General features: G+C 68.1%; 47 protein-coding genes and 1 tRNA gene (1 of these 48 cut by a window edge). 17 read left to right on the top strand and 31 right to left on the bottom strand.

Annotated elements, in window-relative coordinates:
* Window positions 1–366: 366 nt before the first annotated feature.
* The 4 genes from ACFPMG_RS10070 to ACFPMG_RS10055 all read right to left on the bottom strand — a co-directional run bounded on the left by ACFPMG_RS10070 (window position 367) and on the right by ACFPMG_RS10055 (window position 2,288).
* Window positions 367–759, bottom strand: coding sequence for a response regulator (locus ACFPMG_RS10070; RefSeq protein ID WP_376994997.1), 393 nt, complete (start codon window positions 757–759; stop codon window positions 367–369).
* Between the two features lie 149 nt (window positions 760–908).
* On the bottom strand, window positions 909–1,442 hold the full coding sequence (gene infC, locus ACFPMG_RS10065) for a translation initiation factor IF-3 (protein WP_376995002.1): 534 nt from the start codon (window positions 1,440–1,442) through the stop codon (window positions 909–911).
* Window positions 1,443–1,534: 92 nt separating this feature from the next.
* Entirely contained in the window at window positions 1,535–1,738 is a 204-nt protein-coding gene (rpsU, locus tag ACFPMG_RS10060; RefSeq protein WP_376994996.1) for a 30S ribosomal protein S21, read from the bottom strand.
* A gap of 340 nt (window positions 1,739–2,078) precedes the next feature.
* Complete coding sequence (locus tag ACFPMG_RS10055; protein WP_376994995.1) at window positions 2,079–2,288, bottom strand: cold-shock protein; 210 nt, start codon at window positions 2,286–2,288, stop codon at window positions 2,079–2,081.
* 1,491 nt (window positions 2,289–3,779) lie between these two features.
* Here ACFPMG_RS10055 and ACFPMG_RS10050 point away from each other — a divergent pair.
* Window positions 3,780–4,010: a hypothetical protein gene (locus tag ACFPMG_RS10050; protein ID WP_376994994.1), complete on the top strand. Its 231-nt coding sequence runs from the start codon at window positions 3,780–3,782 to the stop codon at window positions 4,008–4,010.
* Window positions 4,011–4,035: 25 nt separating this feature from the next.
* Window positions 4,036–4,371, top strand: coding sequence for a hypothetical protein (locus tag ACFPMG_RS10045; protein WP_376994993.1), 336 nt, complete (start codon window positions 4,036–4,038; stop codon window positions 4,369–4,371).
* A 45-nt stretch (window positions 4,372–4,416) separates the two neighbouring features.
* Here the strand turns inward: ACFPMG_RS10045 and ACFPMG_RS10040 are convergent, their stop codons facing one another.
* The 3 genes from ACFPMG_RS10040 to ACFPMG_RS10030 all read right to left on the bottom strand — a co-directional run bounded on the left by ACFPMG_RS10040 (window position 4,417) and on the right by ACFPMG_RS10030 (window position 6,445).
* Entirely contained in the window at window positions 4,417–5,226 is an 810-nt protein-coding gene (locus ACFPMG_RS10040) for a transglutaminase-like domain-containing protein (RefSeq protein WP_376994992.1), read from the bottom strand.
* Window positions 5,227–5,332: 106 nt separating this feature from the next.
* Entirely contained in the window at window positions 5,333–5,542 is a 210-nt protein-coding gene (locus ACFPMG_RS10035) for a cold-shock protein (protein WP_376994991.1), read from the bottom strand.
* Between the two features lie 816 nt (window positions 5,543–6,358).
* Window positions 6,359–6,445 (bottom strand) — tRNA-Leu (locus ACFPMG_RS10030).
* A gap of 334 nt (window positions 6,446–6,779) precedes the next feature.
* On the opposite strand from ACFPMG_RS10030, the gene ACFPMG_RS10025 reads away from it, so the two are divergent.
* Window positions 6,780–7,307, top strand: a complete 528-nt coding sequence (locus ACFPMG_RS10025; protein ID WP_081862857.1) for a disulfide bond formation protein B — start codon at window positions 6,780–6,782, stop codon at window positions 7,305–7,307.
* Window positions 7,304–7,918: a demethoxyubiquinone hydroxylase family protein gene (locus ACFPMG_RS10020; protein WP_376994990.1), complete on the top strand. Its 615-nt coding sequence runs from the start codon at window positions 7,304–7,306 to the stop codon at window positions 7,916–7,918. Before ACFPMG_RS10025 ends, ACFPMG_RS10020 begins: the two co-directional genes overlap by 4 nt.
* Before the next feature lie 37 nt (window positions 7,919–7,955).
* Here the strand turns inward: ACFPMG_RS10020 and ACFPMG_RS10015 are convergent, their stop codons facing one another.
* Both ACFPMG_RS10015 and ACFPMG_RS10010 read right to left on the bottom strand, forming a co-directional pair.
* Window positions 7,956–8,108, bottom strand: coding sequence for a DUF1289 domain-containing protein (locus tag ACFPMG_RS10015; RefSeq protein WP_079285116.1), 153 nt, complete (start codon window positions 8,106–8,108; stop codon window positions 7,956–7,958).
* Window positions 8,109–8,149: 41 nt separating this feature from the next.
* Complete coding sequence (locus tag ACFPMG_RS10010; RefSeq protein ID WP_376995001.1) at window positions 8,150–8,713, bottom strand: HNH endonuclease; 564 nt, start codon at window positions 8,711–8,713, stop codon at window positions 8,150–8,152.
* A gap of 332 nt (window positions 8,714–9,045) precedes the next feature.
* On the opposite strand from ACFPMG_RS10010, the gene ACFPMG_RS10005 reads away from it, so the two are divergent.
* From ACFPMG_RS10005 to ACFPMG_RS09995, 3 genes are all read left to right on the top strand, one after another.
* Window positions 9,046–9,213, top strand: a complete 168-nt coding sequence (locus tag ACFPMG_RS10005; RefSeq protein WP_014241314.1) for a hypothetical protein — start codon at window positions 9,046–9,048, stop codon at window positions 9,211–9,213.
* A gap of 72 nt (window positions 9,214–9,285) precedes the next feature.
* Window positions 9,286–10,137, top strand: coding sequence for a tRNA glutamyl-Q(34) synthetase GluQRS (gene gluQRS, locus ACFPMG_RS10000; protein WP_376994989.1), 852 nt, complete (start codon window positions 9,286–9,288; stop codon window positions 10,135–10,137).
* A 168-nt stretch (window positions 10,138–10,305) separates the two neighbouring features.
* Window positions 10,306–11,868, top strand: coding sequence for a PAS domain-containing hybrid sensor histidine kinase/response regulator (locus ACFPMG_RS09995; RefSeq protein ID WP_376994988.1), 1,563 nt, complete (start codon window positions 10,306–10,308; stop codon window positions 11,866–11,868).
* 30 nt (window positions 11,869–11,898) lie between these two features.
* On the opposite strand, the gene ACFPMG_RS09990 is transcribed toward ACFPMG_RS09995, so the two are convergent.
* Window positions 11,899–12,747 carry a DUF4743 domain-containing protein gene (locus tag ACFPMG_RS09990; RefSeq protein ID WP_376994987.1) on the bottom strand — a complete coding sequence of 283 codons (849 nt, stop codon included), beginning with the start codon at window positions 12,745–12,747 and terminating at the stop codon, window positions 11,899–11,901.
* A gap of 174 nt (window positions 12,748–12,921) precedes the next feature.
* Here ACFPMG_RS09990 and ACFPMG_RS09985 point away from each other — a divergent pair, with 174 nt between their 5' ends.
* The gene (locus ACFPMG_RS09985; RefSeq protein ID WP_376994986.1) at window positions 12,922–13,311 is read left to right on the top strand and encodes a response regulator; all 390 of its coding nucleotides are present in this window, start codon (window positions 12,922–12,924) and stop codon (window positions 13,309–13,311) included.
* 46 nt (window positions 13,312–13,357) lie between these two features.
* On the opposite strand, the gene ACFPMG_RS09980 is transcribed toward ACFPMG_RS09985, so the two are convergent.
* On the bottom strand, window positions 13,358–13,588 hold the full coding sequence (locus ACFPMG_RS09980) for a hypothetical protein (RefSeq protein WP_376994985.1): 231 nt from the start codon (window positions 13,586–13,588) through the stop codon (window positions 13,358–13,360).
* A gap of 553 nt (window positions 13,589–14,141) precedes the next feature.
* On the opposite strand from ACFPMG_RS09980, the gene ACFPMG_RS09975 reads away from it, so the two are divergent.
* The 3 genes from ACFPMG_RS09975 to ACFPMG_RS09965 all read left to right on the top strand — a co-directional run bounded on the left by ACFPMG_RS09975 (window position 14,142) and on the right by ACFPMG_RS09965 (window position 19,157).
* Window positions 14,142–16,088, top strand: coding sequence for a PrkA family serine protein kinase (locus ACFPMG_RS09975; RefSeq protein ID WP_376994984.1), 1,947 nt, complete (start codon window positions 14,142–14,144; stop codon window positions 16,086–16,088).
* Between the two features lie 50 nt (window positions 16,089–16,138).
* Entirely contained in the window at window positions 16,139–17,431 is a 1,293-nt protein-coding gene (locus ACFPMG_RS09970) for a YeaH/YhbH family protein (RefSeq protein WP_376994983.1), read from the top strand.
* Window positions 17,432–17,600: 169 nt separating this feature from the next.
* Window positions 17,601–19,157, top strand: coding sequence for a SpoVR family protein (locus ACFPMG_RS09965; protein ID WP_376994982.1), 1,557 nt, complete (start codon window positions 17,601–17,603; stop codon window positions 19,155–19,157).
* Window positions 19,158–19,259: 102 nt separating this feature from the next.
* Here ACFPMG_RS09965 and ACFPMG_RS09960 read toward each other — a convergent pair whose 3' ends face one another.
* The 5 genes from ACFPMG_RS09960 to ACFPMG_RS09940 form a co-directional block, all read right to left on the bottom strand.
* On the bottom strand, window positions 19,260–20,492 hold the full coding sequence (locus ACFPMG_RS09960) for an adenylate/guanylate cyclase domain-containing protein (protein WP_376994981.1): 1,233 nt from the start codon (window positions 20,490–20,492) through the stop codon (window positions 19,260–19,262).
* Between the two features lie 43 nt (window positions 20,493–20,535).
* Window positions 20,536–21,063: an SLOG cluster 4 domain-containing protein gene (locus tag ACFPMG_RS09955; protein WP_376994980.1), complete on the bottom strand. Its 528-nt coding sequence runs from the start codon at window positions 21,061–21,063 to the stop codon at window positions 20,536–20,538.
* 17 nt (window positions 21,064–21,080) lie between these two features.
* The gene (hrpB, locus tag ACFPMG_RS09950) at window positions 21,081–23,633 is read right to left on the bottom strand and encodes an ATP-dependent helicase HrpB (RefSeq protein WP_376994979.1); all 2,553 of its coding nucleotides are present in this window, start codon (window positions 23,631–23,633) and stop codon (window positions 21,081–21,083) included.
* A gap of 88 nt (window positions 23,634–23,721) precedes the next feature.
* Window positions 23,722–25,026, bottom strand: coding sequence for an ABC transporter ATP-binding protein (locus ACFPMG_RS09945; protein ID WP_376994978.1), 1,305 nt, complete (start codon window positions 25,024–25,026; stop codon window positions 23,722–23,724).
* A 13-nt stretch (window positions 25,027–25,039) separates the two neighbouring features.
* Window positions 25,040–26,806 carry an ABC transporter permease gene (locus ACFPMG_RS09940; protein WP_376994977.1) on the bottom strand — a complete coding sequence of 589 codons (1,767 nt, stop codon included), beginning with the start codon at window positions 26,804–26,806 and terminating at the stop codon, window positions 25,040–25,042.
* Between the two features lie 619 nt (window positions 26,807–27,425).
* On the opposite strand from ACFPMG_RS09940, the gene ACFPMG_RS09935 reads away from it, so the two are divergent.
* Window positions 27,426–27,896: a ferritin-like domain-containing protein gene (locus tag ACFPMG_RS09935; protein ID WP_137103410.1), complete on the top strand. Its 471-nt coding sequence runs from the start codon at window positions 27,426–27,428 to the stop codon at window positions 27,894–27,896.
* Window positions 27,897–27,954: 58 nt separating this feature from the next.
* Here the strand turns inward: ACFPMG_RS09935 and ACFPMG_RS09930 are convergent, their stop codons facing one another.
* The 4 genes from ACFPMG_RS09930 to ACFPMG_RS09915 all read right to left on the bottom strand — a co-directional run bounded on the left by ACFPMG_RS09930 (window position 27,955) and on the right by ACFPMG_RS09915 (window position 30,935).
* Window positions 27,955–28,167, bottom strand: coding sequence for a hypothetical protein (locus ACFPMG_RS09930; protein WP_014241290.1), 213 nt, complete (start codon window positions 28,165–28,167; stop codon window positions 27,955–27,957).
* Window positions 28,168–28,260: 93 nt separating this feature from the next.
* The gene (locus ACFPMG_RS09925) at window positions 28,261–29,520 is read right to left on the bottom strand and encodes a PP2C family protein-serine/threonine phosphatase (protein WP_376994976.1); all 1,260 of its coding nucleotides are present in this window, start codon (window positions 29,518–29,520) and stop codon (window positions 28,261–28,263) included.
* Between the two features lie 19 nt (window positions 29,521–29,539).
* Window positions 29,540–29,857: an STAS domain-containing protein gene (locus tag ACFPMG_RS09920; protein ID WP_353857840.1), complete on the bottom strand. Its 318-nt coding sequence runs from the start codon at window positions 29,855–29,857 to the stop codon at window positions 29,540–29,542.
* 160 nt (window positions 29,858–30,017) lie between these two features.
* Complete coding sequence (locus ACFPMG_RS09915; RefSeq protein ID WP_376994975.1) at window positions 30,018–30,935, bottom strand: hypothetical protein; 918 nt, start codon at window positions 30,933–30,935, stop codon at window positions 30,018–30,020.
* A 298-nt stretch (window positions 30,936–31,233) separates the two neighbouring features.
* Here ACFPMG_RS09915 and ACFPMG_RS09910 point away from each other — a divergent pair, with 298 nt between their 5' ends.
* A complete protein-coding gene (locus tag ACFPMG_RS09910) occupies window positions 31,234–31,650 on the top strand; it encodes an HRDC domain-containing protein (protein WP_376994974.1) in 417 nt (138 codons plus the stop codon).
* 364 nt (window positions 31,651–32,014) lie between these two features.
* Here ACFPMG_RS09910 and ACFPMG_RS09905 read toward each other — a convergent pair whose 3' ends face one another.
* The 3 genes from ACFPMG_RS09905 to ACFPMG_RS09895 form a co-directional block, all read right to left on the bottom strand.
* A complete protein-coding gene (locus ACFPMG_RS09905; RefSeq protein WP_145681475.1) occupies window positions 32,015–32,443 on the bottom strand; it encodes an NfeD family protein in 429 nt (142 codons plus the stop codon).
* Window positions 32,444–32,474: 31 nt separating this feature from the next.
* Window positions 32,475–33,515 carry an SPFH domain-containing protein gene (locus ACFPMG_RS09900; protein WP_376994973.1) on the bottom strand — a complete coding sequence of 347 codons (1,041 nt, stop codon included), beginning with the start codon at window positions 33,513–33,515 and terminating at the stop codon, window positions 32,475–32,477.
* A gap of 69 nt (window positions 33,516–33,584) precedes the next feature.
* A complete protein-coding gene (locus tag ACFPMG_RS09895) occupies window positions 33,585–34,697 on the bottom strand; it encodes an AI-2E family transporter (RefSeq protein ID WP_376994972.1) in 1,113 nt (370 codons plus the stop codon).
* A gap of 127 nt (window positions 34,698–34,824) precedes the next feature.
* On the opposite strand from ACFPMG_RS09895, the gene ACFPMG_RS09890 reads away from it, so the two are divergent.
* A complete protein-coding gene (locus ACFPMG_RS09890; RefSeq protein ID WP_376994971.1) occupies window positions 34,825–35,358 on the top strand; it encodes a CreA family protein in 534 nt (177 codons plus the stop codon).
* 307 nt (window positions 35,359–35,665) lie between these two features.
* Here ACFPMG_RS09890 and ACFPMG_RS09885 read toward each other — a convergent pair whose 3' ends face one another.
* Together ACFPMG_RS09885 and ACFPMG_RS09880 are read right to left on the bottom strand one after the other, a co-directional pair.
* A complete protein-coding gene (locus ACFPMG_RS09885) occupies window positions 35,666–36,727 on the bottom strand; it encodes an AbrB family transcriptional regulator (RefSeq protein WP_376994970.1) in 1,062 nt (353 codons plus the stop codon).
* 19 nt (window positions 36,728–36,746) lie between these two features.
* On the bottom strand, window positions 36,747–37,790 hold the full coding sequence (locus ACFPMG_RS09880) for a M14 family metallopeptidase (protein WP_376994969.1): 1,044 nt from the start codon (window positions 37,788–37,790) through the stop codon (window positions 36,747–36,749).
* Window positions 37,791–37,954: 164 nt separating this feature from the next.
* Here ACFPMG_RS09880 and ACFPMG_RS09875 point away from each other — a divergent pair, with 164 nt between their 5' ends.
* Window positions 37,955–38,821 (top strand): N-formylglutamate amidohydrolase, encoded by an 867-nt coding sequence (locus tag ACFPMG_RS09875; RefSeq protein WP_376994968.1) that lies wholly within the window; start codon window positions 37,955–37,957, stop codon window positions 38,819–38,821.
* A gap of 25 nt (window positions 38,822–38,846) precedes the next feature.
* Here ACFPMG_RS09875 and ACFPMG_RS09870 read toward each other — a convergent pair whose 3' ends face one another.
* The 3 genes from ACFPMG_RS09870 to ACFPMG_RS09860 form a co-directional block, all read right to left on the bottom strand.
* On the bottom strand, window positions 38,847–39,701 hold the full coding sequence (locus ACFPMG_RS09870) for an NAD kinase (protein WP_376994967.1): 855 nt from the start codon (window positions 39,699–39,701) through the stop codon (window positions 38,847–38,849).
* 165 nt (window positions 39,702–39,866) lie between these two features.
* Entirely contained in the window at window positions 39,867–40,892 is a 1,026-nt protein-coding gene (gene moaA / locus ACFPMG_RS09865; protein ID WP_376994966.1) for a GTP 3',8-cyclase MoaA, read from the bottom strand.
* Between the two features lie 198 nt (window positions 40,893–41,090).
* The gene (locus ACFPMG_RS09860) at window positions 41,091–43,160 is read right to left on the bottom strand and encodes a 4Fe-4S binding protein (RefSeq protein WP_376994965.1); all 2,070 of its coding nucleotides are present in this window, start codon (window positions 43,158–43,160) and stop codon (window positions 41,091–41,093) included.
* Window positions 43,161–43,300: 140 nt separating this feature from the next.
* Here ACFPMG_RS09860 and ACFPMG_RS09855 point away from each other — a divergent pair, with 140 nt between their 5' ends.
* A complete protein-coding gene (locus tag ACFPMG_RS09855) occupies window positions 43,301–43,864 on the top strand; it encodes a GNAT family N-acetyltransferase (protein ID WP_376994964.1) in 564 nt (187 codons plus the stop codon).
* Between the two features lie 226 nt (window positions 43,865–44,090).
* On the top strand, window positions 44,091–44,936 hold the full coding sequence (locus tag ACFPMG_RS09850; RefSeq protein WP_376994963.1) for an IS5 family transposase: 846 nt from the start codon (window positions 44,091–44,093) through the stop codon (window positions 44,934–44,936).
* 29 nt (window positions 44,937–44,965) lie between these two features.
* Here the strand turns inward: ACFPMG_RS09850 and ACFPMG_RS09845 are convergent, their stop codons facing one another.
* The 3 genes from ACFPMG_RS09845 to ACFPMG_RS09835 form a co-directional block, all read right to left on the bottom strand.
* Window positions 44,966–46,741 (bottom strand): response regulator, encoded by a 1,776-nt coding sequence (locus tag ACFPMG_RS09845; protein WP_376994962.1) that lies wholly within the window; start codon window positions 46,739–46,741, stop codon window positions 44,966–44,968.
* A 195-nt stretch (window positions 46,742–46,936) separates the two neighbouring features.
* The gene (locus ACFPMG_RS09840) at window positions 46,937–47,419 is read right to left on the bottom strand and encodes an MmcB family DNA repair protein (protein WP_376994961.1); all 483 of its coding nucleotides are present in this window, start codon (window positions 47,417–47,419) and stop codon (window positions 46,937–46,939) included.
* Window positions 47,420–47,513: 94 nt separating this feature from the next.
* Window positions 47,514–47,992, bottom strand: the end of a protein-coding gene (locus ACFPMG_RS09835) for a sensor histidine kinase (RefSeq protein WP_376994960.1). The gene runs 823 nt beyond the window's last position; only the last 479 of its 1,302 coding nucleotides appear in the window; its start codon lies beyond the right edge, outside the window; the stop codon is at window positions 47,514–47,516.

The raw sequence follows: 47,992 nt of genomic DNA, 5'->3' as shown, positions 1-47,992 counted from the left end.
AGGAAACACCGACCTCTGTGCCGACGACGCTCGCCTACCATACATCAGGACTCCCAACCGTTTCATGCATCGCGGGTCGGCAACGCCGGTGGGGGGCTAACGGGACACATCGAAGTGACGGCCCGGCGGTCGGGCGCCGGCCATGTGGTGCTGCGTGTGCGCGACAATGGGATGGGCATGTCCGGTGATCGCGGGTGCCCTTGGCTATGGGATCGTCCGCTCCCTCGTCGAACAGATCGACGGCGAGATGGACGTCAGCCGCGATGCCGGTGTCGCTGTGACGGTCATGTTTCCGGGATGACGGAACCGCTGTCCGGGCCAACGGCGAACCACCGGTGAGGAGCATGATCAGCGCATCCGGCGGCATCATGCCGGCTCGATCACCCAATGGACGGCGACGACAAGGTCCGCCATCAAGATCGGTTTCACGAGGAGCTGCGTGCGACCGGGATCGCCGCTCTGAATGCTGGCCACACCGCCCTCCGGCGGCGTCCCGGTCACGACCACGACCGGAAGGCCGGGCCGACCGCCACGCAACCGTTGGATCAGGACCTTCCCGTCCATGACGGGCATCCTGAGATCGGTCAGCAGCAGGTCGGCCCGGTCCTTGGCATCGGCTTCCAGCGCTTCCCGGCCGTTGTGCGTGACCGTGACACGGAACCCCGCACAGACCAGCGTGTCCTCCATGGCCATGATGGCCACGAGAGCCTCGTCCTCGACCAGGAGGACGTGAAGAGGAGGAGTCGGCGGCGCGTTCATCCGAAGGCCTTCGTCGTGGGGGCGGGTCTCGTTGGATTGGCACGGCGTGCGCCGGCCGGTTCGAGCGGGCTGCATCCGTTCCCACTCCCCGGCCGTCACGCTTTGCGAACCGACGTCCCGCCGGCCAGGCCGTCAAACGGCGTGGACACTCAGCGCGGTGCGATGACCATAACCATCATGCGCCCTTCCATCCGGGGCATCTGCTCGACCTTGGCGACGTCCTGGAACTGATCGCGCACACGGATCAGCACATTCATGCCCAAATCCTGGTGCGCCATCTCGCGGCCGCGGAACCGCATGGTCATCTTGACCTTGTCGCCCTCTTCCAGGAAACGCCGCGCGGCCCGCATCTTCACGTCGTAATCATGGTCATCGATGTTCGGCCGGAGCTTCAGCTCCTTGAGCTCGATGATCTTCTGTTTCTTGCGCGCCTCGCTGGCCTTCTTCTGCTCCTCGAACCGGAAGCGGCCATAGTCGAGGATCTTGCAGACCGGCGGCTCCGCCTGAGGCGCGATCTCGACAAGGTCGAGTTCGGCGTTCGCCGCCGCGTCGAACGCGTCGCGCAGGGAGACCACACCGATCATGTCCCCGCCGGCACCGACGAGGCGCACCGTGCGCGCCGTGATTTCCCGGTTGATGCGCGGGCCTTCGCGGACCGGGTCCGCATCGTAGAGTTTGGCTATGTCCAGTCTCCAATGGTTTGTCCGGTAAAGAGCCGGAACGGGGCCTGGCGGCCCGGATGCCGCCGGTCAGCCTGTGGAACCGGGGGGCGCGGTCAATATCCCTCGCGCAGCAAGCGCTTGCGGAGCAGCTTGCGCTGCCGCCGCACGGCCTCCGCCGTCCGCCGGGCCCGGCGCTCCGATGGTTTCTCGTAACGTCGATGGAGCCTCATCTCGCGGAAAAGCCCTTCGCGCTGCATCTTCCTTTTCAGGATGCGCAGGGCGCCCCCCACATCGTTGTCACGGACCTGGACGAGCATCGGACGGCGGTTCTCCGGCTGTTGTCTGTGTGGAGGCTGCTCGGTACGAGCTGCGCTCAGCCCAGGGTGTCGAGAACGATCTGGCGGATCTCACGCGGGGTGAGACGGGGCCATTCCGGCGCCCAGGGCCGCTCTATGCCAGGAGCAGGCCGTGGATGCTGCGGCTGTACGGCCAGGACGGTCCCGGTCGAAGAATGTTTTACGGTCATAAGAGTCCTTTGGCCGATGCGGACGATGTCCGCCGGCCGTTGTTGTTTTCATTAAGCTTCGGCGCTGGCGCCGGAAGGCGTGTGCACGCCGTCCAGGGCAGCGATCGCAGTCTGGCGGCAGACCGCGGCGCTCAAAGAGCGCGCAGATCCTCGGCCGAAACCTTGTCCCGCCGCGGGTCGCGGACCGCCTCGAAGGACAGCTTCTGTCCTTCATTGAGATGACCGATGCCGGATCGATCGACGGCGGAGATGTGGACGAAGACATCCGCCGAGCCGTCCTCCGGCTGGATGAAACCGTAACCCTTGGTGGAATTGAACCACTTCACGGTCCCGATAGCCATGAGCCTGCTCCCTTTCTGGTGTTGCCCAACCCGGTATGAGAGGGGCATCAAACTCACTTCAGGAAGAGGCGCTGACCCAAATGAACCGGTCGGGGAGCGCGTGCCCAGAGCAACTTCGATTGCCTTGAGGTGGGATCCTGGGTGGCCATATGCAAGAAAAAACTCTCTCGACCGATCTGAGGGCGCGCCGGTGATTTTGCCGTTTTTTTTGATCTACCATGAGAAGCTTTGAGGAATATGCAGGAATTTCGACCGCAGACGGGTTGCTTTCGTGGATTTTTTTGGGAACCAAAGCATCATTATTTTCCTGATTAGAAAGAGGATTATGTCTTCCCGATGTCCGGACGAGGCGCGACTCTGGCATGGGCGCTGGGAACTGCGCGGTTGGCTTGGCTTTGGGAAATCCTCACGGATTGTGTGAGCAAACTCCGCCCAGATGGCGGACGGTGCTGCAACCTCTTCAGACGCTTCTTGCGGTTCGAAAAAGCAGGAGAACCGAAAACGCAGGTGAGGCGGCTTGGGTGACGATAAGACGCTGTCATTGGTGTATGCCGGAATCGGCGGTGGCGCATCCGGGAACAGGTGACGAACGATTTGGCCTCCAAACGAAAGGTTGCCGATGAAGGACCGGACGGAGCGCATAAGGCAGGACACCCTCGAGACCGTTGCCGCGCGTATGAATGCGGCAATCGCGGCGGCGCGCGCGGAATGCTCCCAGGCTGCCGAAGCCTGCATTCAAGCCCGTCATCTTCAGGGAAGGGCGCGGGACATCCGCTCTGAGGCGGAGGAAATCCGACGGCGGTGTCGAGCCGCTCCTCGCTGCGTATTTTGGTGTATCCCAGCAGGGTGATGCGATCAGACGGATGCCGCGTCCCGTGCTGACGACCGTGCTGACAATGCCGCCTTGTGCATCCTGCCCCCTGAATCAGGATGCAGCTCAACACGCCATGGAGACCGGCGCTCGTGGACGACTTGGCCTGCTGCTGTCGGTGCTCGTCGTCGTCGGTCCCATTTCGCTGTCTTGGAGGTTATGATGGCTTCCATGAGGCTGATATTCTATAATATTTCGCACAACGTTCGTTGCTATGCATCACAATTGTTTAGGAAAACGAAAAAATTATGATTCAGTCGCCCTGGTTTTGCGTGACGGATAATTCGAGAAATCATTCTGAGATTTTGATTTATTCATTTGTATTTTTTCGAACGCATCCCATGTTGGGATGTCTGTATTATAGGGATACCAAGGCACACATGCTTCTGAAAAGGATCGCGAAGACGGCACTCGGCGGCCAGTCCGGGCGCTGGGGGCGTGTCGCCTTTCTTGTCGGCAAGTTGGCGGCAACGGCCGGGATCGCTCGGTCCGCGAACCCGCATCCGGCGGGAAGCTCCCTTGCGCGGAGTTGGTTTGCCGGATGGCGCACGCACCGCCCGACGAACCCGGTTCGGCCCACTTCGGGCGCAGGGCCCGCGCCCCAACCACACGGAGATCCGATGACGACGGACATGATTGAGAAACTCCCGGGAATGTCCAATGACGACCTTGGCGTTCTTATGTCCAACGCCGAACGTCTGGTGCAGACCGGCACACCGAAGCAGCAGACGGCTGCCCAGGCCATGCTGCCCGCCATCCAGGCCGAGGCCCTGCGGCGGCGCGACCTGAAGCCGGCCAAGCGCGCGCCGCACGGCGGCCGGAAGGCGGCGGCTGCCCCGCCTGATGCCTGATACATTGCACAGCCGGAGGTCACCCATGGACAGTCCGAAATACCATGTCGGCCAGATCGTCTATTTCGCCTCCGCCGCCGTGGAACACGGCGCACCGAGCTGTGCCCACCGTGTCGAGCGCCTTCTGCCGTCGGACGATGGCCGGCAGCAGTACCGGCTCAAAGTGGTGGACACCGGGCGCGAACGCGTCGTCCGCGAGGGCGAGTTGAGCGGACGGATCACGGTCGAGGCTTTGGCGCAACGCCTCTACGAGGCCGGCAATTCAACCAGCATCCCTTGGGCGCGGCGCGATCGAACCGTTCGTGATCCTTGGTTCAGGGAAGCGCTCGCCCGCCTTTCCAAGGGCACCGGGGATATCTGATCCGTTCGACGGCTGGTTGCGAACGGGAAAAGGCGCAGCGCCCGGTCAGGGCGTGACCTCGTCGGTCCACACCCGGAAGCCCACCAGCTTGTTCGGCCCGAAGGTGTGGGTCAGCGGCACGTCGGCGGCGTCGCGTCCCTGGGCGATCAGCACACGGCCGATCCGTGGCGCGTTGTTGCGCGGATCGAAGCCCCACCAGCGGCCACCAAGATAGACCTCCATCCACGCCGCGAAATCCATGGGTGCGTAGGGCGGCGGCAGGCCGATGTCGCTGACGTATCCCGTGCAGTAACGCGCCGGAATGTTCAGGCACCGGCAGAAGGTGATGGCAAGGTGCGTGTAGTCCCGGCAGACGCCACGCTGCTCCGCGTAGGTCTCGGCAGCGGTCCGGGTGGCGCGGGAATGTTCGTAGCCGAACACGACGTGACGGTGGACGAAATCGCAGATCGCCTGCACGCGCGGCCAGCCGGGCGGCGTCCCGCCAAACAGCCGCCATGCCTCCTCCGACAGAAGATCGGTCTCGCAGTAGCGGCTGCCGAGGAGGAACAGCAGCGTGTCCGACGGCAAAGCTTCCACGTCGCACTGGGTGGCGCCCGGTTCAACCGGATCGGGCTGGCCGGCGTCCTGGATGATGCCGTCCGTGCCGAGGGTGAAGCGTCCTGGGGGCGCAACGAGGCGGCAGCACCAGTTGCCGAAACTGTCCCGGTAACTGCCGATCGGAACGGGTGGGGTCGTGACGAGATGATCCGGGCGTTCAAGGCTCGCCACGCGCGAATGGTGTACGTTCAACATGACGATCATCGGGGTCGGCCCGGGAATGTCGTAGCTCAGCTCACAGCCCAGCCGGATGCGCATGGTGCCCTCCAGGATATGACCGGCTCGGGACCGGGACCGGTTTGGGACCGCAACGGAATAAGACGGCCGAAGCCGTCCTCGCCGGCGCGATCATGACCGCAACGCGTCAAAGCGCGCACAGACTCTCAGCCGAGACCTTGCCGCGACGCGGATTGCGTACGGCCTCGGGGGAGAGCTTCTGACCTTCGTCGAGGTTGCCGATGCCCGTGCGCTCGACGGCGGAGGTGTGAACTAAGATGTCGTCCGACCCTTGCTCGGGCTGAATGAAGCCGAAGCCCTTGGTCGTGTCGAACCATTTGACGGTACCGGTGGTCATGGGGTCGTTCCCCTGCTCGTGGCGCCCCACCCAGTGTCGAGGGGGGAATCTAATTCGCTTCGGGAAGAGAGATCCGAGCCCGAGTGCAGGGCTGGAGAAAACAGGCCCCAGAGCAACTTCGACCATTCTCACGTGGGGGGCACGGCCGGCTTCGGCAAGCAATTCCCGGCCGACCGACAAGAATCACATGACCGGCGCATGCGTTCCCGCTTACTACGCCGCCGTCGGGGTGCTGCCTTGCAGCGCAGCCTGCGACCTTTCCTTTGTCTTCGCCGCCATGCGTCAGGGTGGGGAAAAAGGCAGGACCATGCTCAGGCACCCCCGTTCCGGTTATCCTCTTTCATGGTGACCCGGAGCACCTGATCGCCTACGGGTCGGTTCCAATCACCGTCCCCAGCGCGCCGTCAAGGGCGAACTCCTCCAGCAGGTGGCGGCTCAGCCAGCTGACGCTGTTGTTTGTGGTCGTGGTCACGCGTTGCAAGGTTGGCCATCCAGCCAGCCGGATCAGGCGAGTGCGTAGGTCCTCCCGTTGGAGCAGGAGTTCGAATCCGGCCGAGTCTATCACGCTTCTAGAGAATTCTGACGGCGTGTCGAATTCTTCGCGAGGCAGTGCCGTTTCCGAATCAGAAGGGGAGCAATACCATGACCAAGCCACCTTTGAGAGCCTGCGTAACAACGCGGGAAAGCGATAGGCCGTCATTCTCGCGAGCGGTAGCATAACCCAAACCCGGCTCGAACCAGCGGCTCTGACCTAATCGGAGGACTGCGGATAGGGATGTGCGATTGACTCGATGAGCGGCATCACGCAGGAGACGATGGTGCGGGCGGTCGGACTCGAACCGACATATCCGTAAGGACGGCGGATTTTGAATCCGCTGCGTCTACCAATTCCGCCACGCCCGCACTGTGCCGCCCACCCTGTCTTCCGCGCTCTGCACCTATTCTGCACCTAGCGCCTTTGACGGGCTTTCCGACGACGTTTCTCCTACCACGCTAACCCACTAAAGAACAGCGACCTTTTGGCGTTCTGCGACAAACTGCCGCACCATAGACAAAGCTGTTTTTGAGTCCGCTGCGTCTACCAATTCCGCCACGCCCGCACGGTGCCTGCCGGATCCGGCGCTCGCGGCGGCCGGTGCCCGCTATATAGAGGGGAAATGGCCCTGGGACAAAGTGTTTTGTGCGGATGCGTCGGCGTGTCTGGCCTAAGCCTGTGGGGCGCGCTAATCTCACCCGCATGATGAACCGCCTCCCCATCGACGATCCGCGCTACACCGCCGGGCTTCTGGCCATCGCCAGCGCCGGCGTGCTGGCCGCCGCGCTGTTTTTCCAGTTCGTGCTGGGCTACCAGCCCTGCGTCCTGTGCCTGTGGCAGCGCGTGCCCTACGGCGCGGTGATGGCCTTCGGAATCGTCACGCTGCTGTTCCGCCAATGGCGCGGGCTGGGCGACGCGCTGCTGGTGGCGAGCGGGCTGGCCCTGCTGGCCGGCGCCGGGATCGCCGCCTATCATGTGGGGGTGGAGCAGCATTGGTGGGCCGGCACCTCGGCCTGCGGCGCCAGCGGACGCGCGCCCCAGACGCTGGAGGAGTTGCGCGCCCAGGTGCTCGCCGCCCCGGTCACCCGCTGCGACGAAGTGGCGTGGTCGCTGTTCGGGATTTCGATGGCGGGCTACAACGTCGTGATTTCGCTGGCGCTGTCCGCCTTCGCCTTCGCGGCGGCCCGCGCCGCCTACATCCGGACCTCGGTTTCCAGGACCTTCGCATGACCCCGCTCGACGCCACTGCCGCCACCGCCACCTCCCCGTCCACTGGCGAGTCGCCCGCCCCCCGGCCCCGCCCGCGCGGACGCCTGCCCGGCGACCCGACTCCGGAACAGCGGTTGGCGCGGATCGTGCGCGTGGACCATGCCGGCGAGTATGGGGCCAAGCGCATCTACGAAGGCCAGCTCTCCGTCATGGGTCGGGGCCGGCACGCCAAGACCCTGCGCCACATGGCCGACCAGGAGCTGGAGCATCTCCAATATTTCGAGAAGCAACTCGTCGCCCGCCAGGTTCGCCCGACCGTGCTGCAACCGCTGTGGCACGTTGCCGGCTTCCTGCTGGGCGCCGGAACCGCGGTGATGGGCGAGCGGGCGGCCATGGCCTGCACCGTCGCCGTCGAGCAGGTCATCGACGGCCATTACGAGGCGCAGCTGAAGCACCTCGGCCCGGACGAGGAGGAACTGAAGACCTCCATCCTCAAATTCCAGGCGGAGGAAGTGGAGCACCGCGACATCGGCCTGCTCAACGGCGCGGAGCAGGCCCCGGCCTACCCGGTGCTGTCCGCCGCCATCAAGGCCGGCACCAAGGCGGTCATCTGGGTGGCAGAACGGGTGTGATCGGCGCGGGTGTGACCGGGGGCGGGCGGAGCGGACTTTAGGCGGCTTTGCCGTCCGCTCCGGTTTCCGCTGGGATGGGTGCCGGGGCGGGCGGCGTGCCGTAGATCTCGTCCTCGCTCCGCCCGCAGCCTTCGCAGTAGCCATCCTCGCCGATGATGCAGATGCCCACGCAGGGATTCTCGTCGTCCATACCCAATCTTCCCCGGTCCAGCCTTCCCGATCGCGGCGTTTCTACATCGGATCGAGTTCGGTGTCCCAATAAAGAAAATCCCGCCAACTTTCGTGAAGGAAGTTTGGCGGGAATGCACGTCCGTTCTCTTGAAGCTGGTAGGCACTCGGCTGGAACGGGGGACTGAGGGGGATCATGCCGCAACTGTGCGGCAGCCTGTTTCCCTTCGCCAGATTGCAGGCCGAGCAGGAGGTGACGACGTTGTCCCAGGTGGTGCGCCCGCCGCGCGACCGTGGGGTGACGTGGTCGAAGGTCAGTTCCTGCGTGGGGAAGTGATGGCCGCAATACTGGCAGGTGAAGCGGTCGCGCAGGAAAACGTTGAATCGGGTGAAGGCCGGCCGCCGCGTCGCCGGGATGAACTCCTTCAACGAAATGACGCTCGGCAGCTTGACCTCGAAGGTGGGGGAGCGGACGACGCGGTCATATTCGGAGATGATGTTCACCCGGTCCAAAAAGACGGCCTTGACCGCCTCCTGCCAGGACCAGAGCGACAGAGGGAAGTAGCTGAGCGGCCGGAAGTCGGCGTTCAGCACCAGGGCCGGACAGTGATCGGGTGGTGGAGCCAATGGCCACTCCCTTCTCTGAAACGTGTCTGGAACCTCAGTCTGCTGTTCCGCCCCCTTGCGGGATGACACGCCGCCGGGTGACCGGAACACCAGATACATAGTTGATTTGTGCTTCGAACTCAATATGTCGCGCCGCACTGCGTCATTTCTTCACGATCCTGTAACCCTTTCGATGGACAGGGTTCCGGCCTTGCCGGGCGGTCCGCAGGATGGCTGTGACATTCGGTTGTGAAGCCTTGATCGTGCATTTTCCGACATCGTGGTTACTGTGCGTTAACCATGCTCTGAGATGGTGACGGCGCCCTAGGGGGACGCTTTCGAAGGGAACATCCATGAGCGCCACGATCATCGACCTTGCCGAGAAGCGCGCCGAGCGCGAGGAACGCGACCGCCAACGCCGCATCGACGCCTTCGACCGCGAACTGCGCCGTCGCCTCGCCATGTATCTGGAGGGTGAGGACATCCCGGTCGAGCCGATCAAGGACAACCCTTACATCTGACCGCCCTTTGCACCCCCACCCGTTGCGCCCGCAGCCAATGCAGGCCGGGCGCGGTTGGGGTATAAGGCGGGAATGACCGACGTCGTCACCCGCTTCGCGCCGAGCCCGACCGGCCATCTCCATCTCGGGCATGCCCATTCCGCCCTGTTCGGCTGGACCACCGCCCGCAAGGCCGGGGGGCGTTTCCTGCTGCGCATCGAGGACATCGACCCGCAGCGCTGCCGTCCGGAGTTCGACCGCGACCTGCGCGAGGATCTGGCTTGGCTGGGCCTGACCTGGGAGGAGCCGGTGCGCCGCCAGTCGGAGCATCTGGAGGATTACCGCGCCGCGCTGGCGCGGCTCGCCGATCTGGGCGTCGTCTATCCCTGCTTCTGCACCCGCAAGGACATCGCCGCGGAGATCGCCCGCGCCGGCCATGCGCCGCATGGGCCGGACGGTCCGCTCTATCCCGGCGCCTGCCGCGGCCTGTCGGAGCCGGAGCGGCAGGACCGCATCGCCGCGGGGGCGGCCTACGCCGTGCGGCTGGATGTGGGAAAGGCCATGGCGATGACCGGGCCGCTGCGCTGGCACGACCGGCGGCGCGGCTGGCAGGACGCCATGCCAAGCCTTCTCGGCGACATCGTCCTGGCCCGCAAGGATGTCCCGACGAGCTATCATCTGGCGGTCACCCTGGACGATCACCTCCAGGGCGTGACGTTTGTGACGCGCGGTGATGATCTCTTTTTCGCGACTCACGCGCATCGACTTCTTCAGGAACTCCTTCGAGTCGACCCTCCCGGTTACGATCATCATCCTTTGCTGGTGAACGAGCGGGGCGAGCGTCTTGCCAAGCGCGACAACGCCAAGACCTTGCGATCTCTTCGGGAATCAGGGCATACGGCGGCGGCGGTGCGCGCCCTGGCCGGCTTCCCGGAAGAGTTATGATCTACCACCAACTGTGTATTACAACGATGATCAAGCTATCCGTTTGAGGCGGGTCGCCTGGAATCTTCTTCCTCTTGCACGTATCTTTTGAATCGCGACCGATTGTTTGCACCGCCCAATGGTTGGCGCCAAACGGTCGGCCGGCTTGCAATCCGAAGGAGGCAAGCGATGCGAGAGGAGGATGAGGCGGAGGACAATCCTTGTCCCGCCGACCCCGCTGGACTGCGGCGGGTCTTCGACACGATCGGCGTGGCGACCGCCCTGCTCGATCGACAGGGGCGCATTGCCGATCTCAACGCGGCGATGCTGCGCGCCATCGGGTGCCGACCGGACCTTCTGATCGGACAGCCCATGGCCGGCGCCTTCGTCTGGGGCGGCCGGGAGGACGCGGCGGACCGCTTCGCCCAGGCGGTGGCCGGCGCGGGGAGGGGGATGGCCCAGGAACTGACCCTGACGGGCGACGGGACATGGTTCGACATCGCGCTGACGCCGCTTCCGGCGGAATCCGGCGGAGAGCCGGCGGGCATCGTCATGACCGCGGCGGACGCCAGCCGCCGCATAACCGCAGAGGCGCGGCTGCGCGGACAGGAGGAACGGCTGCGCGCCGCGCGGGACGAGGTGGCGCGCGCCGGTCAGGCCAAAGTGCGGTTCCTGGCCGCGGCCAGCCACGACCTGCGCCAGCCCGCCCAGTCGCTGACCCTGTTCGGCGCGGTTCTGGCGGAGCGCCTGTCCGACCACCCGCAATTGCCGCTGGTCCAGACGATGAACCGGGCGGTCGAGGCGATGCGCGGCCTGCTCGACGCGCTGCTGGACGTGGCCCGGCTCGACTCCGGGATCGTGTCGCCCGACATGGCGCCCTTCGCCGTGGCCGAGATGCTGGAACGGCTGGAGGCCGACTATGGCCCGCGCGCCGCCGCCAAGGGGCTGAAGCTGCGGGTGCGCCCGCTCAAGGCGCAGGTCCGCAGCGACGCCACCCTGCTGGAACGGCTGCTGCGCCACCTGCTCGACAACGCGGTGCGCTACACGGCGTCGGGCGGCGTGCTCCTGGGCTGCCGGCAGCGGGGCATGATGCTGTGCATCGAGGTGGCGGACACGGGGGTCGGCATTCCCACCGACAAGCTCGATGAGATTTTCGAGGAGTTCGTACAGCTCGGCAATGCCGAACGCGACCGCAGCCGTGGCCTCGGCCTCGGGCTGGCGGTGGTGAAGCGGCTGTCGCATCTGCTCGGCCTGCCGGTCCGCGTGCGGTCGCGTCCGGGGCGGGGCACATGCTTTACGGTGGAGGTTCCCTTGCACGCATCCTGGAATCCCAACGGCACGGAACGCGCCATGCCATGCCTGGACCGTCCCGGCGCGCTGGCCCTGATCATCGACGACGAGGAGTTGATCCTGCAAAGCCTGCGACTGGTGCTGGAGCAGTGGGGCTGGGATGTGCTGGCCGCCGCATCGGGGGAGGAGGCGTTGCGCCAGCTCGACGGGGCGGAGCGGCTTCCCGACGTCATCATCGCCGACTACCGCCTGCGCTTCGGCCGGACGGGGGTGGACGCCATCCGCGACATCCACGCCTTCGCCGGTGACCTCATCCCGGCGATCCTGCTGACCGGCGACACCAGCCCCGACCGCATCCGCGAGGCGCGGCGCAGCGGCTTCACCGTCCTGCACAAGCCGGTCACCCTGTCGGAGCTGTCGTCCCATCTGGAGGAGGCGCGGGGGCGCGCCGCGGCGGAATGACCGGCGGAACGGTCGTTGAGGCCGCGGCGTCTACCGCCGCAGGCCCCTCACGATCTCCAGATAGTCCGGCTCATCCGGCGTCAGCCAGCCGTGACGGACCATGAAATCGATGACGACGAGATTCACGTTGAACTTCCAGTCCTTCGTCGCGCGCACCGACTCCGCGACGCGGTCCAGCGGCCACAGCTCGAACCGCTCGACCTCGCCGTCGGTGTTTTGCGGGACGAAATCCGCGTCGAGCTCCAGGTCGTAGAGGAACAGCGTGTCCTGCTTCAGCCCGGCCTCCGTCTCCATGCGGTAGGTGACGGCCCCGACGGGGACGGCGCGGGACGCCAGGGCGGCGTCGATGCCCGCCTCCTCCTGCGCTTCCTTGACGAGGTTCTCCGCCAGCGTCAGGCCGATCGGCTGGCCGCCGGCGATCATGTTGTCGAGCTTGCCCGGCGCCACCTCGCGGTCGCGGGCACGGCGCCCGATCCACAGGGACAGGCCGCCGTCCGGCCGGCGGACGAAGCCGTTGACGTGCAGCCCGTAGGCGGGGATGCCGAATTGCGCCACCACCGCGCGGTCGATGCGCATCAGCGGTTCCGCACCCCAGGCCGGCGTGACCGGGTAGAACTCGCCGCGCAGCGCGGTGACCGCCCCCGTCTCGACGATGAACTGGGCGGCGTGCGCCAGCACCGAGGACCGCGCCTCGAAGTCGCGGACCTCCGGGGCCAGCGTCACCCGGTCGGCGGTGACGACGAAGCCCGGATCGACGCCGGGAAGCTGCTCGGCCAGCGCGTGGCGGACCCAGCCGAGACGATGCCCCTCCAACTCGAACGGACGGAAGCCGGACAGGTCGTGCGCGTTGCACGCGCGGATGTGGTCGAGAAAGCTCATGCGACTCCGTGTATCCGCAGCGCCCCCCGCCGTGCAACCGTTCTTCCGTGAACCGGCTCCGCGCCGACCGTTCCGTCGTCCTGGGGCGATGCCAGGCGGGGGCGATGCCAGCCCGTTGCAAAGGACAGGCTTGCGGCGTACACACACGGCCTATCGGACTCGGGGGACAGGTCGATGCCGGCGGCGTTCGGGGATTTTTCGGTTCTGGTGATCGAAGACGAGAGCTTCACCCGCATGGTGCTGGCGAAGATGCTGGCCACGCTGGGCTTCCGCTCCGTCCATCAGGCCGCCGACGGCGAGGCCGGGCTGGCCGCCGTGCAGGCGCACGACCCCGATCTAGTCGTCTGCGACGTGGAGATGCAGCCGATGGACGGGCTGGGTTTCCTGAAGGCGCTGCGGACCAGCCCCGACGCCCGCCACCGCGCGCTGCCGGTGGTCTTCATGACGAACCGCGCCGACCAGGGCCGGATGGACGAAGCCGCGGCCTTCGGCGCCGACACCTTCATCGTCAAGCCGGCCACCCCGGCGTCGCTCAAGGAAACGCTGGGCGCCAAGCTTGGCTGAAGGGGTTCGCCTGAGGGCGCCCGGCGGCCTGTGACGGCCCCGCCGGTCACACTTTTTCCCCGACCTGTGGCAGGACTGCAAAAACGCGGCCAAGTGCTTGATTCCAGCCGGCTTCCGGATTCACTGGCGATTGTGCGCCGCAACGGCAAAGGCGGCTCACCCAAATTCTGCCTTGTTGATCTGCTGTGATGAGGCTCACCATCCTTCTTTGGAAGGTGTGGACCGCGCCGATCGCCCATGCGTTAATATCCGGAGGCACGGCGGTGGTCACAGGCATGGAAGTGTGTTGTTAAGAAATAGACGGCACACTTAACGTTAACCGTAGCGCCTTAGTGGGTTAAGGCGCGTGGATGCACTGGAGGTCGATGGGTGATCGGCGAAGTCCAGCGAGTCCCCGACGAACGGCATCCGGGCCGCGGTCCGGAAGCCGGCTGGAAGTTTCAACCCCATCGAACTTCGTTGCTTTTGCCGTCCTTTCCGCCGGTGCTTGCACGCCGGCTTTCCCGGACAACCCGGCCGCGTGGTCTATTACTGACGACCGGTGTGTCCGACCGACCGTCTTTTCAGGCTATCAAGGCTTTCCTCCTGGAAAGCTTTAGGTCGAGCATTACATTCAGTTTTGAAGCATTCGAGTTTAGCACTCCGAAGGGGGCGCTTCATTTGAAGGGCAACTGGATAAAAGGTCTGGCTTTCGACGGTGAGCGGGGGTGCCGCGGGACCGTTGTGTCCGTGACGCCCCAGAGATCGCACCTGCGGCAGGTGCCGCCCCCGCCGCCCGGGTCCCCCGGCGGCAGCCCCGACGCATCGGACTAAGAGACACGGAGAGCGGAATGTTCCCGGCCGACGAACTGTTCACGCGCTACACACAGTCCTACGAGGGGCGCCGTGAGGTCGAGATGAGCCTCACGGAATACCTCCAGGAATGCCGCGACGACCCGATGATGTATGCCTCCGCGCCGGAGCGCATCCTCGCCGCCATCGGCGAACCGGAAGTCGTCGACACCGCCAAGGACCCGCGCCTTGGCCGAATCTTCATGAACCGGACGATCAAGATCTATCCGGCCTTCGCCGACTTCTACGGCATGGAGGAGACGATCGAGCGGATCGTCGGCTTCTTCCGCCACGCCGCCCAGGGTCTGGAGGAGCGCAAGCAGATCCTCTACCTGCTGGGCCCGGTGGGCGGCGGCAAGTCGTCGCTGGCGGAGCGGCTGAAGTCGCTGATGGAGAAATGCCCGGTCTATGTCCTGAAGGCCGGCAAGGAGGTCAGCCCGGTCTTCGAAAGCCCGCTCGGCCTCTTCAATCCCGACGAGATGGGCGACCTGCTGGAGGACCGCTACGGCATCCCGCGCCGCCGCCTGACCGGCCTGATGAGCCCGTGGGCGGTGAAGCGGCTGGACGAGTTCGGCGGCGACATCTCGCGCTTCCGCGTCGTCAAGCTGCATCCCAGCAAGCTGCGCCAGATCTGCGTCACCAAGACCGAGCCGGGCGACGAGAACAACCAGGACATCTCCTCGCTGGTCGGCAAGGTCGATATCCGCAAGCTGGAGATGTACAGCCAGAACGATCCCGACGCCTACAGCTTCTCCGGAGGCCTGAACCGGGCCAGCCAGGGCCTGCTGGAATTCGTCGAGATGTTCAAGGCCCCGATCAAGATGCTCCACCCGCTGCTGACGGCGACCCAGGAGGGCAACTACGTCGGTTCGGAGAACATCGGCGCCATCCCGTTCCAGGGCATCATCCTCGCCCACTCGAACGAGGCGGAGTGGCAGTCCTTCAAGAACAACAAGAACAACGAAGCCTTCATCGACCGCATCTGCGTCATCAAGGTCCCCTACTGCCTGCGCGTGCAGGAGGAGCAGCGGATCTACGACAAGCTGGTCAAGGGCTCCGACCTCGCGACCGCGCCCTGCGCGCCGTCGACCCTGGAGATGCTGGCGAAGTTCTCGGTGCTGTCGCGCATGCGCGACCATCCGAACTCCAGCCTCTACTCCAAGATGCGCGTCTATGACGGCGAGAGCATGAAGGAGACCGACCCCAAGGCCAAGTCCATGCAGGAATACCGCGACCAGGCGGGCGTGGACGAGGGCATGGACGGCATCTCCACCCGCTTCGCCTTCAAGGTTCTGGCCGCGACCTTCAACTACGACTCCAACGAGATCTCGGCCGATCCCGTGCACCTGATGTACATCCTGGAGCAGTCGATCAAGCGGGAGCAGTTCCCCGACGACACCGAGAAGAAGTACATCGAGTTCATCAAGGCCGAACTGGCGCCGCGCTACGCGGAGTTCATCGGGAACGAGATCCAGAAGGCGTATCTGGAATCCTACAGCGACTACGGGCAGAACCTGTTCGACCGCTATGTGGATTATGCCGACGCGTGGATCGAGGACCAGGACTTCAAGGACCCGGACACCGGCCAGCTGATGAACCGCGAGCTTCTGAACCAGGAGCTGACCAAGATCGAGAAGCCCGCCGGGATCGCCAACCCGAAGGACTTCCGAAACGAGGTCGTCAAGTTCGCGCTGCGCGCGCGGGCGGCGAACGCCGGGCGCAACCCCTCCTGGACGTCCTACGAGAAAATCCGTGAGGTGATCGAGAAACGCATGTTCTCCCAGGTGGAGGATCTGCTTCCGGTCATCAGCTTCGGGTCCAAGAAGGACGGCGAGACCGAGAAGAAGCACAACGAGTTCGTGTCGCGCATGATGTCGCGCGGCTACACCGAGCGGCAGGTCCGCCGGTTGGTCGAGTGGTACATGCGCGTGAAGCAGGCCGGCTGACGGCCCGCTTCGCCACACGAGCGTGAACGGGTAGGAGGGGCTCCCCCTTGATGAACATCATCGACCGTCGCCTGAATCCGCAAGGCAAGAGCCTGGCCAACCGCCAGCGTTTCCTGCGCCGTGCCAAGGAGCAGGTGGTGAAGGCGGTGCGGGATGCCTCCGGCAAACGCGGCATCCAGGACATCGAAAACGGCGAGAAGGTGACCATCTCGACCGGCGGCGTTCGGGAGCCCTCCTTCCACCGCTCCGGGGCCGGCGGCGTGCGCGACTACGTCGTGCCGGGCAACAAGGAGTATGTGGAGGGAGACACCATCGCGCGGCCCGAGAGCGGCGGCGGTCGCGGCGGCAACGAAGGCAGTCCGGACGGGGAGGGCGACGACGATTTCCGCTTCGTCCTCTCCCGCGAGGAGTTCCTGGACATCTTCCTGGAGGACCTGGAGCTTCCCGACCTCGTCAAGCAGAAGGTCAAGCAGACGGAATCCCACTCGCTGACGCGGGCGGGCTATTCGGTGACCGGCTCGCCGGCCAACCTGAACCTCGTCCGCACCATGCGCAACAGCCTCAGCCGGCGCATCGCGCTGAAGCGCCCCAAGCCGGCGGATATGCTGGAGCTGGAGGAGCTTCTGCGCGAGGCGGAGGACCGTGGCGAGGATCCGGAGAAGCTGCGGGAGATGCGCGACCAGTTGGAGCGGCATTACCTCCGCTCCAAGCGCATCCCCTTCATCGACCCGATCGACGTCCGCTACAACCGGTTCGAGACGGTTCCGAAGCCCATCGCGCAGGCGGTCATGTTCTGCCTGATGGACGTTTCCGGCTCGATGACCGAGCACATGAAGGATCTCGCCAAGCGCTTCTTCATGCTGCTCTATCTGTTCCTGAAGCGGCGCTACCGGTCGGTCGACATCGTCTTCATCCGCCACACCCACGAGGCCAAGGAAGTGGACGAGGACACGTTCTTCTACTCCACCGAGACCGGCGGCACCGTGGTCTCCACGGCGCTCGAGGAGATGCAGCGCATCGTGAAGGAGCGCTATCCGGAGAACGAGTGGAACATCTACGCCGCCCAGGCGTCGGACGGCGACAACATGTCGTCGGACAACGCGCGGTCGGCGGGCCTGCTGCGGGATGGCATCCTGCCGCTGTGCCAGTACTTCGCCTACATCGAGGTCGCGGCGGAGCACAACATGGGCCTGTCGGCGCTGGGCCGCGAGACGGAGCTGTGGCGGACCTACAAGACGGTGCAGGGGCCGGACCTGCCGATCGCCATGCGCCGTGTCCGCTCCCGCCGGGAGATCTTCCCGGTCTTCCGCGACCTGTTCGCCCGCGAGAAGGCGGGGGCGTAGGCGTCTCCTTGCCCCCACCCCAACCCTCCCCCGCTGACGCAGGGGAGGGGGCTTCGTTTCCCTCCCCTGCGAAGCGAGGGAGGGTCAGGGAGGGGGCAATGCCCGCCACCGCAAGGCCGCATCAAGAATCGGGGCCAACACCCCGCAGAGCATCGAGAGGACGTGAGGCATGACCGCTGTGATCGACAAGCCCGACAGCCTGCTCTACGATGGGGCGGACTGGGATTACGACAAGATCAAGCGCGTCTACGACGCCATCGAGGACATCGCCCTGAAGGACATGGGCCTCAGCGTCTATCCCAACCAGATCGAGGTCATCACCGCCGAGCAGATGCTCGACGCCTATTCGTCCATCGGCATGCCGCTGATGTACAAGCACTGGTCCTTCGGCAAGCATTTCGCCCGTGACGAGATGCTCTACCGCAAGGGCTACCGCGGCCTTGCTTATGAAATCGTCATCAACTCCAGCCCCTGCATCAGCTACATCATGGAAGAAAACACCATGACGATGCAGACGCTGGTGATCGCCCACGCCGCCTTCGGCCACAACCACTTCTTCAAGAACAACCAGCTCTTCCAGCAGTGGACGGACGCCGAGGGCATCCTCGACTATTTGGAATTCGCCAAGTCCTACATCGCCCAGTGCGAGGACCGCTACGGCCACCACGCCGTGGAACGGGTGCTCGACGCCGCCCACGCGCTGATGAACCAGGGCGTGCACAAGTACCCGAAGAAGCGCAGCCTCGACCTGCGGCTGGAGCAGAAGCGCGAGCGGGAGCGGCAGGAGTACCAGGAGCAGACCTTCAACGACCTGTGGCGCACCGTGCCGAAGGTCGCCGTCGGCGGCAACCGCCCGTCCAAGTCGGTGTCGGAGCGCAAGAAGCTGCTCGGCCTGCCCGAAGAGAACCTGCTCTATTTCCTGGAGAAGAAGGCGCCGCGGCTGGAGCATTGGCAGCGCGAGATTCTTCGTATCGTCCGCCACATGGCCCAGTATTTCTACCCGCAGAAGCAGACCAAGCTGATGAACGAGGGGTGTGCGACCTACACCCACTACACCATCCTGAACGAGATGCACCGGCGGGGGATGATCAGCGAAGGGGCGACGCTGGAATTCCTGCATTCGCACACCTCGGTGGTGTTCCAGCCGGAGTTCGACGACCAGCGCTTCTCAGGCATCAACCCCTACGCGCTCGGCTTCGCGATGATGCAGGACATCCAGCGCATCGCCGAGAACCCGACGGACGAGGACCGCTACTGGTTCCCCGACCTCGCCGGGCGGGGCGACGGCATGGGTGCGCTGCGCGACGCCTGGGCCAATTTCCGCGACGAGAGCTTTGTCCTCCAGTATCTCAGCCCGCACCTGATGCGGAAGTTCAAGATGTTCAGCGTGCGCGACGACGCGGAAGACCCTTATCTGCTGGTCGAGAACATCCACAACGAGCGCGGCTACCGCGGCATCCGCAAGCTGCTGGCGCGGCAGTACGACCTGGGCTTCCTGGAGCCGGACATCCAGATCGTCGACGTCGATCTGGCCGGCGACCGCAAGCTGATCCTGCACCACCGCGTGACCAACGGCGTGCTGCTGGACGAGAGCGACGCCAAGGCGGTGCTGCGCCACATCGCCAACCTGTGGGGCTACGAAGTCCAGCTCGTCGAGGTGTCGGCCCTGTCCGACGCCATCCTGAAGGAGCACGCGGTCACCGCGCCGAGCGGCATCGGGGGGTGATTGGGGAGTAATGCCCCCACCCCGGCCCTCCCCCGCTAACGCAGGGGAGGGTGCCTTTTGCGAGGCGGCGGCAGTCCCCTCCCCTGCGAGAGCGGGGGAGGGTTAGGGTGGGGGCGACGCCTCCGGGTCCAGCGTGTACAGCTCCTGCGGGCGCCCCACGCCGCGCAGCAGGTAACGCCCGACCGAGATCAGCCGCTCCCGGCACTCCGGGGCGGACTCGGTGAAGGCGGAGGACAGCAGAATGTCCTGGTCGAGCGACCGGCACATGGCGGCGATGCGGCTGGCCTCGTTCACCGCGGGACCGACCACGGTGAAGTCCAGCCGGTCCACCCCGCCGATGTTGCCGTAGAACACCTTCCCCTGGTGCAGCCCGAGATAGAAGCGCGTCACCGGCAGCCCGGCGGCGGAGCGGCGGGCGTTCAGTTCCTTGCAGCGCTCCCGCGCCTCCTCCGCCGCGTCGAGGGCGGCGCGGCAGGCGTCCTCGGCGCTGGAGCGGTCGAAGACCGCCAGGATGCCGTCGCCGATGAACTTCAGCACCTGCCCGTGATGCCGGTGGATCGCCGTCACCACCAGTTCCGCGTAGTCGTTCAGCAGCGGCAGGATGGTTTCCGGGGCCGCGGTGTCGGTGATGCGGGTGAAGCCCTGGAGGTCGCTGAACCACAGCACGGCGTCCAGCTCCTCCGCGACGCCGCGGCGGATGTGGCCGCGCAGCACCCGGTGGCCGGCGTCCCGCCCCAGATAGGTCTCCGCCAGCGTGTTGGCGATGTGCGCCATGGCGTGGCCGCGCAGCGCCAGCGCCAGGCTGCCGGTCAGGGTGAGCAAAGCGTCGCGCTGGGCGTCGCTGAAGCCGTCCGGATGGTGTGACACCCAGGACGAGAAGATGCAGTCCAGCTCCCCGATGGCGGCGCGGGGGCCGAGGCGGTTGACGATGGCCATGTAGTCGGTGGCGCCCTGCGCCCGCAGCTCGTCGACGATCGGGAACTCGCCGCCCTCCGTGCCGTCGGTCAGCCGCAGGCGCAGCATCGTCTCGCCGGAGGTGTAGAGCCGGTGGAAGGGGCTGCGCAGCCATTTCTCGTCGATGTCGGGATCGCTGCCGTCGCCGCCATACTCGGTCCGGCGCACCTCCGCGGCGTTGCGCCCGCTGCTGTCCCAGGTGACGACATGGCCGGCGATGGTCGGGTGCAGCGTGTCCGCCCCGACCACCGTTCGGGTCAGCGGCACGCCCGCCGCGACCAGCCGTTCGCAGAAGCCGCCGATGAGGTCCGTCTCCGGCACCCCCCGCAGCCCGGCCTCCGCGATCCAGCGGCTGAGGTCGAGAATCCCTTGCGCATCCATGCCCGCCATCCTGCCACAGGTCGCGCCCTTCGGGAACGGAGGGTCAGCGGCGGGACAGGGCGTCCGCGACGAAGGCCGTGACCGTTCCGAAGTCGCCGGTTGTCCGCAATTCGGCGGGCATGGCCTGAAAGTCAAGCTCCGGTCCGAAACCGATCATAGGCTTTCCGAAGCGCAGGGCGAGCCGGACCTCGTCCAAGGTCCCGTGGCGGCCCGGCAGGACGACGATCACGTCGCTGGTCAGGATGTTGACGTGGTTGCGGCTCAGCTCCGCCAACGGCGCGCCGGCCGGCTTGCGCGCGAAGGGCGTCAGGATGGGCAGGTCGATGTAGGGGTTGGGGTAGCCGGGCAGGGGCGCATGGCCGTGGATCGGGTCGGGCTCGGACGGCAGGATGCCGATGGAGCGGCCCCGGCGCCCCGGCGTGCCGTGGAAGGCCCTTGCGGCCGACCGCATCACTCCGCCGCCGCCGCCGGTCAGCAGGTCGTGTCCGGCACCGGCGATCCACGCGCCGAGCGGCTCGGCGTATTCCGCCCATTCCTCCTGCCCCGACCCCATCACCCCGATGATCGCCATATCCGTCCGCCTTTCCGTTACCGTCCGCGTGGTTTCGCCCGCGCCGTCGGTTCGGCCTCCAGCGGGTTGTCGGGCCAATAGTGCTTGGGATACTGCCCCTTGAGGTCGGCCTTCACCGCCTTGTAGGCGTTGGCCCAGAAGCTGGCGAGGTCGCGCGTCACCTGCACCGGTCGGCGCGCCGGGGACAGCAGATGCAGCAGCAGCGGCACCCGCTCGCCGGCGATGCGCGGCGTCTCGGCCAGCCCGAACATCTCCTGGAGCCGGACGGCCAGCACCGGCTCGTCCCCGCTGTAATCGATGGGGATGCGGGAGCCGCTGGGCACCTCGACATGGGTCGGCGCCTCCTTGTCCAGCCGCTGCTGCATCGCCCAGGGCAGCAGCCCGCGCAGCGCGTTGCCCAGCTCCACCCGGTCGAGATGGGCGCGGCGCGAGGCGCCGTTCAGGAAGGGCGCCAGCCACTCCTCCATCGTCTCCAGCAGGGCGGTGTCGGAAACGTCCGGCCACTCCTCCCCCTCCCGGCGGCGCAGGAACAGGACGCGCGTCTGCCACTTGCGCAGCTCGTCGGTCCAGGGCAGGGCGGTCAGTCCCATCTCCCGGATGCCCTCCAGCATGGCGGCGGCGATGGCCTCGGCGGGCGGGTTGGGCAGGCGCTTGTCCTCCAGCGCCAGGGCGAACAGCATGCGGCGGCGGCGGGCCAGCACCGTCTGCTCCCGCCCGTCCCAGGCGACCACGGTCTCGCTGCGGATGTGCTCGGCGAAGGCCTCCTCCAGTTCGGCCAGGGTGAGTGGGGCGGCGAGGAAGATGCGCGATTCGCGGGCCGCCCCGTCCAGGTCGGCGACGGCCAGCCAGTCCTCGGCGCTCAGCGGCTCGGCGTCCTGGAAATAGGCGCCGCGCCCGTTGGACAGCCGGTATTGCGCGGCGGCCCCGCCCGTACTGCCGCCGGGACGGCGCTGGCCGATGCGGTCGGGATAGGCGAGGGCGACCAGCAGGCCGGTGGCGCCGAGATCGCCACCATTGCCCTTCACGCCCAACTGGCGCTTCCAATTCCGGGCCTGCTTCAACGCCTGCTGGGCACCGCCGCGCTCCACGGTGAGGCCGCGACCCGCGCCGCGCACCCGCCCGTCATCGTCCAGCCCGCGCAGCAGCTCCACGCGCAGCCGCAGGTCGGCGTCGCGGAAACCGGGCTGGGCGCGGACGATGTCGCGCTCGCCGAGCAGGGCGGCGACCTCGCAGGCCAGCGCGCCCAGCCCCATCGCCTTGCCCTTCAGCATCATGTGGGCCAGCCGGGGGTGCACGCCGAAGCCGGCCATGCGACGGCCATGGGCGGTGATGCCGCCGTCGGCATCCAGCGCCCCCAGCTCGCGCAGCAGCTCCCGCGCCTGGGACATGGCGGCGGCGGGCGGCGGGTCGAGCCAGGCGAGCGACGACGGATCGGCGACTCCCCACACCGCCAGCTCCAGCGCCAGCGGGGCGAGGTCGGCGTCCATGATCTCCGGCGGGGTGAAGGGGGCCAGCGCCTTGTGCGACGGCTCCGGCCACAGGCGGTAGCAGACGCCGGGCTCCAGCCGGCCGGCGCGGCCCCGCCGCTGCTCCGCCGACGCCTGGGAGACCTTGGCGGTGACCAGCCGGGTCATGCCGCTGCGCGGGTCGAAGCGGGGGACGCGCATCAGCCCGCCGTCCACGACGATGCGGATGCCCTCAATGGTCAGGCTGGTCTCGGCGATCGGGGTGGCGAGCACGATCTTGCGCGTGCCCGCCGGGCTGGGGGCGATGGCGCGGTCCTGCGCGTCCGCCGTCAGGTCGCCGTAGAGCGGGGCGATCACCGTGCCGGGGCCGAGGTCCGCCGACTCCAGAAGGCTCTGCACCCGCCGGATCTCTCCGGCGCCGGGCAGGAAGACCAGCGCGTTGCCGCTCTCCTCGCGCAGGGCGCGGCGGACGGCGGCGGCCACGGCGTCCTCGACGCGGGTGCCGCCGCTGGTGTTGGTGGCGGGGGCGTCGAGGTGGCGGGTCTCCACCGGGAAGGCGCGGCCCTCGCTGGTGACCATCGGCGCGCCGCCGAGCAGGGTGGCGACGGGCGCGCCGTCCAGCGTCGCCGACATCACCACCAGCCGCAGGTCGTCGCGCAGCGCGCCGCGCGCTTCCTGCACCAGGGCCAGCGCCAGATCGCTGTCGATGCCACGCTCGTGGAACTCGTCGAACAGCACGGCGCCGACCGTCGGCAGCTCGGGGTCCTCCTGAAGCTGGCGCAGGAACAGGCCGTCGGTCACCACCTCGATCCGGGTCTTCGGCCCGACCTTGGTGTCCAGCCGCACGCGGTAGCCGACCGTCTCGCCGACGCTTTCCCCCAGCATCGCGGCCATGCGGCGGGCGGCGGCGCGGGCGGCCAGCCGCCGCGGCTCCAGCACGATCACCTTGCGCCCGGCCAGCCAGGGCCGGTCGAGCAGGGCCAACGGCACGCGGGTCGTCTTGCCGGCCCCCGGCGGCGCCTGGAGCACCGCCACGCCACGCCCGTCCAGCGCGGCCAGCAGCTCGGGAAGCACGGGATCGATGGGAAGGGGCGGGATGCTCATGGACTCTGTGAACCAGTGGAGAAGGGCGCCGCCCGTGTTCCTGGCAGCGGCGGGCGCCCCGGTCAAGCCTTCCTCCGGGACGCCCCGGCTATTCGCCTCCTTCCTTGCAGAAGACCCCCGCCTCGCCGTCGTGGGTGAAGAGCCCGGCGTAGCGGGCCCAGCCGGTCACGGCGTTCAACGTCTCCTTGGCGTAATCCTCGCTCATGACGGCCTCCAGTTCGCGGGCGAACGGGGCGTAGGGAACGCGGTGGTCGGGACGCTCCGACAGGGCGGCGTGAATGTGCGCGGCGAGCGGCACGAAATGGACGAGATGCTCGGCGAACAGCGCCTTGCGGTCGTCCATCCCGGCCTCGGCGAACAGGCGGCCCGGCTCGGTCAGCCGGATGTCGCCCTCCGCCACCTCGGCGAATCCCAGCATCTGCAGCGTCTCGGCGATGGGGAAGAGGTCGTCGATCTCGTGCCGGAGCGTCGCCGCGAGGTGCGGCAGATCCGCCTTGCCGTGGTAGGGCGGGGCGGCCAGCGTCTCCATCAGGCCGGACAGCCGGTTGGTCGAGACGTGCTGGAGCGGCTCGGCGTAGACCGGCCGCGGACGCCCAGAGCCCGCCGCCGGTGTGGTCAGCGGCTTGCGCGCGGTCATCCGGCCGTAGATGTCGTCGACCAGATCGCGGAAGTCCGGGGCCAGCCGGTTGCGCGGGTGCGGGATATCGACCCGGATCTCCGCCGCCACGCGGCCCGGGTTGGAGGCGAAGACCAGGATGCGGTCGCACATCAGCACCGCCTCCTCGATGTTGTGGGTGACCATCAGGATCGACCGGGTCGGCAGCTTGCGCTCCATCCACAGGTCGAGCAGGTCGGTGCGCAGCGTCTCCGCCGTCAGCACGTCGAGCGCCGAGAAGGGCTCGTCCATCAGCAGGATTTCCGGATGGACGACCAGCGCGCGGGCGAAGCCGACGCGCTGGCGCATCCCGCCGGACAGCTCCTTGGGATAGGCGCTCTCGAAGCCCGACAGGCCGATCAGGTCGATGGCCTCCTCGGCGCGCGCCGCCGCCTCGTTCGCCAGAACGCGCAGCGCCTTCAACCCGGCCAGCACATTCTCCTCGACGGTCAGCCAGGGGAACAGCGCGAAGGACTGGAACACCATCGCCACCCCGTCGGTCGGCCCGGCCACCGGCGCGCCGTGATGCAGGACTTGTCCGGAGGTCGGCTGGGCCAGCCCGGCGACGATGCGCAGCAGCGTGGACTTGCCCGAGCCGGAGCGGCCGAGCAGCCCGACGATCTCGCCGTCGCGCAGCGTCAGGTCCACGCCGTCGAGCACGACATACGGCGGACCGGAGGCCTTGCGGTAGGCTTGCCGGACGCCGCGGAGTTCGAAAAGGGGGGAGCTCTGCGTCATGATACGGCCTCCGTCAGGCAAGGCGCAGGCGGCGTTCGGCGTAGCCATAGAGCGGACGCCAGAGCAGCCGGTTGAGCAGGGTGACGAACAGGGACATCACGGCGATGCCGAGCACGATGCGCGGGTAGTCCCCGGCGGCGGTCGCCTGGGCGATGTAGCTGCCCAGCCCGTGCGCGGTGACCTCGGCGTCGCCCCAGCGCACCGCCTCGGCGACGATGCTGGCGTTCCACGAGCCGCCCGCCGCGGTCACGGCGCCGGTCAGGTAGTAGGGGAAGACGCCGGGCAGCATGACGTCGCGCCACCACTGCCAGCCGCGGATGCGGAAGCTGGAGGCCGCCTCCTTGAGGTCGCTGGGGAAGGCGGCGGTTCCGGCGACGACGTTGAACAGGATGTACCACTGCGTGCCCAGGATCATCAGCGGGCTGAGCCAGACGTCCGGGTTCAGGTCGAAGCGCAGGATGGTGACGACGGCGACCGGGAACAGCAGGTTGGCCGGAAAGGCGGCCAGGAACTGCGCCAGCGGCTGGACCATCTCGGCGAGGCGCGGGCGCAGCCCGATCAGCACGCCGAGCGGCACCCAGACGAGCGAGGCGATGGCGATCAGCACCATGACGCGCAGCAGCGTCGCCGCCCCGAGCAGCAGCACGGTCCCGACGTCGCTCCAGCCGGCGCCGCCGGCGATGAACCGTACCAGGGTCCAGCCCAGGGCGAGCGCCGCCACCGCGACGACCGCGTACCACACCCGGTCGAGCGTGCGTTCGAGCGCGGGGGATGGCGGGCCGGCGATCCGGCGGCGCAGGGTCGGGGGTAGGGCGGCGGCGAGAGAGAAGAGGGGCGACAGGCGCAGCCACGCCACCCGGCCGAGCAGGGCCTCGACCGGCGCCAGCAGCGAGCGGCAGACGCGGGTGCGCTGGAACAGCCGAAGCACCCAGGACTCGGGCGCCTCCTGCGCGCCGGTCTGCTCGACGCGGAACTTGTCGGCCCAGGCGACCAGCGGGCGGAACAGGAACTGGTCGTAGAGCAGGATGACCGCCAGCATCGCCAGCACCGCCCAGCCAACGGCGCCGAGGTCCTTCTGCGTGATCGCTTCTGCCAGATAGGAGCCGATGCCGGGCAGCGTGACGGTGCGGTCGCCGACGGTGATCGCCTCCGACGCGACGACGAAGAACCAGCCACCGGACATCGACATCATCATGTTCCAGACCAGCCCCGGCATGGCGAAGGGCGCCTCCAGCCTCCAGAAGCGCTGCCAGCCGGAGAAGAGGAAGCTGGTGGCCGCTTCGTCCAGGTCGCGCGGCACCGAGCGCAGCGACTGGTAGACGCTGAAGGTCATGTTCCAGGCCTGGCTGGTGAAGATGGCGAAGATCGCCGCGCATTCGGCGCCCAGCACGCTGCCGGGGAACAGCGACAGGAAGAAGACCACGGTGAAGGAGATGTAGCCGAGCACCGGCACCGACTGGAGCACGTCCAGCATGGGGATCAGCACCATGCCGGCCCGGCGGCTCTTGGCCGCCAATGTGGCGTAGGTGAAGGTGAAAAGCAGCGAGGCCGCCATCGCCGCCAGCATGCGCAGCGTCGAGCGCAGCGCGTAGTCCGGCAGGTTCCAGGGGTCGAGCGAGACGGCCGGCGCGTCGAGGCTCGCCAGGGGTGCCGCCATCTGGTGACCGCCGACGGCGGCCAGGGCGAGCAGGCCGACGACCAGCGGCAGGGCCACGAGGTCCCAGCGGTTGGGCGTGGCGGCCGCCGTCTTCACGGAAACGCTTGTCTGGGTCCAGACCATGGCCCCTCCATCCTGCGGCCGGATCGGAGTCCGGTCGCGTTCGGCATGCGCAATCGGCGTGTGCAGGCACTGGACGCCGTCCGGCGTCGGGTGGGCGTCAAGGGTGGGGGAAAGCGGTCAGCCCGGCGCTGGCGGCGGCAAGGGCGCGTGGAGCGGCATCGGAATGGTGATGGAAGACGTCACCATGGTTCACCTGTGCGGCAGTCGGCATCACGGCCGGCCGTGGCGAACCTGCGAAAAGGTCAGCCCAGGATCGGCAGAGTACCGAAGATTGGTCGGGGTCGACGACTGTGGCTGTCCATCTCTTGTTTTCTTGGCGCGGGACCGGATCGCGCGTCCGGACGCCCGCCAATCATGCGGTGACGTTGGTTCTGATCTATCCCTGGAATTGAAGCCGGTCAAGCGCGCGGCGGCGTTTCTCGGCGATCATTGCAGAGCTTTCATGTTTTCCGCCCTTCGCCGTCGGAGCGAGGGCTGCGCCTCCGGATGCAGATCGTCGAGGGCGTGTCAAAGTGTCGCAGAAGCCCGCAACCGGCCAGCGATCCGAGAACCTTTCGCAACAAGGCGTTATGGTTCAAATAACCACAATCCATTTGTGACTTAACGATCTCGGGACCCTATGGCCAACATTCACGACCCCGCCCTGTTCCTCGCCCACGCCTGCGCGCTGGAGGAGGACGCCGCCAACCGTTTCGCCGACCTGTCGGAGGCCATGAAGACCTACGGCAACGCGGACGTCGCGGCCTTCTTCGCCAAGATGGCCGAGTTCTCGCGCCTGCATCTGGCGGACGCCCGCAAGCGCTCCGCTTTCCGCGATGTGCCGGCGCTCGCCCCGGAAGACTTCCAGTGGCCGGACGACGAGAGCCCGGAAGCGGCCTCCATGGAAGGCTCGCACTATCTGATGACGGTGGATTACGCGCTGGAACTGGCGCTCGACAGCGAAAAGCGCGGGCACGCCTTCTACGCCGACGTGGCGGCCTCCACCACGGACCCGGAGGTCCGCATGATGGCCGAGGAGTTCGCCTCGGAAGAGGCGGAGCATGTGGCGGAGCTGGAGCGCTGGATCGAGCGCTTCCCCAAGAAGGGGTGAAGGCCGTTTCCCGCGGTTTCCGCCCTTGCGGGAACCGCGGGAAGGGCGAACGAGCGCCTTACTTGGACAGGTCGGCGTAGTCGTACTCGTACTTCTTGTCCGCCGGCTTGAAGGTCTTGAAGGCGGCGATGACGTCGTCCACCGACACGCCCGCCGGCACGTTGAGAATCTCGTACACGACCGAGCTGCCGCTGGTCGGGCCAACGTCGGCGTTGCGGTGAGCCTGGGAAATCAGGCCCTCGCCGGCCTTCTTGATCATGATCGAAGCCATATCCGTTCCGTCTCCTGTTACACGTCGCCCGACGCAGCAATATCCATATCGCGAATAAGGGTATGGGGCCAATGGATAAATTGCTGCGACGCGTCAGCGGCGGGTGATCCAGAGTGCGGTGACGTCGTCGTTCAGGTGTTCGCCATGGATCGCGGCGTGGCGGGCCATCAGGGCGGGCAGAGGGCGGTCGGGGGCCTCCGCCGCCGTCCGCTCGGCGAGACGGAGCAGGCCGTCCTCGCCCAGCATGGCGCCCTCGGCGTCCCGGGCTTCGCTCAGCCCGTCGGAATAGAGGAACAGGCTGTCGCCGCGCTGCAGCGGCACGCGCTGGTTCGTGTAGACCGAGTCCGGGAAGGCGCCCAGGAGCGGGCCGGAGGCGTCCAACGGCTGGAAGCCGCCGCTGTTTGCCAGGATGGGGCTGGGCGCGGCGGCGGCGGCGTAGAGCAGCGTGTCGTCGGCGCGGTCGATCACCCCGTAGAAGGCGGTGGCGAACTGGCCCAGCGGTAAAATCTCGCAGAGCCGCAGGTTCAATTGCCGCAGCAGGCGGGCGGGGTCGCGCACCTCCTCCGGCGGGGTGCGGGTGAGCAGCGTGTGCAGGCGGAAGGCGTTGATCGCCGCGGCGATGCCATGGCCCGACAGGTCGGCGGCGAAGATCCCGACGCGGGTCCCGTCGAACGCGAAGGCCGTCCAGAAATCGCCGCCGATTTCGTCCGACGCGCGGAAGACCGAATCCACGGTCAGCCCGTTCCGCTCGGCGAGGGCGGCCAGTTCCGCCGGTTCCGGGACCAGGGCGAGCTGCATGGCGCGGGCCTGCCGCAGGTCGCGCTCCACCCGCTCGTGGAAGGCGCGCAGCTCCTGCACCATGGACCGGCGCTCCAGATGGTAGCGCACGCGGGCGATGCATTCGCCGGGGTTGATCGGCTTGGCGATCAGGTCGGTCGCCCCGGCGCTGAAGCAGACCGTCCTCATCTGGTCGGAATGAAGCGCGCTCTGCATGAGGATCGGCAGGTCGCGCCAGCGCGGGTCGCCGCGCAGGCTGCGGCAGACTCCGATGCCGTCCATCCGCGGCATGGCGGCGTCGAGCAGCAGCAGGTCTGGGGCGAAGCTGTCCAGCCGCTCCATCACCTCCTCGGCGGAGGAGGCGAAGGCGACCTGGGTGATGCCGGCCCATTGCAGGAAGCGGGTCAGCGTCTTGCGGTTGAAGGCGCTGTCGTCGGCGATCAGCACCCGGCAGCCGCCGAGCGGGATGCCCAACTCCATCCCGTAGACCGACGCGCCGGCGCCGGGACGGGCGGGACGCGGCGGCCCGGCGTCGTCCGTTCCGGGCGGCAGCGTCATGGCGCGGGCGTGGCCCATCGCGTCCGTTCCCGCCGCGTCAGTCGGCGATGTTGAACATGGTGTGGAACTTGGCGATCGTGATCAGGCGCCGCACCTCGTCGCGGGCGCCGCGGATCGCGAAGTCCAGGTTGCGCCGCTGCGCGGTGTCGCGGGCGATGATGAACATGCCGAGGCCGGATGAGTCGACGAAGTCCAGCCGCGACAGGTCGAAGACCATCCGGTGGCCCGCCGGCCGCTCGAAGGTGGCGATGACGTCGCGGAAGGTGTCGTGGTCGGCAAAGGTCATACGCCCGCTCAGCACGATCTCGGTGCTGGCCGGGGCCTCGCGGACGGAGAAATCCATGGCGGCGCTCATCTGTGGTTCACCCGTGGCCGAAGAGAGGCGCATCCCGCCGCCGGTCGGATCCGGCGGGGACGCGGGCGCATTCTAGGGCGCCGGGAATTGCACTTTGATGACGCTGCCGTGTCGCCATTGGGTCATTTGGGCCGGGCCATCCGGCCGGGATGGGCAGACTTTATTGCAGCGCGGCCTCTTCCACCCGTGAATGCGACAGGCGTTCGGCGATTCCGCCGGCCAGCCATGCCGAATAGGCATCGCGACCATCCGACCCGAGCATGCCGCTGCGGCAGAAGGCCGATGTCTTGGCGGGCTTGGGGAGCGCCGAGTCGGGGAAGCGCCACAGCGGCAGGTCGACCTGCCCACGGAGCCGGTCGAGCGCCGCCGGCCGGTAGCCATTGCCTGCGCCGTATAGCCGCTCTTCCACCGCCGTCGGGCGGGGCGGAAGCAGGAGGGCGATCCCGATCCCGGCGGCGCGCGCCTGATCGGCGAAGCGGCGCACCCGCTCGAAGGCCGGCGAGTCGTCGTTCATCCGGACGGCGGCGTTGCGGGTCTCGACCCAGCGGTCGGCGGCCGTGTCGGTCCAGCCTTGCGGGCCGACGGCACGGCACGGCTTGTCGTATTGCAGGGCACTCTGGTCGGGCAGGTAGGAACGACCGAGCATCGCCACCTCGGTCAGGTGCGAGCCATACCGGCGCAGGCCGGCGAGGTTGCTGCGCTCCGCGAACAGCAGGTCCACGTCCAGGAGGACCAGCGCCGGCTTCAGCTTCAGCACGTCGCCCAGCAACGGTTCGAAGTCCTCGAACCGGGCGTGGTCGTGGACGATGCGAAGGAAATGCAGGCTTTCCACCTCGTGCTTCGCCGCCAGCGCGGCCATGCCCGTCTCGTCCAGGGTGGCGTGGCGCAGCGCCGAGTCGCCCAGCGCCACCACCACGACGGGCGACAGGTCCCGCGCCGCCCGTTCCGCCGTGGCGGCGATGCGGTTGCTGTTGTACCAGGCGAAAGGCCGGTCGTGGAGGCTGTAGCCGGTCCAGAAGGCCCCCGCCGTCCCGGCCGCGAACAGGGCGGGGATGACCACCAGAAGGGTGATCCACAACCGCCGCGGTCTCGCTTGCGGCCCGGTCCTTTCCTTCCGGTGCTTTTGCGGTTCAACAGGCCCGGCCATGGTCCCTCTGCTCCTTCCAGCGGTGCGCCCAAGCGATGCGCCCCAGCGATGCGCCCAAGCGATGCGCGGCGTCCGGTGACACAAACACTCCGGGAGGGGGCAGGGTCCCGCGTGTCGTTGTGTTTTCCTATGACGAAGGGGGAGTCCGTCCGGATCGTGCCGGAGTAGCCGGATACGGGCGCTTTCGTGTAGTCTTGCGCGAAAGGCGAGGCACGCATCGAGGAACAGGATGAGCACCGAAATCCGCACCTTCACGATCCCCGACGCGAGCGCGGACGAGGCCCAGGAGCACCTCTCCTCCTTTTTGCGCACGGTCGAGGTGCAGCGCATCGACACCGCCTATGCCGACGGTGGCTGGCGTGTTCTCGTCCTTTACAAGGACCTGAAGCGCAAGGAGGAATCCCTTCAGATCGAAGCCGCGATCAACGCCGCCCTCAACGGGTGGCGGGACCGTAAGGCGGCCGGTGAAGGGCTGCCGCGCGATGCCGTCCTGGCGGACGAGCTGGTGCCGGAAATTGCCCGCTTCGCCCCCACGACGGAACGCGAGCTGTCCATCATCGTCGGCGCGCGTGATCTCGACGTCAGCCATTATGGCGGGGAAATCGTGCAGGTTGTCCGGGCGACCCTGGACGAGCTGATCGACTGACGAATCCGCTCTGCGGAAGAGCATAGGCTGAAGGGCCAAGCGGCCGATTTTGCTGTGCCGAAAGAGAAGCCGGACCCGCCGTAAGCCCGATTCCAGACGCGTCCACGCTGTGCCAGCATACCTGTGTAATTTGCGGCAATGCAGCATGGCGGGGGCCATGGACGGGACATCCGGATCGAGAGGGGGCGCTCCCGATTACCGCGCGATGGCGCGGGAGTTGGAGGCGTTCAGCCGTCAGGCGGCGGAGCGCGCGGCGGCCACCGGCGACGGCAGCATGGGCGCTCTGGCGCAGCGGCTGGGGCGCCACGCCGAACAGATCCGGCACGATCTCGCCGAAGCCCCGATGCGCCGGTTCGGCTGGCGCCTAGGCCTTCTCCACCTTCAACAGGGTGCCCTCGGCGCCGACGATGCGGACGCGGGTGCCGGCGGGGAGGTCAGGTCCCTCGACGGTCCAAAGTCCGTCGCCGATCTGCGCCCGGCCCCGTCCGTTGACGATGGGGCCGTCCAGCGTGTGCAGCGTCCCGATGTATTGCGCCGTCCGGCGGTTCAGATGCGGCGTGTGCGTCGTATGCGCTGACCCGCGGGACAGGAAGCGGGTTCCCGCCAGCGCGGCGATGGCGAGCAGGGCGAACAGCAGGCCCTGATGCTCCCACGGCAGGGACGGCCAGACCAGAAGCACGAAGCCGACCAGTGCGGCGGCCCCGCCCAGCCAGAGGAAAGCCGCCCCCGGCGCCACCGTTTCCAGCGCGCCCAGCAGCACGGCCAGAACCCACCAGTGCCAGAACTCGATCATCGCGGGGCCGCCTTCGGAATTTCGCCCAATCCTACGACTCCGGCGGCACCGGCGCATCGCTCCTCTTCGGCTCCTCGCGATTCCGTTCATCACGATTCCAGGGGCCGCGCGGAGCCTGCGGCGGAACGGACGCCGTTCCAGAATTCTGCGGCCGGTTCGGGAAGGCTTCGCGGGCGATTTCCGCGATGCCGCCGATGGCACCGATCACGTTGGCGGCCTCCAGCGGCATGAACAGCACCTTCTGGTTCGGCGCCGCAGCCACCGCGGTCAGGGCGTCCACGTAGCGTTGGGCGACGAAGTAGTTGATGGCCTGGGCGCTGCCCCCGGCGATGGCGTCGGAAACCAACCGGGTGGCCTCCGCCTCGGCCTGGGCGGAGCGCTCGCGCGCCTCGGCGTCGCGGAAGGCGGCCTCGCGCCGGCCCTCGGCCTGGAGGATGGCGGCCTGCTTGGCACCTTCCGCCCGCAGGATGGCCGCCTGACGCTGGCCCTCCGCTTCCAGGATGGAGGCGCGGCGGTCGCGTTCCGCCTTCATCTGGCGGGCCATGCTGTCCACGAGGTCGCGCGGCGGCTGGATGTCGCGGATCTCGATGCGCGTCACCTTGACGCCCCAGGGGCTGGTCGCCTCGTCCACCACGCCGAGCAGGCGGGCGTTGATCTGGTCGCGCTGCGACAGCAGTTCGTCCAGGTCCATCGAGCCCATGACCGTGCGGGTGTTGGTCATGGTCAGGTTCAGGATCGCCAACTCCAGGTTGTTGACCTCGTAGGAGGCCTTGGCGGCGTCGATCACCTGGAAGAAAACGACGCCGTCCGCCGTGACCATGGCGTTGTCGCGGGTGATGACCTCCTGCGAGGGCACGTCGAGCACCGTCTCCATCATGCTCTGCTTGCGCCCGATGCGGTCGACCAGCGGCAGGAGGAGATGCAGGCCGGGCTGGAGCGTACGGGTGTAGCGGCCGAACCGCTCCACCGTCCATTCCTGGCCCTGCGGCACGGTCCGCACGCCCAGCAGAACCAGCGCCAGCGCGAAGATCAGAAGCGCGATGACGAAGAGCGTCAGGCCGCTGAGCACCATCACCCCACCTCCCTTCCGGTCGTTCCCTTCCTTCGACCATGCCACGGCGGGGCCGCCCCGGCCAGAGCTTCAGCCCAGCAGGGCGCCGATCGGCTTCAGCGGCTCGTGCGCGTCGAACAGGATCTTCAGGATCGCCAGGATCGGCACCGCCAGCAGCGCGCCGGGGATGCCCCACATCCAGCCCCAGAACAGGATGGACACGAACACCGCGATGGGGTTCAGCGCCAGCCGCCGCCCGACGATCATCGGGGTCAGGAAGTTGCCCTCCAGCATCGTCAGCGCCACGAAGGTCAGCGGCGGCCCGAAGATGTGCAGGCCCCCGTCGAAGCTGAGCGCCGACACCAGGAACAGAACCGCCGTCATCACCGCCGGCCCGATGAAGGGGACGTAGTTGATGAGCCCGGCGAGCGTTCCCCACAGCCCCGCGTTGGGCACCCCCCACAGCCACATCGCCAGCGTCGTCGCGAGGCCGAGCCCGATGTTGATGACGGTGATGGTCGCCAGATAGGCGGCGATGTTCTGCTGCACCGTGGCGGCGACCATGGCGTAATGCACGCGGTCGTCCACGTCGCGCATCGTGCCGATCAGCGCCTCCAGGCTCTGCCGCCCGCGGGCCAGGAAGAAATAGAGCAGCACCTGGAGGATCACCACGTTGGCGATCACCGCCTCCGCCTGATGCAGCACCTGCTCGGCCAGCGACGGGCCGCGCACCACGACCTCCCGCGCAGCGCCGTTGCGGTCGGAGGCCATCTGCTCGATCTGGCGGGAGGCCTCGCGGGCGCGGTCGATCCCCTCGCGGATGTCGCCCAGCTTGAACTCCAGCTCATGGATCACGCGGGGCATGCGGTTGACCCATTCGGTGGCCGGGGCCGCCAGCGTGTAGATGGCCCCCAGCCCGGCGCCGAACACCGTGATCACCACCACCGCCGCGCCCAGCGCCTCCGGCAGGCCGAGCCGGTAGAGGCCGCGCACGCAGGGCCGCAGCAGAAGGCTCATGATCAGCGCCAGCATGATCGGCAGCAGCACGTCGCGCCCGAAATAGAGCGTGAACAGCAGCGCGATGACGAACAGCCCCACCACCGCCACCCGCACCGGGTCGCGGGGGTTCCGGGCCGGGGGCAGGGGCTCGGTCACCGGCTCCGGCGGCGGGGTGAGGGGCGGGTCGATCGTGCGGTCGCTCATCGGGGGCAGGCACTCCGGGAGTAGCGGGCCGGGAGGCGCTTGACGGCGCCGGACCCCCGCCCGATTTAGGGGTATTCCAGGACCGCGCCCACGCGGCCCCGCTTCGCGATGACCGGAGTTCCACGAGATGCGCAGCCCGTTCCCTTCGATAAACATCCGCCGCGGCCTGATGGTCCTGGCGCTATCCGTGCTGCCACCGATGGCCGCCTCCACCGCTGCTTTGGCCGAGGACGCCGTCGTCGGGCGCTTCTCCAACGACTGGACCGGCAACGGGCTTCAGGTGCAGGCGATCGAGGACCCGAAGGTAAAAGGCATCACCTGCCATCTGGTGGACTTCGACCGCAGCGTGCTCGACCGGCTGACCAAGGGGAACTGGTTCGAGGACCCGTCCAACGCCTCCATCGCCTGTCGGCGCACCGGGCCGCTGGTGATCGGCGACATCGAGCTGTCGCAGAAGGGCGAGGAGGTCTTCTCCGAGCGCAAGAGCCTGATCTTCAAGTCCATCGCCATTCGCCGCATCTACGACCGGGTGAACGACACGCTGATCTATGTGGTCTACAGCCGGCAGGTGAAGGACGCCTCGGCGAAGATGTCCATTTCCAGCGTGCCGCTGATCGATACGAACCCCCAGTGGGAAAAGGGTAAGCCTGCCGTGAAATGATCGGATGGCTTGCAATCGGGCGTGCGCGGAGCCATCATCAGGCTTGGGAGGCAGGGGCTCCTATCCCCCGCCTCCCGGCCCGATCACTGCCGGTTCAGAAGATCAAGGATCGCCTTGACGATCTGGAGAAGCAGGATCAGGAGACTGAGGATTTCCTTCATCCTCCAGGCCTCCTTGTTGAGCGGCGGGGTGGTGGCCACCCACCACCCGTCCGCGCCTCCACCTCACACGGCGTGAGGGACGGACGCAACGGAAACTCCACACATGCGTGTGCGGCGGATTGGCCGGCTGGCCCGGGGGCAATTCCTCAGATCTTGCCGCGGCGGGACCGCCACTTGCGCCACAGCAGATAGAAGCCGGGCGCCAGCGTCACGATCAGGATGATGCGCACCATGTGGTGGGTGGCGACCAGCGCCACGTCGATGTTCAGCGCCAGCGCGACCAGCGTCATCTCGGCCAGCCCGCCCGGCGCGAAGGCGAGGATCAGCGCGGCCAGCCCCAACCCCGTCGCCTCGTCGACCATCCAGGCCGCCGCCGTGGCGACTAGCAGCATCAGCCCGGTGAGGCCCAGCGCGGTCAGCCCGTCGCGCCCGATGCGGCGGATGTTCAACCCGGTGAAGCGGCAGCCCAGCGACGCCCCGATCACCACCTGGGCCGCGGCGACCAGAACGCCCGGCGGCTTGCCCTCGGTCAGCCCGGCGAGGTGGATCGCGGCGGACAGCAGCATTGGTCCGACGATCTGGGCGGCGGGGATGCGCAGCAGCTTCGCCAGGGGATAGCCCAGCGCGCAGGCGGACAGCAGCGCCACGTCCAGCGGGGCGAGCGACAGCAGGGGCGGGCCGAGCGTGCCGCGCCGCGCCGGGTCGTACAGCCCCAGCGCCTGGAAGGCGAAAGGGATGACCAGCACGACCAGCATCACCCGCAGCGCGTGGGACAGCGCCATGGTCCGGCTGTCGCCGCCCATCTGGGTGCCGACCATGACCATTTCGTTCAGCCCGCCGGGGGTGGCGGTGAAGAAGGCGGTCGGCGGGTCCAGCCGAGCCACGCGGCGCAGATACTGCACCCCAAGCGTGGTCGCCAGCACGAGATAGACGGCCAGGGCGCTCAGCGACAGGCTCCATTCACCGAGCCGCCCCAGGATGTCCGGGGTGAAGCCGCTGCCCAGCATCACGCCGAGGATCATGATCATGGCGTTGCGCAGCGGCTTCGGCACATGCAGCGCGACACCGGCCATGGCGGCGACGGTGGTGGCGGTCATGGCGCCGATCATCCAAGCCAGCGGCAGATGGAAATAGCTGAACAGCGCGCCTCCCGCCGTCCCCAGCGCGAGGGCGAGCGCGAAGGGCCGGAGCCCCGGTCCGATGGTCATGCCGTTCGTTGTGTCCGGTTCAAGGAACGATCCGCCCCAGCCGGACGGCGGTCTGCCCGGTTTTGGGTCGCCGCGCCGGCATGATCAGCACGCAGTCGTCGTAAGGCGTCACGATCGGGCGGCTGCCGTCATGGCCCAGAACCGTTCCGGCGCGGGGAATGATCTCCATCCCCACATAGGGCTGGTCGAAGAAGAAGTCGTCGGTTTCCGCGGTCACCGCCTCGGTCACCTCGACGGTGCGCAGCGGATCGGGGTGGCGGCGGATGTGGCGATCGGCCAGCGACGGGTCGATCATCTCCTGGGCGAGCAGGAAGCGCATGGCGCTCTCCAGGGCGACCAGCGCCGTCTCATCCCGCCAGTGCTGGCCGCATTCGACCAGGATGGCGGTGCGCCGCCCGTCCGCCGCGGCGAAGTCGGCGTAGTCGATCACCCGCCGCCCCGCCGCGTGCCCCTCGTCGGCGACGATCCAGGCCGGGTGGCCGAGCCGGCGGGCCAGGGCGCGCGCGCGGTCGGTCCGCCCGCACAGCGTCAGCGGCGGCGTGTCCGCCGTCATGGAGTGCAGGTCGAGGATGACGTCCGCAGCGTCGAACACCGGGCGGAGTTGCCGGGCGCGGCGCAACTCCGCGCTGTCGCGCGGGCCGTCCAGCACCTCCGGCGACCAGACGCGGTTCATGTCCTCGTCGACGAAGCGGGAGGCGTAGGGGCGCTCGGCGTCGAAGCCGTGATAGGCGGCGGTGTTGGCGAAGGCCAGGGTCAGCCGCCCGCGGGTGGGCCGGATGCCCATCCGGAACAACCGGTCCATCGCCACCGCGCCACTGATCTCGTTGCCGTGGATCAGCGACACGATGACGGCGTGTGGGCCGGGGCGCCCGGACTCCAGCGTCGTGACATGGTCGATGCCGGTGTTGCCACGGCGGTAGGGGCCGATGTCCGGCGGCGTCAATTCGATCGGTGACAGGGATTCGGTCAAGCGGATGTCGCCTTTGCGGGTCTGGCCGGTGCCGGACGCTTTCGCCGAACGGTCAGTATGGCGGAGAGTCCGGCGGTGCGCCAGTCCCGCCATGCCCATGCGTCCATCATGTCCTTTGCCTTACCGGTGTATGACGGTTTTTGGTCGACGGGCACCCGGCCATCGTCTATACCCGAATCCATCCGCCGCAGCGCCATGCCATGCCCTTCGGGTAGGCACCGTGGCGCGTTCGAGCCGTTGGTACACCGGGGTCAGCCATGAGTTTCGTGATCGAGGACGTGCTCGTCCGCAACGATCCGATCGTCCCGCGCCTGCCGGTGTTCTTCGATTCACCGCACAGCGGCACCGTCTATCCACGCGATTTCGCCTTCGTCTGCCCGCTCTCGACCTTGCGGCAGGCCGAGGACACCCATGTGGACGAGCTGTTCGCCCACGCCCCGGAACACGGCGCGACGCTGCTCTGCGCCCTCTTCCCGCGCACCTACATCGACGCGAACCGGGCCATCGACGACATCGACCCGGCGCTTCTCGACGGGCGCTGGCCGGATCCGCTGCGCCCGACGGAGAAGAGCGCCGCCGGCATGGGGCTGATCCGCACGCTGTGCCGTCCGGGGATGCCGCTCTACGACGGGCGGCTGTCGGTGGCCGAGGTGGCGGAGCGCATCGACCGCTACTACCGGCCCTATCATTTCCAGGTGTCCAGCGTGATGGACGATCTGGCCGCACGGTTCGGCGCCGTCTGGCACGTCGACTGCCATTCGATGCCCTCCGCGGTCGGGCCGGGGGCGGCGCACAAGCTGGGGATGGATTTCGTGCTGGGCGACCGCGACGGCACCACCTGCGAGCCGGGCTTCACCGCCCTGGTCGAGCAGGTGCTGACCGGGCTCGGCTACAAGGTCACGCGGAACCATCCCTTCAAGGGGGTCGAGCTGGTGTCCCGCCATTCCAACCCGGCGCGGGGCCGCCATTCCCTTCAACTTGAGATCAACCGCCGGCTCTACATGAACGAGGAGACGCTGGAGCGGAACGAGGGCTTCGCCCGGCTCCAGGCCGACCTGTCCACGCTGACCCGCCGCATCTGCGCCCACGCGCAGGCCAGCACCGCACGCCGCGCCGCCGAGTAACGGCCGGGTCAAGGAGGCCGGGCGGTTACGGCGAGAACTGCTCCTTCAGGATCCGCTCCTCGAAGTTCAGCTCCGGGTCGAACAGCAGGGTCAGCGTGACGTCGCGGGCCTCCTCCACGTCGACGCGGATGACTTCGCGCACCTCGGTCGAGTCGGCCACGGCGCTGACCGGGCGCTTGACCTCCTCCAGGATGTCCACGGTGATCTTGGAACTGTGGGGCAGCAGTGCCCCGCGCCAGCGCCGCGGCCGGAAGGAACTGATGGGCGTCAGCGCCAGCACCCCCGCGCCCAACGGGATGATCGGGCCGTGGGCCGACAGGTTGTAGGCGGTGCTGCCGGCGGGCGTGGCGACCAGCACGCCATCGCAGATCAATTCCGGCAGGCGGACCACCCCGTCCACGGTGATGCGCAGTTTCGAGGCTTGCCGCGTCTCGCGCAGCATCGACACCTCGTTGATGCCCAGCGCCTCCACCTGCTCGCCGTTGCAGCGGGTGGCCCTCATGCGCAGGGGATGCAGCTTGACGCTCTGGGCGCTGGCCAGCCGCTCGGCCAGCTCGTCCTCGCGGAAGACGTTCAGCAGGAAACCGACCGATCCCCGGTTCATGCCATAGACCGGCGGCGGGTTCTGCCCGTCGCGCTTCAGCGCGCGGTGCAGCGTCTCCAACAGGAAGCCGTCACCACCCAGCGCCACGATGACGTCGGCGTCCTCCAGCGGCGCGTTGCCGTAACGGTGGACCAGCCGGGTGCGCGCCCGCATGGCCTCTTCCGTGTTCGCCGCGCAGAAGGCGATGCGGAGGTCGGCGGGCTTGCGGGCCGAGGAATCGGGCGCCAGCGGGTCCAGGATCGGATCGGCAGGCAACTTGGCGGCGGTTTCGGTCATGTCCGGAGGACCATAGCGCAGGATGCCCGGTTGCAGAAGGCCGCTTCGGTCGAAGGGTGGGGCTGCCGCCGGAAAGACCTCTCTCTCACGACCCTCACCCGCCCGCGGTGCGGGCACCCTCTCCCGGGGCGGGAGAGGGATTGGAGGCAGCGCCGGAGTGGCCCGTCATCCCCCGGTCACGCTCATGTGGCGGGGGACCGCCGGGCCTTGGTGGCGGCGGTCGATGATGAAGTCATGGCCCTTGGGCTTGCGGGCGATGGCGTCGCGCACCGCCTGAACCAGCAGCCCGTCGTCGTCGCTGAGGCGCAGCGGGGTGCGCAGGTCGGCGGCGTCCTCCTGGCCCAGGCACATGTAGAGGGTGCCGGTGCAGGTCAGCCGCACGCGGTTGCAGCTTTCGCAGAAATTGTGGGTCAGCGGCGTGATGAAGCCGATGCGCCCGCCGGTCTCGGCCACCCGGACGTAGCGGGCCGGGCCGCCGGTGCGGTAGTCGATCTCGTCCAGGGTCCAGCGCTTGGCCAGCTCCGCCCGGACGAGGCTGAGCGGCAGATACTGGTCGAGCCGCGCCTCGTCGCCGATCTCGCCCATCGGCATGACCTCGATGAAGGTCAGGTCGAAGCCCTGCTCGCCGCACCAGCCGACCAGCCGGTGGAATTCGTCGTCGTTCACGCCCTTCAGCGCCACCGTGTTGATCTTGACCTGGAGCCCCGCCTCCTTGGCGGCCTGGAGCCCGCCCAGCACCTTGTCCAGCCGGCCCCAGCGGGTGATCGCCTGGAACTTGTGGGGGTCCAGCGTGTCCAGCGACACGTTGATCCGGCGCACCCCGGCCTCCACCAGATCGCCGGCGTACTTGAACAGCATGTTGCCGTTGGTGGTCAGCGTCAGCTCGTCCAGGTCGCCGGCCTTCACGTGGCGGCCCAGGCTGTGGATCAGCTCGTGGATGCCCTTGCGGACCAGCGGCTCACCGCCGGTCAGGCGCAGCTTGCGGGTGCCCAGCTTGACGAAGGCGGAGCAGACGCGGTCGATCTCCTCCAGCGTCAGCACCTCCGCCTTGGGCAGGAAGCTCATGTCCTCCGCCATGCAGTAGACGCAACGGAGGTCGCAGCGGTCGGTGACGGACACGCGCAGATAGCTGACGGTCCGCCCGAAAGGATCGACGAGCGGGGCGGCGGCGGTCGGCGGAACGGTCGTCATCGTCAGGCTTCTCCCCAGGGGGGTCCGTGTCATGCGGTCCGGATCGCGATTATGACGCCGAATCCGGTTCTGATATATAGGTTTGCGTTGCGGCTTTTTCGCCACCTGGAATTTCGGGGGCAGGAAACCACGGTCCGCGGCGCCGGAGCTTGACGGGGATCAAGTCGCGGCACCGTGGACCGTGGGAGGCCCGGCCGGTCAGTGGACGCTGCCGCCATCCGGGCCGCGGTCCTTGCCGTTTTGGGCCAGTTCCCGCTCGCGCAGATAGTCCTCGGTCGTGCGCGGCGCGCGCGGGGCGCCCAGCGCGAAGGGCGAGTCGCCCCGCTCGAACTGGTCGACGACGCGGCAGTCGCCGCACATGCGCATGCGGTCGGCGGCCTCCGGCGTGGCGAACATGGCGTGCCGCCCGGCCAGCACCGCCACGATCTTGTCGATGGAGGACTTGGTGGCGAAGGGCTTGCCGCACTTGACGCAGCAGAAGGGCTCCTCCTCCTTCAGCACCTTGGCGCCGCGGGCGCTGTCGCGGAAATCGATCTCCGGGACCAGAGCGATGACCTTCTCCGGACAGGTGGTCTTGCACAGGCCGCACTGCACGCAGGCGTCCTGCGAGAAGGACAGCATGGGCTTGTCGGCGTTGTCGAGCAGCGCCCCGGTCGGGCAGGCGCCGACGCAGGACAGGCAGAGGGTGCAGCCCTCCACTGTCACCTGCACCCGGCCGAAGGGGGCGCCCGGCGGCAGCGGCAGAACCTCCACCGGCTCCGGCGCGACCTTGTGCAGGTGGCGCAGCGCCAGCATGGTGACGGTGCGCTTGCCGCCCATCGGCAGGAAGGTGCCGGGGGCGGGGGCGCCCTCGCGCGGCAGGTCCCACAGTTCGGCGGCCACCGCGTCGGGGTCCTGGGCGTCGATGATCGACACCCGGCCCGAGCCGTAGCCAAGCCCGGCCATCGCCGTCTCGGCCAGACCGATCTGGCTGGCCAGCCCGGCGATCTCGCCGGCGTTGCCCGGCCCGACCAGGACGCGCACCCGCGCAGCACCATAGGCGAGCGCCGCCGCGAACACGTCGAAGCCGAGCTGCGTCACCTCGTTCACCGCGAAGGGCAGGACGCGGGCCGGCAGGCCGCGCCCGTACCGCGCGATCAGCGAGATCATCTCGTCGCCGTGCCGCGGGTCGTGGACGAGCAGGACCGGCTCCGTCCCGCCGGCCTTGGCGTAGGAGGAGAGCAGCGTGCGCAGCCGCTCGTAGACCGTCTGGAGCGGCGGCAGGGCGTAGGTGCTGGCCCCCGTCGGGCAGACCGACGCGCAGGAGCCGCAGCCGGCGCAGATGTGCGGGTCGATCGCCACATGGTCGCCGTTCGGCGTGATGGCGCCGGTCGGGCAGACCTCCAGGCAGCGGGTGCAGCCGGTCTTGCGGCTGCGCGAATGGGCGCAGAGGTCGGCCTTGAAGTCGATGTAGCGCGGCTTCTCGAACTCGCCGACCAGATCGGCGGCCTCGAACACCGCCTTGGCGACGGCGGCGGGGCTGTCCGGGTCGGGGCGCAGGTAGCCGTCGCGCTTGCCGTGCGCCGGGAACAGCGGGGCGCCGCCGGTCAGGTCCACGATGACGTCGCAGCGCGAGGCGGCGCCGTGCCGCGGCGGCTCGAAGCCGAGGACGGCGCGCGAGGCCGGGATGGCCGGGGCGTAGTCGTCCACCACGATCTCGAAATTGCCGAGCCAGCCCTTGGCGGCGCGGATGGTGCCCTTGAAGACCGGAACGTCCATGACGCGCGGCGGGGCGACGTCCTTCGGGGACTTCAGCAACACGGTGACGTCCAGGCTGCCGGACAGCTGCCGGGCCACCTCGATGGCGCGCTCGTCGGTGCCGTAGACCAGCGCGGTGCCTTCCGAGGCCAGGGTGATCGTGCCGGTCGGCGGGATGTCCATGGCCGCCTCGGCCAGCAGGGCGGCGATCTTCGGCCCCGCCAGCGCGCCCTCTTCCGACCAGCCGGCGCGCTCGCGGATGTTGGTGAAGGCGAGCGCGGCGTCGGGCTTGTCCTGCGCCGCGACCTCCGCGAACAGCGGAGCCTCCTGGGTGCAGGCGACGAGCAGCGGGGCACCCTCCGCCACGCGCGCCTCGAACCGGTCGAGCTGGGTGCGGCAGAGCTGGGTGGCGACGGAAAGATCGCCCTCCGCCCCCGCCGCGGTCCCGCAGGCCCTGGTCAACGCCTTGCCGTCGAGCGCCATGCTGTGGGCGCAATCGCAGACGAGCACCGTCCGGCCGTTGATCTTCATCGCTTCAAACCCCTTGCCCTAAAGCCCTGATGCAAACCGCAGGTTCCATTTCTGTACATATCGGCTGGGTGGCATGGTTGCGACAGCAAAATGCGTGCGGCAGGATGGTGGCCTTATCCATCCTTCGGATTCACCCGGCCATGACCAGCGCCCCCACCGTCCGCGACGCCCGCATCGACGACGTTCCCGCCTTCCGGCGCATTTACGAACACCATGTCCTGCACGGCGTCGGCACCTTCGAGGAGGAGCCGCCCGACGCGGCGGAGCTGGAAACCCGCTTCCGCGCCATCACCGGCGCCGGGTTGCCGTGGCTGGTGGCGGAGCGCGACGGGGAGATCCTGGGCTACGCCTACGGCAGCGCCTATCACGTCCGCTCCGCCTACCGCTTCACCATCCAGGATTCCGTCTACGTCGCCGAGGAGGCGCGCGGCCAGGGCATCGGGCGCCTGCTGCTCCAGGCGCTGATCGACCGCTGCGTGGCGCAGGGCTACCGCCAGATGGTGGCGCTGGTCGGCGGGTCGGAGAACGCGGGCTCCATCGGACTGCACACCGCCTTGGGCTTCCGCACCTGCGGCGTGGTCGAGGCCGTGGGGTTGAAGTTCGGGCGCTGGCTGGATGTGGTCATGATGCAAAAGGATCTGGGCGCGGGCCGGTCGGACATACCGGAGGGCAAGGGGCCGGGCCAGCCGGTGGCGGTGCGTTAAAGCGGATTTCAATCCGCTTTGGACCGCGACGGCGGTCCCGGCCGCAAGTGCGGCCGAAGCCCGGCCGGCAAATTGAGGCGGTATGAATGTAAAGCGAATGGAAATTCGCTTTAGAGCCTGTTGAGAAGAAAGCTCAGTAAATCTTGGGTCCATACGCACTTGGGACACGAAGCCCACGTGCGCCGTTGATAAGGCATGCCATGTCGCCGCCTTGAGAGGTGATCGCATGCCGCCGGACCGTTATCCGACAGATTTGACCGACCAAGAGTGGGCGGTTGTCTCGAAGCTATTCACCAAGAGTGAGCATCGCGGAGCGCAACGAAAGCACGATTTGAGGCGCGTCATCGACGGATGCCTGTACGTCCTGCGTGGTGGCATCGCCTGGCGGATGATGCCCCACGATCTGCCACCCTGGACGGACGTGTACGATCACTTCCGCCGCTGGCGCAAAAACGGCAAGTGGGAACAGGTCAATGCGGCGCTGCGCGAGCAGTATCGAACCCGGCGCGGCCGCAAAGCGCAGCCGACCGCGGCCGCCATCGACAGCCAATCCGTGAAGACGACCGAGTCCGGCGGCCCGCGTGGCTATGATGGTGGCAAGAAGATCAGTGGACGCAAACGGCAAACTCTGGTCGATACGGAAGGCGACGTTCTGAAGGTGCGTGTGCATCCGGCCGATCTTCACGACAAAGCCGGAGGCATCCTCCTGCTGTCAGGCTTGCACCTGTGGTTTCCCGCGATCCAGCTCGTGTGGGCGGACACGCATTATCAGGGGCTGAAGACCTGGGCCAAAGATCGGCTCGGCTGGACCATCGAAGTCGTCAAGCACTGGTGGACCGGGGTTCAGGGCTTCTGGCTCGCCCCCGGCCAGGAGCCGCCAGAAATTCCCAAAGGATTCCATGTTCTGCCGCGCCGCTGGGTGGCGGAAAGGACATTCGCATGGCTTGGCAGACATCGCCGCTTGTCAAAGGACTACGAGCGTCTGCCGGAATCGGAGGAGACGTTCATTTACATGGCGATGAGCCATATTCTCGTGAAGCGGCTCGCGCGTCCACCGTCGCATTTGCACTGAATTTGCTCGAGCTTCTTCTCAACAGGCTCTTAGCCGCCGCTCCAGCGGTCCAGGGCGGCGAGCGCCGGCGGGACGGCGTCGTCCAGCGCGCGGCGAAGGACGTCGGGGTCGCCCTCGCCGGTGTCCAGCGCGGCTTCGAGCGACTTTGCGGCGCCCCGCAGCGCCCCGCAGCCATAGATTCCGGCCACCCCGGCGATCTTGTGGGCCATGGCCCCGGCGGTCGCCCGGTCCCCGGCGTTCCAGGCCTGCTCCAGCGCGGCGTGGTAGCCGCGCAGCGTGACGAGTGTGTTGGTCACCAGGGCGGCCACCCGCTCCGCCGGCAGATGCTCGCGCATCTGGCGGATGGCGTCCTCATCGAACACGGGAAGGCCGGATTCACGCTCCGGCGGCGGGGGTGCGTCCGCAACGGCGGAGACTGCGCCGGAGCCGCTCGACAGGCGGTCCAGCAGCGCGGCCAGCGCGGGCAGGCGCAGCGGCTTCTCCAGAACGGCGTCGGCCCCTGCCGCCCGGCAGCGCTCCACCGCGCCGGGTACGGCGGAGGCGGTCAGGGCGACGATGCGCACCCCCGCCGTGGTTGCGGCGCCATGGGGAAGGGCGCGGATGCGGCGGGTCGCCTCGACCCCGTCCATATCCGGCATCTGCATGTCCATCAGGACGAGGTCGTAGCGCTCCCGCTCCGCCGCCGCCAGGGCGGCCCGCCCATCGCCCGCCACCGTCACCGCGTGACCGGCGCGGCGCAGCAGCATGGCCCCGGCCTGCTGGCTGACCGGCTCGTCCTCCGCCAGCAGGATGCGCAGCGAGGACCTGTCGGACGGCAGGCCGGCTCGCTCCGCCCCGTCCGGAGTGGACTGGGGGGCTCGCGGGACGCGCGTCCGCGCCACGCCCAGGCCGGCCGTGAGGATCGCCAGTGCGGTGACCAGCCCGACCCCGGCGGGAGCAGCGGCGGACAGCTCCGTGCCCACTCGGTGTGTGGATGCATCCCCCCCGTCCCGCAACCCGTCGCGCAGGGCCAGCGCGCCGCTCCCGGTCCGCTGGGCGAGGTCCGTGGCGGTGCCGCGGAGCAGTGCGGCGATCCCCGCCGCCTTGACGGTCAGCGCTTCCTGCTCCCGCCGCAGGTCGAAGAGATTCTGCTCGTCCATTCCCAGTGCGACGAGCTGGCGTGCCGCATCGGCGCGGCGTGGGCTCGCGCCGTCGATCGGCAGATCGTTCAGTGCGTCGAACAGTGCCCCGGCGGCTTTGCGGAAATCATCCCGCGCGGCCGTGGCCGGGACTGGTGCCGTCGCGGCGGCGAGCAACCGGAGGGCCACCGCCTGTCGTGAATCGTCGATCCGGCGCAGGGATTCGCCGTCCAGTGGCGCGCGCGCGCTGCCGAGCGCCTCCGCCAGCGCCTCGCTGCGCGCCGCCACCTGCTCGGTGAGGTCCTGAAGGCCGCGTTGCACGGTCAGCCGGCGGTCCACCGTGGCGTTCAGCTCGTCCGCTTCCGCGCGGATGGCCTGGGTGGCGTAGCGCAGTTCGGCGCGCCAGTCCCGCGGCAGGGTTTCCAGCATGGCGCCGAGCTGCTGCGTCCGCTGGCGCAAGGCGTTGTGGGCGCTGAGCCGGCGCTGGGCGGTGCTCGCCGATTCCAGCTCGGCCGCGTTGGAAGACAGTCCGGCGGCCAACTCCGCGACGCGCATGAGGTCGAGCGCCTCATCCAGGCTGCGGGTGGCTTGGCCGCGGGCGCGGGCGTCCATCTCGGCCAGGGCGAGCCATACGGAGCCGCCGGCACCGGTGCCGGCCAGCAGAGCGGCCAGGGCGAGCGCGCCCATCCAAATGGCGCCGATCCTGGGAGATTCGATCCGCGGGCCGCCGCCGTCCCGATGGCGTGTTTGCGCCGCGGTGGCGGGCCCGGCGTCCTGTGCGTGCATGTCCGGCCGCCCGTTCCCGTTCATGGCGCAGATTACACCGGCTTGACGAGGCTTTGCCATGGAGCTTCGGTCGGATGGAGCGGTCGGGCCGGGGGCTCACACCGGCGAGGTGTCCTGGGTCCAGGACGGATCCTCGATCCGGTGCAGGCGCCCGGCCCCGGTGAGCGCCGCGCGCAGGGTCAGCGCCTTGCGCCGCGCCGGGGCCAGCCGGTGCTCCGGCGCCTCGCGCAGGATCTCCGCGCCATAGGCGTCGGCGACCATCAGGCCGCAGTCGTCGGGAATCAGTTCGGCCGGAAAGGCATCGTCGACAGCGAAATAGAAGGCGTCGCACCAGTCCCGGTATTCCGGCCATTTCTGGTCGGCTCGGAAATCGGCCACGCAGCTTTTCACCTCGACAATGACGACGGTGCCGGCGCCGTCCATCGCCAGGACGTCGGCGCGGCGTCCGCTGGCCAGCCGGAACTCTGCCATGCTGACGAAGCCGCGCGCGGCCAGCGCCCGGCGCACTCCACGGAAGATCGGGACGGCGCCGCCCGCCGGGATCGGCGGCTCGTCGTCCTGCAGCAGGATATCGACCATTTGAAACGGAACAGTTCAGGAACGAAACGGCACAATGACCCGGCTTTGCGCTTTTGCCAAGGGACTTCTCCCGGTTTCGGGATGCGCGAAAGGGTCAGGCGCGGGCGCCGGTGTGGGGCATGCCGTGGGGGGCCGCATGCGGCAGGCTGCGCCGTGGCGGGAACATCAGGATGGCCGTCGTGCCGGCGCCGGGTTCGCTGTAGAGGTCGAGCCGCCCGCCGTGCATCTCCATCAGCCGCTTGACCACGGGCAGGCCGATGCCCGTCCCGGTGGCGCCGCGGGGGACGGTCATGTCGGCGCGGCCGAAGGGCTCCAGGACACGGGTCAACTCGTCCTCGGCGATTCCGGCGCCGGTGTCGGCCACCATCAGCCCGATCCCGCCGTCCGGCATGGGGCTGGCCGACAACATCACCTGCCCGCCCGAGGGGGTGAACTTCACCGCGTTCGACAGCAGGTTGGTCAGCATCCGCTGGAGCGCCCGGGCGTCACCGTAGAGCAGAGGCAGGTCGGCGGACAGATCCTCCCCGATGTCCACGCCGCGGGCCGCCGCCTTGTCGCCCACCTGGGCCAGCG

Origin of the sequence: Azospirillum himalayense (assembly GCF_042657465.1) — a bacterium.
GTDB classification, from domain to species: Bacteria; Pseudomonadota; Alphaproteobacteria; order Azospirillales; family Azospirillaceae; genus Azospirillum; species Azospirillum himalayense.
Note: the sequence above shows the minus strand (reverse complement) of the source record. Positions and strands in the feature narration are given on the sequence as shown.

What these genes read in the sequence shown, in the direction of transcription:
- ACFPMG_RS10070 (WP_376994997.1), bottom strand. Translation starts at nt 759, where the DNA reads ATGAACGCGCCGCCGACTCCTCCTCTTCACGTCCTCCTGGTCGAGGAC.
- rpsU (WP_376994996.1), bottom strand. Translation starts at nt 1,738, where the DNA reads ATGCTCGTCCAGGTCCGTGACAACGATGTGGGGGGCGCCCTGCGCATC.
- ACFPMG_RS10055 (WP_376994995.1), bottom strand. Translation starts at nt 2,288, where the DNA reads ATGGCTATCGGGACCGTGAAGTGGTTCAATTCCACCAAGGGTTACGGT.
- ACFPMG_RS10050 (WP_376994994.1), top strand. Translation starts at nt 3,780, where the DNA reads ATGACGACGGACATGATTGAGAAACTCCCGGGAATGTCCAATGACGAC.
- ACFPMG_RS10045 (WP_376994993.1), top strand. Translation starts at nt 4,036, where the DNA reads ATGGACAGTCCGAAATACCATGTCGGCCAGATCGTCTATTTCGCCTCC.
- ACFPMG_RS10040 (WP_376994992.1), bottom strand. Translation starts at nt 5,226, where the DNA reads ATGCGCATCCGGCTGGGCTGTGAGCTGAGCTACGACATTCCCGGGCCG.
- ACFPMG_RS10035 (WP_376994991.1), bottom strand. Translation starts at nt 5,542, where the DNA reads ATGACCACCGGTACCGTCAAATGGTTCGACACGACCAAGGGCTTCGGC.
- ACFPMG_RS10025 (WP_081862857.1), top strand. Translation starts at nt 6,780, where the DNA reads ATGATGAACCGCCTCCCCATCGACGATCCGCGCTACACCGCCGGGCTT.
- ACFPMG_RS10020 (WP_376994990.1), top strand. Translation starts at nt 7,304, where the DNA reads ATGACCCCGCTCGACGCCACTGCCGCCACCGCCACCTCCCCGTCCACT.
- ACFPMG_RS10015 (WP_079285116.1), bottom strand. Translation starts at nt 8,108, where the DNA reads ATGGACGACGAGAATCCCTGCGTGGGCATCTGCATCATCGGCGAGGAT.
- ACFPMG_RS10005 (WP_014241314.1), top strand. Translation starts at nt 9,046, where the DNA reads ATGAGCGCCACGATCATCGACCTTGCCGAGAAGCGCGCCGAGCGCGAG.
- gluQRS (WP_376994989.1), top strand. Translation starts at nt 9,286, where the DNA reads ATGACCGACGTCGTCACCCGCTTCGCGCCGAGCCCGACCGGCCATCTC.
- ACFPMG_RS09995 (WP_376994988.1), top strand. Translation starts at nt 10,306, where the DNA reads ATGCGAGAGGAGGATGAGGCGGAGGACAATCCTTGTCCCGCCGACCCC.
- ACFPMG_RS09990 (WP_376994987.1), bottom strand. Translation starts at nt 12,747, where the DNA reads ATGAGCTTTCTCGACCACATCCGCGCGTGCAACGCGCACGACCTGTCC.
- ACFPMG_RS09985 (WP_376994986.1), top strand. Translation starts at nt 12,922, where the DNA reads ATGCCGGCGGCGTTCGGGGATTTTTCGGTTCTGGTGATCGAAGACGAG.
- ACFPMG_RS09980 (WP_376994985.1), bottom strand. Translation starts at nt 13,588, where the DNA reads ATGCCTGTGACCACCGCCGTGCCTCCGGATATTAACGCATGGGCGATC.
- ACFPMG_RS09975 (WP_376994984.1), top strand. Translation starts at nt 14,142, where the DNA reads ATGTTCCCGGCCGACGAACTGTTCACGCGCTACACACAGTCCTACGAG.
- ACFPMG_RS09970 (WP_376994983.1), top strand. Translation starts at nt 16,139, where the DNA reads ATGAACATCATCGACCGTCGCCTGAATCCGCAAGGCAAGAGCCTGGCC.
- ACFPMG_RS09965 (WP_376994982.1), top strand. Translation starts at nt 17,601, where the DNA reads ATGACCGCTGTGATCGACAAGCCCGACAGCCTGCTCTACGATGGGGCG.
- ACFPMG_RS09960 (WP_376994981.1), bottom strand. Translation starts at nt 20,492, where the DNA reads ATGGATGCGCAAGGGATTCTCGACCTCAGCCGCTGGATCGCGGAGGCC.
- ACFPMG_RS09955 (WP_376994980.1), bottom strand. Translation starts at nt 21,063, where the DNA reads ATGGCGATCATCGGGGTGATGGGGTCGGGGCAGGAGGAATGGGCGGAA.
- hrpB (WP_376994979.1), bottom strand. Translation starts at nt 23,633, where the DNA reads ATGAGCATCCCGCCCCTTCCCATCGATCCCGTGCTTCCCGAGCTGCTG.
- ACFPMG_RS09945 (WP_376994978.1), bottom strand. Translation starts at nt 25,026, where the DNA reads ATGACGCAGAGCTCCCCCCTTTTCGAACTCCGCGGCGTCCGGCAAGCC.
- ACFPMG_RS09940 (WP_376994977.1), bottom strand. Translation starts at nt 26,806, where the DNA reads ATGGTCTGGACCCAGACAAGCGTTTCCGTGAAGACGGCGGCCGCCACG.
- ACFPMG_RS09935 (WP_137103410.1), top strand. Translation starts at nt 27,426, where the DNA reads ATGGCCAACATTCACGACCCCGCCCTGTTCCTCGCCCACGCCTGCGCG.
- ACFPMG_RS09930 (WP_014241290.1), bottom strand. Translation starts at nt 28,167, where the DNA reads ATGGCTTCGATCATGATCAAGAAGGCCGGCGAGGGCCTGATTTCCCAG.
- ACFPMG_RS09925 (WP_376994976.1), bottom strand. Translation starts at nt 29,520, where the DNA reads ATGGGCCACGCCCGCGCCATGACGCTGCCGCCCGGAACGGACGACGCC.
- ACFPMG_RS09920 (WP_353857840.1), bottom strand. Translation starts at nt 29,857, where the DNA reads ATGAGCGCCGCCATGGATTTCTCCGTCCGCGAGGCCCCGGCCAGCACC.
- ACFPMG_RS09910 (WP_376994974.1), top strand. Translation starts at nt 31,234, where the DNA reads ATGAGCACCGAAATCCGCACCTTCACGATCCCCGACGCGAGCGCGGAC.
- ACFPMG_RS09905 (WP_145681475.1), bottom strand. Translation starts at nt 32,443, where the DNA reads ATGATCGAGTTCTGGCACTGGTGGGTTCTGGCCGTGCTGCTGGGCGCG.
- ACFPMG_RS09900 (WP_376994973.1), bottom strand. Translation starts at nt 33,515, where the DNA reads ATGGTGCTCAGCGGCCTGACGCTCTTCGTCATCGCGCTTCTGATCTTC.
- ACFPMG_RS09895 (WP_376994972.1), bottom strand. Translation starts at nt 34,697, where the DNA reads ATGAGCGACCGCACGATCGACCCGCCCCTCACCCCGCCGCCGGAGCCG.
- ACFPMG_RS09890 (WP_376994971.1), top strand. Translation starts at nt 34,825, where the DNA reads ATGCGCAGCCCGTTCCCTTCGATAAACATCCGCCGCGGCCTGATGGTC.
- ACFPMG_RS09885 (WP_376994970.1), bottom strand. Translation starts at nt 36,727, where the DNA reads ATGACCATCGGACCGGGGCTCCGGCCCTTCGCGCTCGCCCTCGCGCTG.
- ACFPMG_RS09880 (WP_376994969.1), bottom strand. Translation starts at nt 37,790, where the DNA reads ATGGCGGGACTGGCGCACCGCCGGACTCTCCGCCATACTGACCGTTCG.
- ACFPMG_RS09875 (WP_376994968.1), top strand. Translation starts at nt 37,955, where the DNA reads ATGAGTTTCGTGATCGAGGACGTGCTCGTCCGCAACGATCCGATCGTC.
- ACFPMG_RS09870 (WP_376994967.1), bottom strand. Translation starts at nt 39,701, where the DNA reads ATGACCGAAACCGCCGCCAAGTTGCCTGCCGATCCGATCCTGGACCCG.
- moaA (WP_376994966.1), bottom strand. Translation starts at nt 40,892, where the DNA reads ATGACGACCGTTCCGCCGACCGCCGCCGCCCCGCTCGTCGATCCTTTC.
- ACFPMG_RS09860 (WP_376994965.1), bottom strand. Translation starts at nt 43,160, where the DNA reads ATGAAGATCAACGGCCGGACGGTGCTCGTCTGCGATTGCGCCCACAGC.
- ACFPMG_RS09855 (WP_376994964.1), top strand. Translation starts at nt 43,301, where the DNA reads ATGACCAGCGCCCCCACCGTCCGCGACGCCCGCATCGACGACGTTCCC.
- ACFPMG_RS09850 (WP_376994963.1), top strand. Translation starts at nt 44,091, where the DNA reads ATGCCGCCGGACCGTTATCCGACAGATTTGACCGACCAAGAGTGGGCG.
- ACFPMG_RS09845 (WP_376994962.1), bottom strand. Translation starts at nt 46,741, where the DNA reads ATGGGCGCGCTCGCCCTGGCCGCTCTGCTGGCCGGCACCGGTGCCGGC.
- ACFPMG_RS09840 (WP_376994961.1), bottom strand. Translation starts at nt 47,419, where the DNA reads ATGGTCGATATCCTGCTGCAGGACGACGAGCCGCCGATCCCGGCGGGC.